Below are 57,671 nucleotides of genomic sequence, written 5' to 3' on the forward strand. Positions count from 1 at the left end.
CGCCGCCGGACTTGAGCAGCGGCGAGTCCAGCTTGCTCACCAGCCACTTGTCACCGTGGCGCTCGAGGGTCATCTCGACCGCGAGGTTGATCGGCGTCTGATCCGATCCGGTGACGTTGGTGCGGTACTGGGCGAAGGTCACCATCGCCTTCGCCTCCTCGGTGGTGCCGGTGATGTACCCGCACTGCACGTCCTCGCCGCGCGAACGGACCTGCTGCTCGATCATCAGGCTCTTGAGCGCGTCCGAGGCGGTGGTGAACTGCTCGAGGTAGTCGCCGGTCGCCCCCGCCTTCATCGACTCGATGTACTGGTCGAGGTTCTTCGAGTAGTCGTAGTTGGCGACGATCTTGCCGTAGGCGCAGGCCGCCGCGGTCGACTCCGAGATCGCGTCCAGCTTCTCGCCCTTGTCGCTGCTCTGCAGGTAGAACACCACGGCGGTGGTCACCGCCGCGACCGCGACCACGCCCGCGGCGCCCGCCGCGAGCCACGCGGTCGGCAGCTTGCCCTTCGGGGCCGCGGGGACGGCCTTCGCCGCCTCGGTCTTCGCGGGCTCGGTCTTCGCGGGCTCGGTCTTCGCCGGCTCCGCCTTCGCGGCCTCGGTCTTCGCCGTTTCGGTCGCTGCCGCCTCGGCCTTCGGCTCGGGCGTCTTCGCCGTCTTCTCGTCGGGGGCTTCGGCCTTCGCCAGGTCCGGCTTGTCCGCCGCAGCCTCGTCCTTCTTGCCGGCGTCGTCGCTGGTCATCGAATCAATCCTGCTCTTTCCCGGCACACGAATCGCACCGATCATCTTCGTTCACCCGTGAGCCGGGCCACATGGTCCCGAACGAGTATGCCCGGTCCAGCTGAGAGACAGCTGGGCCGGGCGGTCACTCACTTCAGCGGCGGAAGTGTCTTCTCGTGGGGATCGACACCCGGCGGCATCGTCGCGCCGTTGTTCGGCACGTTGGGCCGCGGCGCGTTGGCCGCGCCACGAATCTGCTGGCCGTCGGGCGGGTTCGTGCAGTAGTTCCACTTCGGGATCGGCCCGTCCTGGATCTCCTCGTTCCGCATGTACTCGGTGTCGTAGTAGCACGTCGGACGCGGCCAGATGTCGATGATGGTGTGGAACTCGTTGTCGTGCGCGGGGACACCGATCGCCTCCATGCCGATCGCCAGCGACGGGAACAGCGCCCGCAGCGCGGGCTGGCGCAGCTGCGCCGCCCGGGTGATGGCGACGAAGTTCGACGCCAGGCTGGTGATCGGGTCGGTGGTCGCGTCGAGCACCGCGCCGAGGGTCTGGAACTGACCGGGCGCGTTGTCCAGCACACTCTGCAGCTCGGCGTTGGCGTTGTTGAACTGCGTCAGCAGGGCGCCGGAGTTGCGGGTCAGCGTCTGCAGATCGGGCTGGGCGTGCGAGGTCGTCTCGGCGATGACCCGCAGGTTGGCGATCAGGTTGACCGTCTGCGGCAGCAGGTTGTCCAGGCCGGCCACCACCAGGCTCACCCCGTTGATCAGGCTGCGCATCTGGTCGGGGCCGCCGCCGAGGGCGATGTCGAGCTCGGCCAGGATGGTGCTGAACTGCTGCGGGTTCACCTGCGCGATGAGCGCGCTGGTGTCGTCGAGCACGGCCCAGACCGGGGTCGGGGTCTTGATCTGCTCGGGGTTGAACTTGATCACCGCGCCGTCGCCGAGGAACGGGCCCTGGTCGGAGTTCGGGCGGAAATCGATGTACTGCTCGCCCGCCGCCGACAGCGCCTGCACCGAGATCTGGGTGTCGGCCGGGATCTTGTAGCTCTTGTCGATCTGGGCCTTCGCCGCGATCGCGGTGCCCTGGTCGATCAGCTCGATCGAGGTGACCTTGCCGATGCGGTGCCCGCGCAGGGTCACGTCGTTGCCCGGCTGCAGGCCGCCGGAGCGGTCCAGCGTGACGGTCACGTCGTACTCCGTGCGCAGCGGGTTCACGCGCATGACGTTGACGAGCAGGTAGGTCCCGCCGACCAGCAGCACCACGATGAGTGCGGTGTTGGCCAGCAGGATCTTGTTCCCGAAGAACTTCTTCAGCTTGGACATCAGCGTCCTCCCACCCTGCCTTGGACGACCTGCAGCACCTGGATGAAGGTGCCGACGAAGTCGTTGACATCGTTCAGGTCGAAGAACTTGCTGTGCGCCGGATCGCTGAGCAGACCGATGTCGAGATTGGTCAGCGTGGCGAACGGCGCCAGCGACTTGCCGCGGAACGTGGCGTTCGCGCCCGGGCGGATGGCGTGCAGCTGCTCCATGGTGTAGCCGAAGCTGTCACCGGTGGCCGCCAGCGCGTTCATCAGGTTGTCCAGGTTGGTGAGCAGCTGGGAGAGCTGATCGCCGGTGGTGGCGGAGTAGTCGCCCAGCGCCGCGCTGGCCGTGGACACCTTGGTGAGCAGGTCACCGATCGCCTTGGTGTTCTCCGCGACCGCGCCGATGGCCTGCGGCAGCGTGTCGGCGACCTGGCCGAGCTGGTTCTTGTTGTTCTCGACCGTGTTGGCCAGCGAGTTGAACTCGGTCAGCACGCTGTCGATCCGCGCGCTGTTGTTGTTGAGTTCGCCGACCACGCCGGTCATCTCGGTGATCAGGTGCGCGAGGTTGCCGCCCTGGCCGTTGAGGATCGAGCCCAGTTCGGTGCCGAGCCTGCTCAGGCTGGCGACGCCGCCGCCGTTGAACAGCATCGAGACCGAGATCAGCAGCTCCTCCACGGTGGCGCCGGCCGAGGTGGACGACAGCGGCAGCGTGTCGCCGTTCTCCAGCCTGCCCGCGCCGGGGTTGTTCTTCGGCTCGTTGAGCGCGATGAACACGTCACCGAGGGGCGTGGCCTGGCGCAGCTCGGCGGTGCTGCCCTTCGGCAGCACGATGTCCGTGCGGATGTCCATGTCGACCACGGCCTGGAAGTTCTTGGTCTTGATCGAGGTGACGACGCCGACGTCCGAACCGCCGATCTTCACCTTGGCCTGGTCGGGCAGGTTCAGCGCGTTCTCGAACTCGGCGTGCAGCGTGTAGGTTTCGCCGCCGGTGCCCGGCTTGGGCAGCGGTAGATCCTCGACCGTGAGACTGCAGCCTGCGGTGGTGGCGGTCACCGTGGCGAGCGCCGCGACGGCCAGCAGCGCGCGACGGGCTTTCTGGTTCATTCGTCGGTTCATTTCGTCAGTCCGAGCAGGGCGGCGGTGAGACCGTAGTCGGGGCCGAAGTCCTGCATGTTTCCGGTCCGGCAGCCGTCGGACTTCATCTGGATCCGCTCGCAGAACACACTCACGATCTCGCCGGACATCGCCGTGCCGATCAATCCGTGCAGACGGACGAACCCGCGCTCCTTGTCCATGGAGTTGTTGATGTTCTGCATCAGCAGCGGCACGACGTCGACGATCTCGACCACCTGGGTGGCGTTGTCACGCAGCTGCTTGGTGACGTTGGTCAGACCCGTCAGCGAGGAGGCCAGCTCCTCCTGGTGCCCGGAGAACGTGGTGCTCGTGTTCACCAGGAACTGGTTGAGCTGGTCCAGGGTGGCCTGCAGGCCCGGCGACTGCTCGGCGAGCAGGCCCGACAGCGCGGTCATCCGGTTGCTGAAATCGCGCACGGACTGATCGTTCTCGGCCAGCATCGTGGTCAGCTCGTTGAGCTTGATGATGATGTTGGAGATCGCGTCCTTGTTGTCCACGCCGACCTTCAGCGCGCCCGAGAGCGCGTCGAGGGTCTCGCGGATCTTCTGGCCGTTGCCGTTGAGCACGGGATAGAGCACCCGGCCCGAGAGCGGGCCGAGCCCGTCCTGGCCCGGCTCCGGCTTCAGCGCCGCGGCGAACTGGTCGATGGTCTTGATCATCGTGTCCAGCTCGACCGGCGTGCGGGTGCGCGCCTTGGGCAGGTGATCGCCGGATTCGAGGGCGTCGCCGCCGGTGTAGGGCGGAGTGATCTCGATGTGGCGGTCGGTCACGATCGAGGGGGAGACGATCGCGGCGATCGCGTCCTTGGGGATCTTCACCCCGGGCTTCACCGTCATGTGGACCTCGACGAAGGTGCCCTTCGGCACGATCTTGTCGACCTTACCCACGGCGAGGCCGAGGACCATGATCTCGTTGCCCTCGTACATGCCCGCGATGTTGTCGAAGTCGGCGGTGATCTTCGTCGACCGATTGAGCGCGTCGTCGAAGCTGCTCGGCATGAGCGAGCAGCTGCCGAGCGCCAGCGCGGTCGCGCCGATCATCATCGATCGCGCGACGAACCGCGCGCTGCGAAGCGGATTGGTCAGTTTCATCCCTGGCACCCCTCGATGACCTGAACGAAGCACAGCCAGTTGTCGGGGAACAGCCACGGCAGCGCCACCTCGCCGTAGGGACCGTCGGCGAGCACGTTGTTGAAGTACCGCGCGGTCGGCGCGCCGATCGACAGCAGCCGGTCCAGGTTGTCCTTGTTCTTCTGCAGGCCGGCCGCCATCGTGTCGAGCTGGTTGATGGTGTCGCCGAACTGGTTGCCGTTCTCGGCGCCGATCTGCTCCAGCTGACGGGTCAGCGTGGAGATGTTGTCCAGCAGCTGGCGCAGCAGGTCCTGGCGCTGCATCACCTTGCTCGCGATGGCCTCGCCCTGGGTGATGACCAGCAGCACGCTGTTGCGGTTGTCGGCGAGCACCTGGGTGACCCGGTTGAGGTCCTTGAGCAACTGGTCGACCTCGCCGCGGCGCTGGTCGACGACCTTGGCCACCGCGCCGACGCTGTCGAGCGCCTGGGCGACGAGCTGCGGCGAGTCGCCGAGCTGGCTGTTGATGGTGTTGAGCGAGGCGGCCAGCTTCTTGGTGTCGAGCTGCTCGAACTTCGGCGTACCGACCTGCACCACATCGGCGATGTTGTACGGCACGTCGGTGTTGTTGCGCGGGATCCGGTCGCCCTTCAGGCCCGAGCCGTCGCCCGGGTTCAGGTCGACGTAGCGGGCGCCCAGCAGCGTGGCCATCTTGATCGCGGCGTGCGCGTCGGGGCCCAGCTTCACCGAGTTGTTCACGTTCAGGCTGATCACCACGTGATCGCCCTCGATCTCGGCGCCGGCCACCGTGCCGACCTGGACGCCGGACACGGCGACCTTGTCGCCGACCTTGATGCCCGCGGCCTGCACGAACTCGGCCTCGACCGTCTGCTGCCCGAACCCGAGCAGCTTGTACACGCTCGAGCCGACCAGCAGCATCACGATGACCAGCGACCCGATGACGCCGAGCCAGAAATTGCGGTTACCCAGGAAAGTCGTCTTCAGCTTCTTCATGGCCTGCACACCGCCGAATGCGAGTTGCCACCGATCTGGCTGAAAATGCCGCGCGGGAACAGGACCCCGTAGAGCGAGACATCGAGGCCACACAGGTAGGCGTTGGCGTGGGTGCCCTCGGAGGTGAAGCGACCGAGGTCGGCCAGCATCGAGGGCATGTCGATCGCGACCTGGTCCAGCTTGGGACCGTTGGCGATCAGCAGCGTCAGCGCCGCGGTGGTCGAGTTCTGCGCCGCCGCCAGCTTCGGCTGGATCTGGTTGACCATGCCGACCAGGGAGGTCGTGGCATCGGCCAGCGTCTCGGTGGAGGCCTGCAGGGACTGGCCCTGGTCGTACAGGCCGCCGATGAGCGCCCTGGTCTGGGTAATCAGGGTCTCCAATTCATCCCCTCGCTTGGCCAACCCGGACATCACCCCGGACAGGTTGGTGATCACGTCGGACAGGATCGCGTCCCGGCGCTGGAAGTCCGTCGCCAGCTGCGCGGCCTGGACGATGAACGCCGAGAGCGACACCCCGTCGCCCTGCAGTGCCTGGATCAGCGTCTCCGACATGGCGTTCACCTCGGCCGGCTCCAGCGCCTGGAACAGCGGCTGGAAACCGTTGAGCAGGGCCGAGATGTCGAACGAGGGCTCGGTGCGCTCGATCGGGATGACCGAACCGCTGTCGAGTGCCTTGGGGCTCGGCGCCTTGCCCGGGGTCAGCGCGATGTAGCGCTGGCCGATCAGGTTCTGGTACCGGACAAGGGCTTTGGTGTCGTCGAACACGGTCTGGTCGCTCTGGACGATGAACGAGACCTTGGCGTCGTTCTTGCCGTCGAGCTCGATCTCCTCGACCTTGCCGACGCGCACGCCCGCCATGCGGACGTCGTCGCCCGGCCGCAGGCCGAGGACGTCGGTGAAGATCGCGGTGTACTTGCGGGTGTCGCCGTCGACCGTGCGCGCCAGGGTGTTCCAGACGAGCACGGTGACCAGCAGCGAGACGAGCGCGAAGATACTGAACCCGATCAGTGGCTTGCGGATGCTCACGCGCCACCCCCGATTTCGGACACTTGCAGGGTTCCGCCCTTCATGATCGGACCGAGCAGGAGGAACTCGGTGGCCGTCGGCTGCCTGCCGAGGACCTGCGCGATGGCCGCGTTGCCCTGGTAGGAGACCGGCTTACCGGTGGCCGCCGGTGCGGGCGCCGCCGCGGGAGCCTGCTTGTCCGGCGCGGCCGCGGGGGCGGCGGCACCGGGCAGGGTGGGCAGGCCGGGGAGGGTGATCGTGGGCACGAGGCCCTCGAGCGGGGTGCCCGCGAACGGCTTGACCTCGGTGCCCGAGGCCGCCTGCAGCGGCGCGCCCGGCGTGGTCAGGCCCGGGATGGCGGGCAGACCCGGCACGTTGACCAGCGGCGGCAGGCCCGCGGCGGAGTCCAGCTTGCGCGGCTTCAGGTTCTCCGGCAGCGGCGGCAGGCTGGCCTCGATCGGCGCGGTGAAGCAGCTCGGGCCCGCCAGCTCGTCGTAGCGCGGGCAGTCGGCGCGGGTGTAGGGCTTGTACGGGGTGAAGGTCAGACCCGCGTTCCACACCATCTGCTTCTGCGGGCCCCAGTGGAACGTGGTGTTCAGCTTGGCCAGCGAGGTGCCGAAGACCTGGAAGGTCTTGGTGATCGCGCCCGGATCCACCGCCAGCGAGCCGACGAGGGCGTTCATGCCGACGGTGATGTCCTTGCCGACGTCGGGGTTGTCGGCGAACAGGTCGTTGACCCGGTCGGTGGTCGCGCCCGCGCCCGCCAGCAGGGCGACGAGCTCGTCGCGCTTGTTGGCGATGGTGCTCGCGGTCTCCACGGAGCTGGCGAGGACGTTCATCAGCTCGGGCGCGGACTGGTTGAGCGCGTGCGCCGAGGCGGAGAAGTTGTCGAGCATGCCGCCCAGGTTCGGCCCGGCGTCGGCGACCGTGGTCAGCCAGTGGTCGAGGCGCTGGATGGTCGAGCCGGGGACCCGTCCGCTGCCGTCGAGGGCCTGGGTCAGCGTGCCGAGCACGCGGCCCAGCTGGACCGGGTCGACCTGGTTGAGGATGTCACGGACCGTGGTGAGGGTGTCCTGCAGCGCGATGGTGCCCTGGCTGCGGTCCTCGGGGATCTGCGAGCCCTCCTCGAGGTGGGCGGCGTCGGCGCCGTTGAAGACCAGTTCCACCGAGGTGACGGCGAACAGGTTGCTCGGCACGACGCGCGCGGTGACGTTGGCCGGGATGCCGTCGGCGAACTCGGGCTTGAGCTCGATGTTCACCTTCTGGGTGGCGCCTTTGTCGGCGATGTCGACGTCCTTGACGGCGCCGACGAGGACGCCGCGGAACTTGACGTCGGCCTGCGAGGGCAGGCCGTCGCCGGTGGTCGAGAGGTTGGCGACCACGTTCACCTTGGGCACGAAGTAACCCTTGTACCGCGCCATCAGGAAGCCGAGTACGACGGCGAAGACCAGCAAACCGATGGTGCCCGCCAGGTACAGCTGCTTCATCGTGGGCCCGCGCCCACTGGGATCGATGATCATCGCGCCCTACCCCGAGATCCGGATTCCGGGGTTGATACCCCAGATGGCCAACGTCAACAGAAGGTCGGCGAACACGACCAGGATGATGCACATCTTGATCGCACGGCCCGCCGCGACACCAACGCCCTCGGGACCACCCGAGGCGAAGAAGCCGTAGTAGCACTGGATGAACGTGGTGATCATGACGAAGACGATCGCCTTGAGCAGCGAGTAGATCACGTCCGTCGGCACCAGGAATTGGTAGAAGTAGTGCGAGTAGGTGCCCGAGGCGGTGCCGCCGATCAGCTGCACGGTGACCGAGCAGGCGATGTAGGCGGTGGCGAGGCCGAGCGCGTACAGGGGCACGATCGCCATGACCGCGGCCATCATCCGGGTGCTGACCAGGTAGGGCAGCGGGCGGATCGCGACCGATTCGAGCGCGTCGATCTCCTCGGAGATGCGCATGGCGCCGAGCTGGGCGGTGAATCGACAGCCCGCCTGCGCGGCGAACGCGAGCGCCGCCAGCAGCGGCCCGAGTTCACGGGTGGTGGCGAAGGCCGAGATCGCGCCGGTGATCGGGCTGAGGCCGAGCAGGTTCAGCGAGGTGTGGCCCTGGATGGCCACCGTCATGCCGCCGAAGGCGCTGATGATCAGGATGACGCCGATGGTGCCGCCACCGACGACGATGTTGCCGTTTCCCCACGTGACGTCCGACAGCAGGCGCCAGACCTCCTTGGGGTACTGCTTGAACGCCAGCGGGATCGAGCCGACCGACCGCAGGAAGAAGAAGACCTGGTGACCGAGCCGGGCCAGCATGTCGACGGGGGCCTTGCCCGCCTTCTTGATCTGCTGGAGCGGCCGGAGCAGCGGGGGTACGTACGTTGACGACATGGCTCACACCACCTGAGGGGGGAAGACGGCGGCGTAGATCTGGGTGATCGCCACGTTGACGCCGAGGAGCATGACGGTGGAGCTGACCACCGCGGAGTTCACCGCGTTGGCGACGCCACCCGGGCCGCCGCGGGCGTTGAGGCCGCAGTCGCAGGCGATGATCGAGGCGATCAGACCGAAGAGGACCGACTTGAGCAGCGCCACCGCGAGGTCGCGGGTGACCGCGAAGGAGGCGAAGGTGCTCATGTAGGAGCCGGGGGTGCCGCCCTGGGCGAAGATGTTGAACATGTAGCCGGTCAGGAAGCCGACGAACACGACGAAGCCGCAGAGCAGGAAGCTGACGAGCATCGCGGCGCCGAGGCGGGGGGCCACCAGGCGGCGCAGGGGGTCGACGCCCATGACCTTCATGGCGTCGATCTCCTCGCGGATGGTGCGGGAGCCGAGGTCGGCGCAGATGGCCGAACCGACGGCGCCCGCGATCATCAGCGCGGTGACCAGGGGCGCGCCCTGCTGGATGATGCCGAGGCCGTTCGCGGCGCCGATGAACGACGTGGCGCCGACCTGGCTGGCGACCGCGCCGACCTGGATCGAGACGATCACCGCGATCGGGATGGCCACGAGCAGGGTGGGCGCCGCGGCCACGCTGGCCATGAAGGCGCACTGGCGGACGAACTCACCGAAGGGGAAGCGCCGACGGAAGATCGCGACGATCAGCTCCGTGATCGCCTCGACACCCATCGTGATCTGCCGGCCGAAGGTCTCGAGCGATCGCTTGGGATGCTCTTCCCACAGGTCCTTCGTCCAGTCGACAGCCTCACTGAGGCGTGAACGCGTGGGTGGACTCTCCGTCGACTGCACTACTTCAACCCCTCTCGACGCCGGTTCCACAGGCCCCGACGCTTGCTTTGCTCGATGCACCTTACTACGGAGTAGCGCAGAACACACCACCGACATGTGATTGGTGTCATAGATCGAGGTCACTGTCCGGAAAGGCTATGAGGCGGGCCACGTCAGACCCTACGCGGGTAATTCGATGGCCTCAGGATCACAGTCGCCGTGTCGCTTTTCTCCGACACTTCCCAGTACCACGGCCCGGGGATTCGATTTAGTCGAATAACCGTCATTCAAAACGAATACTCACCGAAAAACCCGGCACATCACGAACAGAACTCGAACCGCGGGCCCCGCGGTCACGATTTCGATAGTTCCCCGCTATCACCGAACGCGTGACGGGCGGTACTGGTAAGCAGCTAACCGGACGAACTCGCGGTCCGTTTGCTCCCCGGCACCAGTACGGGGCACGCCCGGGACCGAATACAGGCACGATAGCCATCATCGATTGATATCGTGCGGGCTTCCGACCTCTGGAGGGACATGTTCAGCAAACTCGCCACTGTCCTGGCCGCCGTCCTCGGCGCCGCCCTGCTCAGCTCCGGGGCGGGGACCGCGCACGCGCAACCGGGCCCTCCGGTCGTCGGCGGGGGATCGGGCATCGTCATCGACAACCTGTACCAGTGCACCGTCACCACCGTCGGTTTCGACGGCGCGGGCAGGCTGGTCGGCCTGACCGCGGGTCACTGCGGCGACGGTGGCTCCACCGTGTTCGCCGAGGCCGACCCCGGCTACGGCCCGATCGGGCATTTCGCCTACGCCGACCACGACCTCGACTACGCCGTCATCGAGTTCACCCCGGGCCGGATCACACCGGTCAACCGGATCGGCAACGTCACCATCACCGGCACCGGCGCGCCCGCGCCGTTCCCGAGCATCGTCTGCAAGGAGGGCCGCACCACCGGCAACACCTGCGGCATCAGCTGGGGCGACGTCTTCCAGACGCACACCGAGACCTGGTCGCAGATGTGTGTCGTCGAGGGCGACTCCGGCGCGCCGGTGGTCGTCGGGACCACCCTGGTCGGCATGGTGAACGCCTACCTGCTCGTGGCCTGCGCAGGCCCCGAGGTCGGCACCAACATGAACTCGATCATCGACGACATCAACCGCCGGGGCGGCGTCGGCGCGGGGTATCGGGTCGTCTGACCCGAGGGCCTACATCCCCTTGGCGCAGACCACGAAGTGGCGGTTCGGGTATTCGAAGCCCGTATCCGCCTCGGCCGGGCAGGAATCCACGCTGTCGGCGTTCTCGACGACGCTGACGATCTTGACCGCCTCGGACGCGGCCTGGCCGCAGTCGATGCGCTTGGGGTCCTCGCCGCCGACGTCCATGCAGCCGCCGACCACCCAGTCGACGTCGAGGCAGAGGGCGCCGGTCTCGATGCCGTTGAGGGTCTCGTAGTAGGTGGCGTCGCGGTCGGCCACGCAGCCGGAGCTGTTCTTGGACTTGCCGATCACCTTGTAGTTGGACGAGCGGCTGCCGCACGACGCCTTGGCGATCTTGGCGTTGGTCGTGGTGCCGCCCAGGTCGACGCAGTCGCCGACTTCGGCCTGGAAGTCGGTCGAGCCGCCGCGGCCGGTGGTGGGCGTCGGCTTGCCGGAGGTCGGCTTGGCCCGGCCGGAGGTCGTCGGCGCGCCCGACTTGGTCGGCGCGGCACCGCTGGTCGCGGGGACGACGTCGATCGCCGGTTCGGCCTTGCCCTGGATGGTCCCGCCGCAGCCGGCGACGGCGAGGCCGGTCAGGACGACGGCCGCGGCGGCCGTCATCCGGCCGAGGATCAGTGAACGAGACATAACACGCAATGCATACACGACGAACGCGGTGCGCGTCGACTCGACCGGCGCTCCGCGTTCCGCCCGGCGCGACCGGCTTCGACCGTTACGCTGGTTGTCCGGCCTCCCGGCCGGTGGCGCATCAGGAGGAGACCCCGATGGTGGCAGCAACATCGGCGGGAGATTTCGGCCCGCAGACCCGGTCCGGCAAGCAGCGCCTGCGGGCGCCCCGGCAGATGCACGTCGACCCCCGGTTCATCCGGCTGGCCGACCAGTTCTTCGGCATGTTCGGCCAGACCAGCCGGGGCGGCGGGGCGCTGGCGGTGTACCTGGACGGACGTCCCGTGGTCGATGTGTGGGCGGGCTGGTCGGGCAAGGATCAGCGCTGGACCGGCGAGAACGTCGCCCTCACCTTCTCGACCGGCAAGGGCGTCGCCGCGACGGTGGTGCACCGGCTCGCCGAGCGCGGCCTGATCGATTACGAGGCGCCGGTCGCGGAGTACTGGCCGGAGTTCGCCGCGCACGGCAAGGCCGAGATCACCGTCCGCGACGTGCTCTCGCACCGGGCGGGCCTGCACCGGGTGCGCGGGCTGGTCCCGGGCCGCGAGGGCATCCTCGACTACGACGCGGTGGTCGCCGCGCTCGCCGACAGTCCCGCCGACCCGCGCCGCATCCGCACCTCGGGCTATCACGCGATCACCTTCGGCTGGCTGGTCGCCGAGATCGTGTCGCGGGTGACCGGCGACCCGTTCGCCGACGTGCTGCGCCGCGAGATCGCCGAGCCGCTGGGGACCGACGAATTCTGGTTCCGGGTACCGGAATCCGAGCGTCACCGGATCGCCAAGATCTTCCCGCACCTCGCGCCGCCGGGTATCCGCTGGAACACCGCCTCCTCGGTGCTGTCGTGGGTGCGCCCCGTGCGCGGCCTCGCCGAGGCAGGCATGCCGGAGAGCTTCGACGAGCTGGTGCGCGATCCGCGCGTGCACGACGCGGTGATGCCGGGCTGGAACGGGGTGTTCTCCGCGCGGGCGCTGGCCCGCATGTACGGCGCGCTGGCCAACGGCGGGGTGGTGTACGGCCCGGACGCCGAGCGTCCGACGCAGGGACCGGTGCACCTGCTGCGTCCGGAGACGATCGAGACCATCGGCCGCACCCAGCAGGCCGAGAGCCGCGACTACGTGCTGGGTCTGCCGCTGCGCTTCACCCTCGGCTATCACCGGCCGGTGCTGATGACCAAGCAGCAGCCGCGGACCGCTTTCGGCCACTACGGGATCGGCGGTTCGGGCGCGTACGCCGATCCGCAGCTCGGCATGTCGGTCGCCTTCGTCACCAACCGCCTGGGGAACGCGGTGACCGCGCTGGGCGACGCGCGCCTGGCCAAGCTGGCCGCGATCGCGCAGAGCACGGTGCGCCGGGCGAAGGCCGTGCGCGAGTGAACCGGGATCGAACCGGGGGCCGGTCCGCGACGTAGTACCGGGCATGGACGCCGACGCCGACACCTCCGGCCGTGCCGCGCCCCGGCTGCCGCGCTGGTCGCTGCTGCACGGGCTGGCCGCCGGACTGGATTTCGACCGCTATCTGCGTCGGCGGGCGCGGGAGGGCGATCCCTTCTATTTGTCGTTCCCCGGACTCGCTCCGGTGTTGTTCAGCGGCACCAGCGACGGCGCGCGGGAATTGTTCCGTGCGCCTATCACAGTCGTGGAACCACCGCGCCCGAATCCGATCGAACCGATGGTCGGAACCGCGTCGTTGATTCTCACTGCGGGGGAACGGCACCGGGCCGACCGCGCAATCATCGGACCGAAACTGCACGGTTCCACAATTCGTGATCTCGCCGAAGTGATCAGCGCGGCAACCGAATCGGAGATAAACTGGACCGGCGACCAAATGAACGCGCTGACCGCGGGCAGGCGCATCACGCTGCGCGTCATTCTCACCGCCGTGTTCGGCCCGCTGCCGGAATCACGGGCACGCGAATTCTCTTCCGCCGTCACCGATTTCCTCGCCGCATTCATTCCGCCACTGCTGCTGGCGCCCGCCCTGCGGCGCGGCTTCGCCGGGCGGGCACCGTGGGACCGGTTCGTCGCCGCGCGCGGCCGGCTCGACCGGCTGATCCTGACCGAGGTCGGCCGGCGCCGTCGCGAGCCCGCCACCGCGAGCCCCGACCTGCTCGACCTGCTGCTGGCCACCCGCTACGCCGACGGCGCCGCGATGACCGACACCGAACTGTGCGAGCAACTGCGCACGCTGATCGTCGCGGGCCACGAGACGACGGCGACCAGCCTCGCCTGGGCCTTGTACCACCTGCATCGCGATCCGGAACTGCTCGAGCGGGCGCGCGCCGAGGCGGCCACGGCGACCGATCCGGCCGAGCGGGCGCGCCTGCCGTTCCTCGACGGCGTCTGCCTGGAGACCCTGCGGCTGCACCCGCCGGTCCCCATCGTCCTGCGCAGGCTGCGGGAGCCCTGGACGTGGCGCGGTCTCGCGCTACCCGCCGGGACCACGCTCGGCCTCGCGGTGCCCCTGCTGCACGGCGACCCGGCTACCTTCGAGCAGCCGCGCGTTTTCGACCCCGACCGGTTCGCCACCCGGCGGTACTCCCCGTTCGAGTACGCGCCCTTCGGCGGCGGGCATCGCCGGTGCGTCGGCGCGGCCCTGGCCGACTACGAGCTGCGCATCGTGCTGGCAACCCTGCTGGCGGGCCCCCGGTGGGCGCTGCACCCCGCGACCGCACGCGGAGGCGGCCCCCGGGCGGTGCCGCGCAACCTCGCGACCGGCCCGAACCGGGCGATCCAGCTCACACGAACGCAGTGATTTAGGTCACTTCCGGTTTGGTCGCCGTGACCGCGGGAGAATGGCGCCGCGGCCCGCACCGCGGCCGACTCGCCGCCGTGAGCGCGGCGTTTCGCCGAAGCCGCTGGGCCGCAATCGGTTCTGTGACCCAGGACACGCAGTTATCGGCGCGTTATCGCCACGCAACGGGGCTGGCACTGTGTCGCCCCCGCCGGGTAGACATGAGCCTCAGGGGTCGGGGCGTCAGTACCCGTGGAGTCCCGTGTGGACACCACGTCAATCACGAAGATCCCGCCCGGTTCCGGGCGGGAGATGGAATGGACGAGATACCTATGCATGTTCAGGCAAAGCGTCGCGTGCGCCGCGGCCTGCTGTTGACCGTGGCGATCGCGGCGGCCGGTGCCGCGGTGCTCGCTCCCGCGCAGGCGGAGCCGATCATCCCCGGACTGGGCAACGGCTCGAGCCAGGGCGCGCTCAGCGAGCCCACCCCGCAGGCCACATTCGCGCCGCCGAACATCAACATCGCCGACGGCGAGACCGTCGGCGTCGCGCAGCCGATCATCATCACCTTCAAGGAGCCGATCGCCGACCGCGCCGCCGCGGAGAAGGCCATCAAGGTCACCTCCTCGAACCCGGCGCCGGGCCACTTCTACTGGACCGGTGACAAGCAGGTCCGCTGGCGGCCCGAGGAGTTCTGGCCCGCCAACACCGACGTGCAGGTCGTCGCCGGTGGCACGACCAGCGCCTTCCGCATCGGCGACGCCTTCATCGCGACCGCCGACGACACCACCCACACCATCACCGTCACGGTGAACGGCGAGGTCGTCAAGACCATGCCGACCTCGATGGGCAAGGTCAAGCACGAGACGCCCAACGGCACCTACATCGTCGGCGAGCAGCTCCGCAAGATGACCATGGACTCCTCCACCTACGGCGTCCCGGTCACCGACCCGGAGGGCTACAAGCTCGAGGTCGAGTACGCCACCCGCATCTCCAACAGCGGCATCTTCGTGCACGCCGCCCCGTGGTCGGTGGCCCAGCAGGGCGTGTCCAACGCCAGCCACGGCTGCCTGAACGTCAGCACCGAGGACGCGCGCTGGTTCATGGAGAACTCGCGCCGCGGTGACGCCGTCATCGTGGTGAACACCAACGGCGGCACCCTGAGCGCCTCGGACGGTCTGGGCGACTGGAACTGATCCGCCGGCCGGTTCCGGCGAATACGACACGGAGCGCGTGTGGCCTCGGCCGCACGCGCTCCGTCGTCGTCAGGTCGGGACGGGGACCGGTTCGGGTTCGGCGTCGGCGGGTGATTCGGTCGCCTTCGCGCGGAAGAGCGCGCCGGGCCACCAGTTCCATCTTCCGGCGAGCAGCGCGGCCGAGGGGATCGTCACGGTGCGCACGACCAGGGTGTCGAGCAGCAGCCCGACCGCGATGGTGAAACCGATCTGGGCGATGTTGGTGACGTCGGAGAGCATGAGCGCGAACATCGTGATCGCGAAGACCACCCCGGCGGTGGTGATGACCCCGCCGGTGCGGGTGAGCGCCCTGGCCACCGCCGCCTTCAGGCCGTCGCCGGGCGCGGCGAGCAGCTCGTCGCGGACCCGGGACATGAGCAGCAGGTTGTAGTCGGCGCCGACCGCGGTCAGCGCGATGAACGACATGGCGGGCACCGCCCAGTGCAGCGGCACGTCGAGCAGGTGCTGCCAGACGAGCACGCTGAGCCCGAGCGCGGCCAGGTACGACAGCAGCACGGTCCCGAACACGTACAGCGGCGCGATCAGGCTGCGCAGCGTGACGGCGAGGACCAGCAGGATCAGGGCCGAGGCCGCGGCGACGATGGTGCCCAGGTCGCCGAAGGCCAGGGCGCGCAGGTCGGTGTAGGTGGCGGCCAGCCCACCCGCGGCGATGCCCGCGCCCGCCAGGGAGGTCCGCGCCGCGGCCGTGTTCGCGACCTCGGTGACCTGCCGGGCCAGCGCCATGCCCTCGGTGCTGAACGCGTCGGCCGTGCCGATGATCATCAGGCGGGCGGAACGACCGTCGGGGGAGAGGTAGAACCGCGCCGCCGTGGTCAGATCCTGGTTCGCGAGCGCGAAGTCGGGGATGTGGAAGCCGCCGGCGGCGGGGGAGATGGTCTGGTTGTGCCGCAGGCCGTTCAGCAGGCCGACGGCCTGGCCGAGCCCGTCGGGGAGTTCGTCGAAGGCGGCGTTCAGCTGACCGACGCCGCCGCGCAGCTGCCCGGTGCCCGCGGCCAGCTCGTCGGCGCCGCCGCGTGCCCGGCCGATGCCCGCGCCCAGCGTGCCCAGCCCCTGGTGCAGCCGGTCCTGCCCGTCGGCCAGCGCGACCGAACCCTGCCGCGCCGCGCGGAGTCCGGTGAGCAGCTCGCCGAGACCGGTGGCCAGCTGGGCGTTGCCGTCGGCGAGGGTGCGCATGCCGTCGCGCAACCGGCCGACCTCGCCCAGCGGGCCCGCGTCGAGGGCGCCGAGAGCGGCCCGCGCGGCCGAGCACAGCGGGCTGGCCGCGCAGTTCGGTTCCGCGGCGACCAGCGCCCGCAGGGCGGCGACGGCGTCGAGGGAGCCCTGCGCGGGCGCGAGGCTCGCGTCGACCCCGGCCGCCAGTTCGGCGCTGCCCGCGCGGAGTCGCTGGGCGCCGGTCTCGAGCTGGGCGGCGCCGTCGACCAGCCGGTCCAGCCCGCCGACCAGGGTGCGGGTGCCGTCGACGAGCTGGGCCGAGCCCTGCCCCGCCTGGTCCGACCCGGCCGCGAGGGCGCCGAGGCCGCCGGCCAGGGCGGTCGCGCCGTCGTCGAGTCTGCCGGCCCCGTCGGACAGGCGGGCGAGGTCGGGACGCGCGCCGGCGAGCCGGTCCCCGGCGGCGGCGAGCCGGTCGCTCACCAGCCCGAGCTGGCCGTCCACGGCCGCCTCGGGGATGGGCGTCCCGAGCGGACGGGTGATCGAGCGCACCGAGGCGACACCGGGCAGCCGGGCGATCTCGGTCGCCAGGGTCTCCAGCGCGGCGTAGTCGGCGGAGTTGCGCAGGTCGCGGTCGGACCGGACCAGCAGGTAGGTGGGCAGCAGTTCGTTGGCGGGGTAGTGCGCCGCCGCGGCGGCGTAGCCGCGATTGCTCGGGGTGTCCGCGGGCTGGGTGGCGCGTTCGTCGTAGCTCAGGGCCAGGCTCGGCAGCACCGCGATCAGGACCGCGATCACCGCCAGCGACGCGGCCAGCATCCGGGCCGGGTGGGCGGTCACCACCGCGGCGAGCCGCTGCCAGTAGCCCACCGGGTTGCGGCGCGCGCGGGGTTCGGCCAGCCCGAAGTCGGCCGCGATGGCCAGCAGGGCGGGGGCGAGGGTGATCGCGGCGAGGACGGTCACGCCGACGCCGACCGCGCAGGGGATGCCGATGGTGCGGAAGACCCCGATGCGGGTGGCGGCCATCGTCGCGCAGGTCAGCACGACGATGAGCCCGGAGGCCAGCACCACCGGGGTGATCCGGCGGTAGGCGGCGAGGTAGGCGGGGCGCGCGGCCAGCCCTTCGCGGCGGGCCTCGTGGTAGCGGCTGATCAGGAAGATCGCGTAATCGGTTCCCGCGCCGAGGATCAGGGCCGAGAGCAACGCGACGGAGAAGATCGAGGTGGGCAGCCCGTGCTGACCGAGCACCGAGACGACGGGCCGGGACGCGCCGAGCGCGAGCCCGATGGTCATCAGCGCGACCATGGTCGACGACAGCGAGCGATAGGTGGCCAGCAGCAGCAACGTGATCAGTACCACGGTAAGGAGGGTGATCACGGTCAGCGCGCGGTGGATGCCGTCGAGTTCGTCGGAGAAGGTGGGCGCCGGTCCGGTGATGTCGGCCGAAAGGCCCGGTGGCCTCGGCGTTTCCGCGATCGTTTCGCGCACGGCGCCGAGCGAGGCGGTGGCCTGGTTGGTTCCGGTGTCCCCGACCAGCCGGATCGGCAGGTAGACCGCCCGCCGGTCGCCGCTGAGCACCGAGCCTGCCGTGACCGGCGACGACCACAGGTCCATCACCGATTCGACCCGCGCCCGGTCGGCGGACAGCGCGGCGACGACGCGGTCGTAGTAGGCGCGGTCGGCGGCGGTGAGTTCGCCGTCCCGGGTGAGCACGAGGTACGCGCCGCCGGAGCTGCGCGATTCGCCGAACTGCTCGCCCATGTCGGCCAGCACCCGCGCGGCGGGTGTATCGGCCGGGACCATGGCGGTGGAACTCGCGAAGACCGTCGTCTCCAGTTGGGGGACAAGGAGATTCGACAACCCCGCGACGGTCAGCCAGAGCAGGACGATCGGGTGGCGGAAACGTAGGACGAGCATGCCGAAGCGCTCGATCACGGTGCCTTGCAACGGATTCCCCTCTCACCGCAGCACGGGTGGGCCGGCCGGGGACGGGCACCGCGCCGACGCGGCTTCGCCGAAGCGTGCTGGGCCGCAAGCAATTGCCAACCGGTAACCACGAACCGACCGGACGGCAGCAGCAGCGAGCGTAACACATGCATGTTACCGAGTGGTATACGAATTTTTTTTCCGCAGGCTCACGACCTGAAGTCCCCGAAACTCCATGCGACAGCTGGCGGTTGAGCGTGATAGCGTTCCGCGTGTGTGGCCGGGTTCGCGCCCGCCACATGCACATCGAGGCCCTGCCGACGACCCGGCAGGCAGCCTGTGGCCAGGGGGCGTCCGACCGGCACCCGCATTCCTGGCGCCGGCCACAACGGGGTGGCGAACACATCGAGCGGTACCGGCGACGTCACGCGTGCGCCCGCCGATTCGATGTTCCAGCATACGAACAGCATCGTACGCCGATCACTACGGTGACCGGCCCGTACCGTGAGGCGCACCCGAAAACAGTTGTGACACCGGCAATCACGTAGCCGACGACGGCCCTTGTCCCCGAGGACAAGCACGCATTCGACATCGTTGTGATGAAAACCATTGCGACACTTGACGTTTCGTTCAAGGTCCCCTAACACTTACAGCGGCACTCGGCGACCGGGATGGGCGAGCCCGGGCCACTGCGAGACCACTCCGCACGGCCGCGGCGCAGCAGCCCTCCTGCACACCCCTCCGCCGGGGTGAACCTCCTACCGCCCTCGTGACCACATCAAAGGAGTTCAGCGCCATGGACCACTCCGCGCTACCGTCGGCCGCCGCGGTGACCGACCGGCTCTCCGAGCTCGCCGACGCCCGGCCCACCGAACAGATCCCCCTCGTGACCGCGCGCCTGCGTGAAATCCTCATCACGGGCAGCGATTTCGACGACGTGTACACCCACGTGCTCGCCGCGCCCGGCAAGCGGGTCCGGGCCCGGCTCGTCCTGGCCTGCGCCGGCCTGCTGCGCGACGCGTCGCCCGCGCCCGCCGCGATCGCCCCGCTGCACGCCGCGATCGACATGGCCTGCGCGATGGAGATGCTGCACGAGTCCTCGCTGCTGCACGACGACATCTGCGACGGTTCGCTGCTGCGCCGCGGCGCGCCCTCGGTGCCCGCCGCCTTCGGCGTCCGCACCGCCGCCCGCGCCGGCTTCCACATGGCGGGCGTCGCGATGCAGACGGTCGCCCGGGTGCTGACCGAGAACCCGGTGGTGTTCGCGAGCCTCGGCGACGCGCCCGGCGTCACCTACGCCGACAAGCTCTCCGACCTCTCCTACGGCCAGCTCATCGAAACCCTGCCGCCCGCCGTCGATCCCGACGCGCTGCGCAGGCACTACGAGCTGGTCGCCGGCGCGAAGACCGGCACGCTGTTCCGGCTGTCGTGCTCCTACGGCGGCACGGCGGGCGGCGCCGACCACGACGGGCTGACCGCGCTGATGTCCTACGCGGACCAGCTGTCCATGGCCTTCCAGATCATGGACGACGTCCGCGACGTCGAGGGCGGCCCCGAACTCGGCAAGGACGCGGGCGGCGATCTCGAGCGGCGCGTGCCCACCTGGCCGGTCATCGAGTGGCTTGCCATGCGGCCCGGCGCCCGCGAGATGTGGCTCTCGGCGGACACCTCCACCGAGTTCCTCCAGGCCGACCTGGTCGACAGCGGCGCGACCAAGGCCGCTCGCGGCGTGGCGATGCGCGCGGTGGAGACCGCCAGCCAGGCCCTCGACATCTTCCCCTCGTCGCCCGCGCGCGACGACCTCCGCGAACTCCTGCAGCAGGTGATCACCCGATGAGCAAGACCCGGATGGGCGCACTGGCCCACGGCCTCCGCCACCTGCGCCGCAGGCCCGATCTCGCCGCGCTGCGCGCCGCGCGGACCCCCGCCGAGCTGGCCCACCTGGCGATCATCCCGGCCGGGCGCAACCTCGGCATCTCGGTGGCGTTCCTGCCCGCGCACCTGCGCGACGAGGCCACCGCGGCGCTGCTCGCCTGCCGTGTCCTCGACGCCTTCGAGGACCTCAGCGACCGCGCGTCGGCCGCGTCCGCGGTGCTCACCGCCGCCGAGTTCCTCAACGGCACCACCGACACGCCCCCGCCCGCGCTGCCGACGGTGACCGCCGACCTGCGCGACAGCGAGGCGGTCGACCGCCTGCTCGCCGAGCGCATCGACGACATCCGCGCCCTCATCGCGGTCCTGCCCCCGCAGGGCCGCGGCCGCATCGCGGGCGTGCTCACCGACGTCGCGCGGGTGATGGCCCGCAACATCGAGACCCCGATCAGCCGGGTCGCCTACAGCGAGGGCGTGCTCGGCCGGGTGACCCACTACGCGTGCTCCCTGGTCGCCGCGGACGTGCTCGCCGAGGAGGACCTGCGCGAACTGACCGGCTGCATCGCCGTCGTCGCCCAGTCCGCCAACGACCTGCGCGACGGCGAGGTGGCGATCTACGGCGTCGCCGACCGCGAAGAGCTCAAGCGGGTGGTCATGCTGCGGCTGCTCGCGCCCGCCCTCGGCGGGTTCGCGCTGCTGGCCCGGCTCGGCCCCGGCACGCCGAGCCGCGGCGCGCGGGCGGCCATGGCCTACATGACCATCACCACCGGCGCGTTCCTGTGCGCCGCCGTCGACGCGCCCGCGCCCTACCGCCGCAAGGTGAGCGCGGCGCTGCTGGCGGCCACCTCGGCCAAGCGGTGGGACCGGATGCTGGACCACGTGCGGCGCAGCGCCGACACCGCGATCCACCGGATGCTCGACGCCTCGGCCGACGTCCCCGCGGGCACCGGCCCGGCCACCGGCGTACTGGGCGCGGGCGACCCGCGCACCATGTCGCCCTCGCTGGTGCCGCTGATCGTCGACACCACCTTCGCCCTGGTCGACACCCTCCCCGAGGAGCCGCTGACGGGGGAACTGCCCGACGCCGAGGTCCGCACCATGATGATCGCCGACCACCTGGCCTTCGGCGCCATGGAACGGGTGCCACCGCACGAGCCCGCCGCGCTGCAGGCGCTGGCCACGAGACTCCAACTCGCCGCACTCGAACCCAGTCACCGAGGAAGCCGCCTATGAGCACCGCCGGAAGACCTCAGCTCGCCGACATCGTCACCCCTAGCGGAGGAGTTCTCCTATGACCAGCACCGTCGCCACCGACAGACCACCGTTCAGCAGGCGGGTCCTCAAGTTCGAGCACGCGTCCAACGTCGGGCCACTGATCCACATCGCGCTGTGGATCGGCATGACCGCGGTCGGCCTCTTCGTGCCGTTCGCCACCCAGTGGTGGTTCGCGATCCCGCTGATCATCGTCCTCTCGCTGCTGAACCTGTCGCTGACCATCGGCGTCATGCACATGCACACGCACCGGCCGCTGTTCGTGTCGAAGTTCCCGAACCGGGTCGTCGACATCCTGTGCTGTCTGCCCGGCAACCTGACCGCGGCCGAGATGCGCGAAGTGCACGTGCTCAACCACCACCGGTTCAACGACGGTCCGGGCGACGTCACCGCGACCACGAACATGGAGAAGGGTCTCGGTGCCATCTGGTACTGGATCCGCTACGGCACCATCGTCAAGCTCCACACCGTCAAGGTGCTGTTCTTCTCCGGTGAGCTGGCCGCGCGCCGCACCAAGACCCGCAACCAGTTCATCTTCGACCTGATCGTCTACGCGGCGGTCATCGGCGGCGTCTGGTACCTGACCGGCTCGCGCTTCGTGCTGTTCTACTGGGTGCCGTTCTTCATCACCCAGATCAACGCCGGCTACTTCGCCTGGCTGAGCCACGCCCCGGCGCGCGGTTTCGAGGACGACCCGTCGACCTCGCTGAACAACGCGGGCAACATCCTCAACATCCTGATCTTCAACCAGGGCTACCACTCGGTGCACCACCGCTACCCCGGTATCCACTGGAGCCAGATCCCGGACAAGATGGACTACATGCGTGACGTCAACCCCGGCGTCATCGTGCCGTACTGGATGGTCGCGCAGTCCGGCTGGCGGCTGTTCGCGCCGGGCGGCTTCCTGAACGAGCGCTGGGGCAACAAGTGGAAGGCCAAGCTCGAGCACCGGCTCGAGACCGGCACGATCCGCTCGCGCTACCTGCCGTGGTTCGTATGGATCTGATCACCCCGCAGCAGGCACGGAGCGTGCTGTCGAGCCCCTCGCGGCTCGTTCCGTTCCTGATCGCGTTCGCCGTCTACGGCTTCGCCGGCATCACGGTGCCCATCATGCTGCTGTTCGCGGGCGGCTGGTGGCTGCCCAAGACCATCGACAAGGGCCCGCACGTCGGTACCGCGGCCGCGATCGTGATCGATCTCGCGCTGCTGAGCCTGTTCGCCCTGCAGCACTCGGGCATGGCCCGGCCCGCGTTCAAGGCGTTCGTCACCCGCTGGGTGCCCGAGGCGCTGGAGCGTAGCCTGTACATCGTCGGGGTCTGCCTGGTCATGTGGCTGATCATGCTCGCCTGGCAGCCGATCCCCGCGCTGCTGTGGTCGGCGGACGGAGCCCTCGGCATCGCGCTCGACACCGGCTTCTGGATCGGCTTCGTGCTGGTCTACGCGGCCACGCTGCTGCTCAACCATTTCCACCTGCTCGGCATCAGCCAGGCCTACCGTGAGTACGTCATCCAGGTGCCGGACGCGACGGTGGACCGGCTGCAGGTCAACGGCGTGTACAAGCTGGTGCGGCACCCGCTGATGACCGGCCTGCTGATCTCGTTCTGGTTCGCCGCCGACTTCAGCGTCGGGCACCTGGTGTGGGCCCTCGGCCTGACCGGGTACATCCTGCTCGGCACCTACCTCGAGGAGCGCGATCTGATCGCGCGATTCGGGGCGTCCTACAAGGCGTACGCCGCCCAGGTCCCCGCGTTCTTCCCGTCCGTGTTCAGCCTCTTCGGCCGATCGACCCGGAGGCCGTAGGAAGTGGCCGTCCGGTGCAGCGGGAGAATGGTTCCCGAGGCACCGGGCGGGCCCTGCCCGAGTTCGGAAGGAATCGACGTGAACATTTCCACAACGACGGGCTTGGTCCAGGGTGTGGGACAGGCCCACGCCAAGACGATCCTGCTGGGCGAACACACCGTCGTCCACGGCACCCCTGCCATCGCTTTCCCCCTGCCCGCGCTGCCGGTGCGCGCCGTCGCGCGCGTCCTGACCAGCGGTGAGACGCCGCTGGCCGCCCCCGACGGGCAGTTCCGTTTCAGCGCGGGCGACACCCCGGCACCCGCGGGCACGCTGTCCGGACCGCGGGTCGCGGTCGAGGAGGCGCTGCGCCGCTGGGGCCTGGCCGACGCGCGCGTCGACATCCTGGTCGACTGCGACATCCCGCTGGCGCGCGGCCTCGGGTCGAGCGCGGCCTGCGCGGGCGCCGCGGTCCGCGCCGTCGCCGACCTGTACGGCCGTGTCCTCGACGAAGGCACCCTCTACGACCTCGTGCAGTGCGGCGAGCAGGTCGAGCACGGCCGCGCCAGCGGCATCGACGCCAGCACCGTGCTCGCCGCGGGTCCCATCCGCTTCCACGAGGGCCGCACGCGCCCGCTGGCCATCGACATGGACGCCGCCCTGATCATCGCCGACACCGGGGTCCCCGGGTCCACCCAGCGCGCCGTGGCGGGCGTGCGCCGCGTGCTCGAGGCCGACCCGGCCCGCGCGCGGCGGCTGCTCGACCGCGCGGGCGAGCTGATCGCCGCCGCGGAGGACCAGCTCGCCACCGGCCGGGCCGAGGAGCTGGGCGCCACGATGTCGCGCTTCCAGGAGCTGCTGGCCGAGCTCGGCGTCAGCACGCCCCACATCGACACCCTCGTCTCCGCCGCGCGCGAGGCGGGCGCGTTCGGCGCCAAGCTGACCGGCGCCGGCCTGGGCGGATGCGTCCTCGCTCTCACCACACCGGCCGCCGCCGATACGGTGGGAGCTGCGCTGCGCCACGCCGGCGCGGCGCAGACCTGGACGGTCACCACCGGCAGCCTGGCCGCCGACGTCCCTATCCGCCTCGACTCCGGAATCGGTACCCACGCATGACCACACTCCCCGCATCTCCCGCCGCCCCGGCCGTCGCGGCGCGCGAGGGCGAGGCCGTCGCCGTCGCCCACCCCAACATCGCCCTGGTGAAGTACTGGGGCAAGCGCGACGAAGCGCTGTTCCTCCCCGTCACGGGGAGCCTGTCGATGACGCTGGACATCTTCCCGACCACCACGTCGGTGCGGCTGACCGACGCGGGCGCCGACGCCGTCGAGTTCAACGGCGCGCCCGCGAGCGGGGCCGCGGGCGCCAAGATCGAGAAGTTCCTGGAGCTGGTCCGCGCGAAGGCGGGCCGCACCGAGCGCGCCGCCGTGGTCACCCACAACGCCGGGCCGACGGGGGCGGGCCTCGCCTCCTCCGCGAGCGGGTTCGCCGCCCTGGCCACCGCGGCGGCCGCCGCCTACGGCCTCGACTACGACGGTCGCGCGCTCTCGCGGCTGGCCCGGCGCGGCTCGGGTTCGGCCTCGCGGTCGATCTTCGGCGGTTTCGTGGTGTGGCACGCGGGCGAGGGCGAGGGTGAGGCGGGGGACCTGAGTTCCTTCGCGGAGCCGATCGGCGGCGACGAGCTCGACCCGGCCCTGGTGGTGGCCGTGGTCGCCGCGGGCGCGAAGGCCGTCTCGAGCCGCGACGCCATGCGGCAGACCACCGCGACCTCGCCGCTGTACCGGCCGTGGGCCGAGTCCTCGGTGACCGACCTGGCCGAGATGCGCGCGGCCGTCGCCCGCGGCGACCTGCCCGCCATCGGCGAGATCGCCGAGCGCAACGCCCTCGGCATGCACGCCACCATGCTCGCCGCCCGTCCCGGCATCCGCTACATGTCGCCGCACTCGCTGTCCGTCCTCGACGCGGTGCTCGCGCTGCGCAACGACGGCGTCGCGGCCTACGCCACCATGGACGCGGGACCCAACGTGAAGATCCTCTGCGCCCGCGCCGACGCCCCCCGCGTCGCCGCCGCGGTCGACGCGCTCGGCGACTTCGTCACCACCCGCACCGCGCACATCGGTCCCGGCGCGTACCTGACCACGGACGCCGAGCGATGATCAGCCGTCGCGCCCCGGGGAAGCTCTTCGTCGCCGGCGAATACGCCGTCGTCGAGCCGGGGCGGCACGCCGTGCTGGTCGCGGTGGACCGCTACGCGACCGTCACAGTGACGGAGTCCGAGAAGGTCACGCTCCGCACGGATCTCGACGGCGGACACGTCCTCGGCTGCCTCCGCTCCGGCGCGACACCGGGCCCGGACGCGACGCACGGCCCCCTCGTCCCGGACACCGCCGACGGCGCGGTGCCGCCGCGCTTCGCCTACGTCTTCGCGGCCGTTTCGGTGCTCGAGCGGCTCCTCGCCGAACGCGGAATCGATGCCCGCCCCTACGCGCTCGACGTCCGCGCCGAGCTCGGGTCCACCGACGGCCGCAAGTACGGCCTCGGCTCCAGCGCCGCCGTCACGGTGGCGACGATCGACGCCCTCGGCGAGTTCCACGATCTCGGGCTGACGGTCATGGACCGCTACCGCCTCGCCATGCTCGCCACCATCGCGGTCAATCCCCGCGCCTCCGGCGGCGACATCGCCGCGAGCACCTGGGGCGGCTGGGTCGCCTACTCCGCGCCGGACCGGGCCGCGGTGACCGAACTGGCCGCCGCCGACGGCGTCGACACCGCGTTGGGCAAGCCGTGGCCCGGCCTGTCCGTGCGCCCGCTGCCCACCCCGGCCTCGGTGGAGCTGCTGGTCGGCTGGACTGGGTCACCCGCGTCCACCCCGGAGCTGGTCGCCGCGCTCGGCGCCCGGCGGGAGACGGCCGCGCGCCCCGAGGCGCAGCGCGCCCGCGCCGAGTTCGCGACCGGCAGCGACGCCTGCGTGCAGCGCCTGGTGACCGCGATCGAGGCCGACGACGCCGCCGCGATCCGTGCCGAGATCGACACCGCCCGCGCGCTGCTGCTCGACCTGGACGCCTTCTCCGGCCTCGGCATCATGACCCCGCTGCTGCACGCGCTGTGCGAGGCGGGCGCCGCGGTCGGCGCCGCGGCCAAACCGTCCGGCGCGGGCGGCGGTGACTGCGGCATCGCGATCGTCGGCCGCGATCGCGCCGGCGCCGCCGCCGAGCTCACCGGCCGCTGGATCAGCGCGGGCATCGAGCCGCTGCCGCTGCGACTACACCCGTTCGAGGGAGACCGCGCATGATCGCCGACCGCAAGGACGACCACGTACGCCACGCCGTCGAACACCGGCGCGCCCAGTCCGGCGGCAACGACTTCGACGACATCGGTTTCGTGCACCACGCCCTCGCCGGCATCGACACCGCCGATGTCACCCTCGGCGTCGAGTTCGCCGGGAAGCACTGGGACACACCGCTCTACGTCAACGCCATGACCGGCGGCAGCGTCGGCACCGGCGAGATCAACCGCCAGCTGGCCATCGCCGCGCGCGAGACCGGCGTGCCCATCGCGTCCGGTTCGATGAGCGCCTTCTTCCGCGATCCCGCCGCCGCGCCGACCTATCGCGTACTGCGCCAGGAGAATCCGCACGGATTCGTGATGGCCAACGTGAACGCCAACGCGACCCCCGATCAGGCGCGCAGCGCCATCGACCTGCTCGAGGCCGACGCGCTGCAGATCCACCTCAATGCCGTGCAGGAAGTGGTCATGCCCGAGGGCGACCGCGCCTTCGCGGACTGGCCGCGCCGCATCGAGGCCATCGTCGCGGCCGTCCCGGTCCCGGTGATCGTCAAGGAGGTCGGGTTCGGCCTCAGCCGTCAGACGGTCACCTGGCTGCGCGACGCGGGAGTCGCGGTCGCCGATGTCGGCGGTCGCGGCGGCACCAACTTCGCCCGGATCGAGAACGATCGCCGGGCGGCCGCGGACTTCGCGTTCATCGAAGGCTGGGGACAGTCCACCCCCAGCTGCCTGCTGGACTGTGCCGGGCTCACCGGCATCGACATCGCCGCATCCGGCGGGATCCGTTCACCACTGGACATCGCCCGAGCACTCGCGTTGGGGGCGAGTGCGACCGGCGTCGCGGGTGTCTTCCTCGAGACGCTCGTCAGCCACGACACCGAGACCCTGGTCCGGCAGATCCGCACCTGGACCGACCAGTTGCGCAACATCCTGACCGTGCTCGGTGCCCACACCCCCGCGGACCTGATCGGCACCGACGTGCTGGTCTCCGGGGAGGTGGCGAGCTTCTGCCGGCTGCGCGGCATCGACGTGGCGTCCCTCGCCCACCGGAGCCTCTGGTGGCGCGAATCGAAAGTCCGAGAAGGAGGAGTCATCCATGACTGACACGCCGTTTGCGGCTGTCCCGATGCAGTGGGTCGGCCCCGCGCGTATCACCGGCAACGTCGTCGACGACGCCGTCGAGTTCCCCCTGGCCACCTACGAGACGCCGCTGTGGCCGTCCGTCGGCCGGGGTGCGCGGATCAGCACGCTGACCGAGAAGGGCATCGTCGCCACCCTGCTCGACGAGCGCATGACCCGGTCGATCCTGCTCGAGGCCGACGACGCCTACACCGCGCTGACCACCGTCCGCCTGCTCGAGAGCAACCTCGCGCAGCTGCAGGAAGTGGTCTCCGGCAGCAGCCGTTTCGCCAAGCTGATCGAGCTCAACCATCAGATCGCGGGCAACCTGCTGTTCCTGCGTTTCGAGTTCACCACCGGTGACGCCTCCGGGCACAACATGGCCACCCTGGCCAGCGATCACCTGATGGACCACATCCTGTCCACCTATCCGGGTGTGCGCTACGGCTCCATCTCGGGCAACTTCTGCACCGACAAGAAGGCCACCGCGGTCAACGGCATCCTCGGCCGCGGCAAGAACGTGGTGACCGAGCTGCTGATCCCGCGCGACGTGGTCGAGAAGCGCCTGCACACCACCGCCGACAAGGTGGTGCAGCTCAACATCCGCAAGAACCTCATCGGCACCCTGCTCGCCGGTGGAATCCGTTCCGCCAACGCGCATTACGCCAACATGCTGCTGGCCTTCTACCTGGCGACCGGCCAGGACGCGGCCAACATCGTCGAAGGGTCACAGGGCGTCACCCACGCCGAGGACCGCGACGGCGACCTCTACTTCTCCTGCACCCTGCCCAACCTGATCGTCGGCACCGTCGGCAACGGCAAGCACGCCAGCTTCGTCGACGAGAACCTGGAGCGTCTCGGCTGCCGGGAGGACCGGGAGCCGGGGGAGAACGCGCGCCGACTGGCGGTCATCGGCGCGGCGAGCGTGCTGTGCGGCGAACTGTCGCTGATGGCAGCCCAGACCAATCGTGGCGAGCTGATGCGCGCCCACACCCAATTCGAGCGGTCCACCACGAGCAACGGAACTCCAGCATGAGCACACAGCCGGTCGGCATCCACGACCTCTCCTTCGCCACCACCCACTACTTCCTCGACCACGCGGTCCTCGCCGAGCGTCTCGGCGTCGACCGCGACAAGTTCTACCTCGGCATCGGCCAGGAGAAGATGAGCGTCGCCGCCGCCGACGAGGACATCGTCACCCTCGCCGCGGCCGCCGCCAAGCCGATCCTCGAGCGCCACGGCACCGAGGGCATCCGCACCGTGCTGCTGGCCACCGAGACCGGCGTCGACCAGTCCAAGGCCGCCGCCCTGTACCTGCATTCGCTGATCGGGCTGCCCAACACCGCCCGCGTCGTCGAGCTCAAGCAGGCCTGCTACGGCGGCACCGCCGGCCTGGCGTTCGCGGCGGGCCTGATCGCCCGCGACCCGTCCGAGCGGGTGCTGGTGATCGCCGCCGACATCGCCAAGTACGAGCTCGACACCCCCGGCGAGCCGACCCAGGGCGCCGCGGCGGTCGCCATGCTGATCAGCGCGAACCCCGCGATCGTCACGCTGGATCCGCAACAGGGCCTCTACAGCGCCGACATCATGGACTTCTGGCGGCCCAACTACCGCTCCGAGGCCATCGTCGACGGCAAGACCTCGGTCAACGCGTACCAGAAGGCCGCACAGGAGGCCTGGACCGACTACCGCAGGCGGGGCGGCCGCGAGCTCACCGAGTTCGCCGCCTTCTGCTACCACCAGCCCTTCACCAAGATGGCCTACAAAGCCCACAAGCACCTGCTGGAGAGCCAGGGCTTCACCGCCGACGCCGCCGACATCGACGCCGCGATCAAGCTCACCACCCTCTACAACCGGACCGTCGGCAACAGCTACACCGCCTCGCTGTACCTCGGCCTCGCGGCGCTGCTCGATCACGCCGACGACCTGACCGGCAAGCCGCTGGCCTTCCTGAGCTACGGCTCCGGCGCCGTCGCCGAATTCTTCAGCGGCACGGTCCAGCCCGGCTACCGCGAGCACATCCGCACCGCGGCCAACCAGGCGGCGATCGACTCCCGCGAGCCCATCGACTACGCGCACTACCGCGCGCTGCACGAGGCCGCCTCGCCGTCCGACGGCGCCTACCACGCCACCGCGGAAGAGACCCGCCGCCCGTACCGGCTGGCCGCGATCTCGGGGCACAAACGCATCTACGAAGCCCGATGAGGTAATTCATGAGCAAGGAAACAGCCCCGGCGGACGCCGCCGGGGCAGTTCGGCACACCCAGATACTGATCATCGGCAGCGGCCTGTCGGGCGTCGGCACCGCCGTGCGCCTCACCCAGGAGGGCATCACCGACTTCCTGGTGCTCGAACGCAGCGACGACGTCGGCGGCACCTGGCGCTACAACACCTATCCCGGCGCGGGGTGCGACGTGCCCTCGCACCTGTACTCCTACTCCTTCGCGCTGAACCCGGACTGGTCGCGGTCCTTCTCGCCCCAGGCCGAGATCCACCGCTACATCCGCGGGGTCGCCGAGCGCTACGGCGTCCTGGACAAGCACCTGTTCGGCACCGAGATGACCGCGGCCCGCTGGGACGAGTCGGCCGGGCAGTGGGAGGTGCAGACCACCAAGGGCGCCTTCACGGCCGAGATCGTGGTCTCCGCGGCGGGCGTGCTCGCCGAGCCGAGACTGCCCGACATCAAGGGCATCTCGGAGTTCGAGGGCGAGATCTTCCATTCCGCGCGCTGGAACCACGACTCCGACCTGACCGGCAAGCGCGTCGCCGTCATCGGTACCGGCGCCTCGGCGGTGCAGATCGTGCCGTCGATCGCGGGCCGGGTCGCGCGGCTCGACGTGTACCAGCGGACCGCCACCTGGGTGATGCCGCACTTCCTGCGGCCCTACTTCGCGGTGGAACGGCTGGCGTTCAAGCACATTCCCGGCCTGCAGCGACTCATCCGCGGCCTGATCTACGCCAACCGGGAACTGCTGGTCGTCACCCAGGCCAAGTACCCGCGCACCGCCGTCGCGCTCGAGATCATCGCCCGCGTCAAGCTGTGGCTCGAGGTGCGCGATCGCGAACTGCGGCGCAAGCTCACCCCGACCCACCGGGCCGGCTGCAAGCGGCTGCTCACCTCGAACCGCTACCTGCCCGCGCTGACCCGCGACAACGTCGAGCTGGTCACCGACGGGATCGCCGAGGTGCGCGCGCATTCCATCGTCACCGAGGACGGCACCGAACGCGAGGTCGACGCCATCGTCCTCGCCACGGGCTTCCACGTGGCCGATTCGCCCACCTACAACCTGTTCGCGGGCCGCGACGGGCGCACGCTGGCCGAGGTCGCCGACAAGGTCGGTTACCGCACCTACAAGGGCACCACGGTCAACAACTTCCCGAACCTGTTCCTCATGCTGGGGGCCAACTCCGGCCTGAACTACACCTCGCTGATCTACGTCATCGAGTCCCAGATCAACTACCTGATCAAGGCGATCGACACCATGCGCGAGCGCGGGCTCCGCTCGGTGGAGGTCCGCGAGGACGCCCTCGAGACCTACAACGCCGACGTGCGGGACAAGATGTCGCGCAGCGTGTGGGTCACCGGCGGCTGCGACAGCTGGTTCCTCGACCAGCAGGGCAACAACTCCGCGCTGTGGCCGGACTTCAGCTTCCGCTACCGGAACAAGCTGCGCGAGTTCGACATCGACGCCTACGAGACGACGGCGAGGACGGCATGAGCGAGACGACTCCCCGGCACTTCCGGGTGGCCATCATGGGCGCGGGCTTCTCCGGGCTCGGCCTCGCCATCGAGCTGACCCGGCGCGGCTTCACCGACTTCATCGTGCACGAGCGCGGCGACGACGTCGGCGGCACCTGGCGCGACAACACCTACCCCGGTGCGGGCTGCGACGTGCCCTCGCAGCTGTACTCCTACTCCTTCGCCCCGAATCCGGAATGGACGCAGTCCTTCTCGAATCAGGCCGAGATCCTGCGGTACATGCGCGACGTCGCCGACACCTACGGCGTGCGGGACCGGATCGAGTTCGGGTCCGCCGTCACCGGCGCGCGCTGGAACGACGAGACCGCCCGCTGGGAGGGGCAGACCACCAAGGGCCCCTTCACCGCGGACATCGCGGTCTCGGCGGCGGGCCCGCTGAGCGCCCCGAACCTGCCGGACATCAAGGGCCTGAGCACCTTCGAGGGTCCGATGTTCCATTCCGCGCGCTGGGACGCCGACTTCGATCCGGCGGGCAAGCGGGTGGCGGTCGTCGGCACCGGCGCCTCGGCGATCCAGATCGTGCCCGCCATCGCGGGCGACACCGCGCGTCTCGACCTGTACCAGCGCTCGGCGCCGTGGGTGCTGCCCCGCGTCGGGCATCGCTACACCGCGCTGGAACGATTCGCCTACCGCCGCGTCCCCGGGGCGCAGCGGCTGGCGCGCAACGCCATCTACTGGCTGCGTGAGTCGTTCGTGCTGTGGCAGGCCAAGTTCCCGTTCGTCGCCGACCTGGTCGGGCTCGTCGCGCGGGCCAAGATCCGCTGGGAGATCCGCGATCCGGAGCTGCGGGCGAAGGTCACGCCGAAGTACCGGCTCGGCTGCAAGCGCATGCTGATCTCGAACAACTACTACCAGGCGCTCGCCCGCGACAACGTGGACGTGGTGACCGACGGGATCGCCGAGATCCGCGGGAACACGATCGTGGCCGCCGACGGCACCGAGCGCGAGGTCGACGCCCTCGTGTTCGCCACCGGTTTCAAGATCACCGACTCGCCCACCTACGACATGATCACCGGGCGGGACGGGCGCACCCTGGCGGAGATGTTCGCCACCGAGGGCATCGCGGCCTACAAGGGCAGCGCCGTCGCGAACTTCCCGAACGTGTTCGTCATGCTCGGCCCCAACTCCGCGCTGAGCTACACCTCGGCCATCATCACCATCGAATGCCAGATCGCCTACATCGCCGACGCGATCGCCACCTTCGAGCGGGAGGGGCTGCGCACGGTGGAGGTGCGCAAGGACGTGCAGCAGGACTACAACGCGACGCTGCAGGCCAAGTTCCCCGGCACCGTGTGGGCCGACGGCGGCTGCCACAGCTGGTTCGTCGACGCCGAGGGCCACAACGCCACCCTGTGGCCGGATTTCAGTTTCCGGTTCCGGAAGGCGCTGCGTCGCTTCGACATCGACGCCTACGACGTCACCCGCCAGCCGGCGCAGGAGGCCGTCGCGGCGGAGTGAACCGGGACGGCCGGGCGGGCACACCCACCCGGCCGTCCGGCGGCCCGCTCAGCGGCGCACGTCGTCGTCCAGCTCGCGGTCGCCGAGCAGGCGGGCGAGGTGCTGCGCCGACACCGGGTCGCCGGAGCGCGCCCCACGGCCGAACCACGTGCGCGCGGCGTCGAGTTCGCCGCGCGACTCGAACAGCATCGCCAGATTGCGCATCGCCAGGGGATCGGCCGCGTCGAGGGCGCGGCGATCCCACACCTCCTCGCCGGGCACGTCCTCGGGCTGGAGCGAATCGGCCAGCCCGCGCAGCGAACCCGCCTCGCCCTCGTCCATCAGCCGGCGCGCCTCGCCGACCGCGCCCCGCGCGTGCAGCAGCCGACCGAGGTTGCCCTTGGCGTAGGGGTCGCCCGCCGCGACCGCCGCGCGGAACCATCGTTCGGCGGCTTCGACGTCGCCGCGGTCGCGCAGCAGGCAGCCCAGATCGTTCATGGCCTCGTTGTCGCCCGCGTCGATCGCCCTGCGCAGCATCGACTCCGCCTCGGCGGTCGCGCCCTGCCGATACAGGAAGAGGCCGAGCGCCCGGCAGGCGTCGAGGTCGCCCGCGGTGACCGCCTGCCGGTACCAGGATTCGGCGCCGGTCAGGTCACCGACTGCCTCGCGCACCCCGGCCAGCGGGCGCATCGCCTGATGGTGTCCCGCCTCGATCGCCCGGCGGTACCAGGATTCGGCGCGGTCGTGCTCGTTGCGCGCGGCGGCCAGCGCACCCAGGTGCCGCAGCGCGGCGGTCTGGCCCGCGTCGACGGCCTTGCGATACCACCAGTACGCCTCCTCGTAGTTGCCGCGGCGGCGCAGCAGCGTGCCGAGACGCAGCATCGCGCGCCCGTCCCCGCTCTCCACCGCCAGCCGCAGGCGGACCTCCTCGCCGGTCCGCGCCGCCCGCACGGTGGCCCTCGGCCGGATCGCCCGCGCCGCAGCCTCGGCCAGCTCGGCACAGGTGCCGTAGCGATCACCCGGCCGCTTGGCCAGGGCCGTCGCGATCACCGCGTCCAGATCCTCCGGCAGCGACGGCCGCAGCGCCCTGGGGGACGGGGGCGGCGACGACAGGTGCGCGCCGATGATCGCGGCCGGGTCGGCGCCGGGGAACGGCCGCGACCCGGTCAGCGTCTCGAAGAGGGTGCAGCCGAGGGAGTACACGTCGGCGCGGTGATCGGCGGTGTGGTGCCCGGCGAAGCGTTCCGGCGCCGCGTAGGCGAAGGTCGCCAGGATCGCGGTGACGGTCAGCGTCGCGTCGAGCGCCCGCGCGATCCCGAAGTCGGTCAGCACGCCCGCCTCGCCCTGCGGACCCCGCTCCACGAGGATGTTGCCCGGCTTCACATCCCGGTGCAGCACGCCCTGGCTGTGCGCGTAGTCCAGCGCCCGGGCGATGTCGGTGATCAGGGCGACCGCGCGCTCCGGGGCGAGCCCGCCGGGGCTGGCCTGCAACAGCCCCGCGAGATCGCCGCCGCGCACCGGGCGCATGGTGAGCCACAGATGGGTGTCGCCGGGGGCGTTGCGGTCCTGCACCGCGACGATGTTCGGGTGGGCGAGGCGGGCGGCGAGCTCGGCCTCGCGATCGAAGGCCCGGCGCACCTTCATGTCCAGCGCGTACGACTCGTGCAGCACCTTCAGCGCGACGTCGGCCTCCTGTCGCGGATGCCGCGCCAGATACACCGCGCCCATCCCGCCGACCCCGAGGATCGCCGTGATCCGGTACCCGCCCACCGACGTGCCAGGCAGCAGCGCCACGTGAATCCCCCTGTCGCGTCCGGCTTCCCGGTGCCCTTCCAGGAGAAAGGGTAGCGGCTGATCAGCCCGCGCGGTGCCGCCCGCCGCTCACTTCCGTTGCCGGGGAGCGTTCTCCAGCGCGACCGCCACCGCCTCGGCGGCCCCGCCCGACCAGACCGGCCCGTGGCCCGGCACCAGGGTGTCCGCCGGGACGGCCGCGAGCGCGGCGTAGCTGTCGAGGGTGGCGGCGGTGTCGTGGTTGAAGAAGTCCGGAAGCGGTTGCGGCCCGGCGATTCTCGAGGTCGGGTGCGCGGTCACCAGGGCGTCGCCGGTCGCGAGGACCCCGACGTCGGGCAGGTGGAAACCGCTGTGGCCGGAGGTATGCCCGGGGCAGGACACCGGGACCGGCCGGCCGGGCAGGTCGAGGGGCCCCTCGGCGGGGAAGGCCCGCGCGTGCGGCACCGTGTTCGGCAGCAACCCGCCCGCGCAGGCGATGCCGACGGCCCAGCCGAGCGTGCGGCGATCGGTGAGCCGCTTGACCACGTCCAGCGGCGTCGCCGACTCGTGCACGTCACCGTGCGCGTGCGCCACCTCGACGGCGCTGGCGTACACCGGGATCCCGTAGCGGCGATGCAGATGATTCAGCGCGCCGACGTGATCCAGGTGCGCGTGCGTCAGCAGCACCCCGCGTAGATCCTCCGGCCGGTGCCCGAGCGCGGCGATGGTCCGCTCGATCACCGCCGCGTCCCGCAACCAGCCCGCGTCGATCAACGTGAGCTCACGACCCTCGCGCACCAGGACCATGTTCACGTGCGTGCCCTCGACCCGGAAGACCTCCGGGGCCACCTGCTCGTACCGCACGGCCGACAACTCTCCTCACCCGGTCCGCCGACGGACCACTACCAGATCTTCACCCGCTCCTCGGGCGCCAGATAGAGGGCGTCCTCGGGGGTGAGGCCGAACGCCTCGTGGAAGCTGTCGATGTTGCGGACGACCGCGTTGCAGCGGAACTCCGGCGGCGAGTGCGGGTCGACCGCGAGCCGGCGGATCGCCTCCTCGGGCCGGGCCTTCGTGCGCCACACCTGCGCCCAGCCGTAGAACACCCGCTGCAGCCCGGTCAGGCCGTCGATGACCGGCGGCTCGGCGCCGTCGAGGGAGATCCGGTATGCCTCCAGCGCGATGGACAGCCCGCCCAGGTCACCGATGTTCTCGCCGATGGTGAACTCGCCGTTGACGGTGTGCTCGTCGGGCAGGTCGGCCGGGGACAGCACGCTGTACTGATCGATGAGCGCCTTGGTGCGGGCGGCGAACTCGGCGCGGTCGGCGTCGGTCCACCAGTCCTTCATGTTGCCGTCGCCGTCGTACTTGGCGCCCTGATCGTCGAAGCCGTGCCCGATCTCGTGACCGATGACCGCGCCGATACCGCCGTAGTTGGCGGCGTCGTCGGCCTCCAGATCGAAGAACGGCGGCTGCAGGATAGCGGCCGGGAAGACGATCTCGTTCATCCCCGGGTTGTAGTACGCGTTGACCGTCTGCGGGGTCATGAACCATTCGCCGCGGTCGACCTCGCCACCGAGCTTGCGCAGGTCCCGATCGTGTTCGGCCGCGTAGCCGTTGCGGTAGTTGCCCACCAGGTCGGCCGGGTCGATCACGATCGAGGAGTAGTCCCGCCAGGTGTCCGGGTAGCCGATCTTCGGGGTGAACTTCTCCAGCTTGGCCAGCGCGGCCGCCCTGGTGTCGGGGCCCATCCACTCCAGCTCGGCGATGTTGCGGCGGTAGGCCTCCTGCAGGTTGGCGACCAGCTCGAGCATGCGGGCCTTCGCCTCGGGCGGGAAGTGCCGCGCCACATACAGTTTGCCGACGGCCTCGCCCAGCAGGTCCTGCACCAGCGAGACCCCGCGCTTCCAGCGCTCCCGGTTCTCCTGTGCGCCGGTGAGGGTCCGCCCGTAGAAGTCGAAGTTCTCCTCCACGACCGCGTCGGTCAGGTACGGGGCCCGCGCGTGCAGCACCTGCCACGCCGCCCAGTCCTGCCAGTCGCGGCGCGGCAGCTCGGCCCAGGCGCGGGCGAAGGCATCCAGGTAGGACGGCTGACGCACCACCAGCTCGGCGAACAGCTCGGCACCGTCGCGACCGGTACCCGCGCTGAGCGCGGAAACCCACGCGGACCAGTCGAATTCGGGATGATCCTCGATCAGCGCGGCCAGGGAGGTGAGGTTGTAGCTCAGTTCGGCGTCGCGGCGGCGCACGACGTCCCAGTGCCCCGCGGCCAGCGTGCGCTCCAGCTCGACCACCCGGCGGGCCGCGTCCTCGGCGTCTGCCGGGACCAGACCGGCCAGCGCCGGATCGGCGGCGGCGAGGGCGAACAGCCGCGCGATGTGCGCCTGGTACTTCGCACGGATCTCGGCGTACTCGTCCTGCCGGTAGTAGGACTCGTCGGGCAGGCCGATCCCGGACTGGGTGGCGTGCACCAGATAGCGGGACGAGTCCTTGGCGTCGGTGTCGACGTAATAGGCCAGCGCGCCCCGCACCCCGGTGCGCTGCAGGCTGCCGAGCAGCGCGGCGAACACGCTCGCGTCGGCGACCTCGGCGATCGCGCGCAGCTCGTCCGCGACCGGGGCGAGCCCGGCGGCCGCGACGGCGTCGGTGTCCATGAAGCTGGAGTACAGGTCACCGATCCGGCGGGCGTCGGCGTCGCCGTCGGCGTTCGCGGCGCTGTTCTGGATGATCGCCTTGACATCGAGTTCGGCCTGGTCGTAGAGGGTGCGGAAGGCGCCGTCCACGGCGCGGTCCGCCGGAATCTCGTAATCGCGCAACCACTGGCCGTTGACGTGGGTGAACAGATCGTCCTGCACACGCACCTGCGCATCACGGAACGACAGATCGATGCCGGAAGGAACGCTCAGTTCGGAAGTCACGGGAACCAGTATGCCGATTCCCGCGACCGGGGGACGGGGAGCGGGGGATCAGGCGCAGACGAACTCGTCGTCGCGGACGCCCGCGACGAAGGCCGCCCATTCGGCGGCGGTGAAACGCAGGGTGGTGCCGCCGTGCCGGAGCAGCGTGCCGCCGTCGGGCGTGGGTGCGGTGGCCAGTTCGGGGTGCGGCCGACCGGCGAGCAGGCAGTGCAGGAACGACGTCCACAGCTCGGCGCGGACGGCGACGACCGGCTCGGGCGCACCCTCGGCGGCGGGCGTGCGCCGGAATTTGCTGTCGCGTATCAGGACCACGTCGCCGTCGAACCGAACCTCGACACACTGGTTGCCGTTGTTGGAGTACGAGGAGGTGAACCAGCCGCGATCGGCCGGCACCCGGCTAGCTGTGGTGGCCATGCCACAAATCTTACACGCTCGCATACTCCCTGATCAGAGCCAGAGAATCGGCGCGAGACAGGGATTGGTCGAGGGCGCGCTGGTAGGCGAAACGCAGATCGCGCACCTGTTCCTCGTCGTCGACGGCGCCGCCGAAGACCGCGCTCTCGGCCCACGCGAAGGTCGGTAGCTGTTCGGTTGCGAAGTCGATCAGATGGAAGCTGGACCCGCCGAGCACGGCCCCCGCCCGCGCGGTGAACGGGATGACACGCACCTCGACGGTGTCGAGGTCGCGCAGCAGTGCCGCCAGGTGCTCGAGCTGGCCGCGCAGCACCTCGGGGCCGCCGGTCTGCTGGCGCAGCACCGCCTCGCCGACCACGGCCGTCAGCTCGAGCGGTCCGGCGCCGCGCAGCCGCTGCTGACGCCGCATCCGCAGCGCGACCAGCTGCTCCACCTGGACCGGGCGGATCATCACGTCGGTGCTGATCAACGCCCTCGCGTAGGACTCCGTCTGCAACAGGCCGGGCACGAGCAGGCTGTCGTAGCTGCGCACGCTCTGCGCGCCGGCCTCCATCCCGTAGAGCCGCTGCAGCTCGGGACCGATCAGCGCGGCCGACTTCGCCCACCAGCCGCGCTGCTTGCTCGCCTCCAGCAGGGCGACCAGCTCGGCCCGCTCCTCGGCGGTGACGTCCAGCAGGTCGAGCACCGGCGTGATGGTCGCCGCGGTCAGCATCCGCCTGCCGTTCTCCACGTGTGACCAGTTCGCCGGGGTGAAACCCACCCGGCGGGCGAAGCTCGCGGAGTCGTAGCCGCGCTGCTCGCGCAGTTCGCGCAGGCGCAGCACGAGCTCCCAGCGGGCGACGGTGGGCGAGACAGGTGCCATGCCCCGCTATCGTACGCCTGTTGACACACCAGCAACTGACTATTGTCAGTGCAGTTGTGCGGCATTACGCTGTATCGAACGGCAAAAATCCATAGATGTCCGGCTGTTATAGGAAAGTTTTGTTTCTTACCGGTTCGTGATGAAACGTTTGCCGAACCGCGAGCGAATCCACAGCTACATCCAGTCACCGTCGGCAGAGACGAGGTCGTGATGAGCACGGAAACAGGCGGTTTCACCGCGGCGGAAGAGTATTCGGCCACCCAGGACGCGCTCGCGCGCTGTCGCCACTACCGCAAGATCAACGGTCTCTACGGTGTGGTCGACTCGGCGCTCGGCCGCATCATGCTCGAGATCGGCGCGGTCGGGGCGGTGGTGATGCCCGCCCGGCTCGGCGCCAAGGTGCGCGACCACCTCACCCGCCGCGGCGACCCGTGCGGCCCGGTCATCGCGCACCCGCGCTCGGGCCGCTGGACCTTCCTCACCGGACCCACCGACAACTCCTACCTCGACACCGTGCTCTTCGCCGAGTTCTTCCGCGTCTGCGCGTCGGTGGCCCTGCCCGGCTCCGAGATCGTGCTGCCCTCGCCCGCCGACGAACGCAGCGGCTACCGCACCTGGGTCAACGCCCCCAACGGCGACTACCGGCCCGACTTCGCCCAGGTCGTCGCCTCGACCCGCGCCAACACGGTGCCGGGCGCGATGCTCAGCGAGTAGGCACCGGGGGCACTGTGGGCACCGTGGGCACTGTGGGCACTACGGAAGCCGGCTCCCGGCCCATCTTGCGCTCGATCGACGTACTGAACACGTCCTTGCAGCGTTGCTCGGCGACGCTGTTCCCGGCGGCACGGTCCACGCAGTCCAGGTAGTCCCGGCCGCCGATATCCGTCCACAGCTGCCAGGCCGACCAGCCCGCCACCGCGATACCGAGGATGCCGAGCACCAGGCCGCTCCAGGCCAGGATCGTGCCGGTCGCGCGGCCACGACGGATCCGCAGCACCGCGACGACGCCGACGATCACCGCGGCGAGGCCGAAGACGAGGCCGCCGAGCACGGTCACCCCGGCGAGCACCGCGAGCACGCCCGCGACCAGCGCGACGACCGCGAGGGTCCTGCTCCGCGAGGCACGCGGATCGTCGTCGCCGATGTCCGGCGGCGCGTAGTGGCCGGGCGGCTGATCGGCCCGGGCGCCGCCGACGGACGCCGGCGCCGGGCGGCTCAGCTCCTCGACCTCGTCGGGCGTCACGTCGAAGATCGACCCGAGCGGGCGGGCACCCGCGGCCGGGCGCTCCGCGGAGATCGGATAGTCGCGCGGCGGGGGCTCGGGCGGCCGATGGCCGGGCCGGTCCTCGCCGCCCGGTGGCTTGCGGGGGAGCGGGGCGGGGCGCGATTCGGCGTCGTCGGCGGCGGACCCCGGCGCGGGATACTCGCGGGGCGGCGGCTCGGGGGCGCGGCCCGTCAGATAGGCCGGGGGCGGGCGTCGGCGGCCGGAAACCGGTGGGGTGGCGGTGTTCTCACCCGAGTCGGGGTCGCCGGCGGGATCGTCGAGCGGATTCGGCATCGGTTCCCTCTCGGACGTGCGGCGCGGTGCCGCCGGGCACCGGATCTCCATCTCGGATGGTAGCCGCGCGCGGGATCACTGACCGCCGAGGCGCGCGTGCATCTCCCAGATCAGGACCTCCGCCGGTCCGATCGGGCGGACCCGCTGCCCACCCGAATGCGTCAGCCGCACGGCGTCGCCCTGGTAGAGCGTGCCGATCCCCTCGACGTCCACGTCGCCCCGGGCGACGAACAGATGCAGATAGGGGGCCTCGGGCAGTTCCACCGGCGCGCTGTCGGCCGCCAGGCGGGCCACGTGCAGGGCCGCGTGGCTGGAATTGATGGCGATGGCGGCGCGGTCGCGGTACCGGGGCAGGCCCGAGGCCACCGTGACGAGGCGCCCGCTCGCGAGCTCGTCGTCGATCTCGAGCTGCTGATACCCCGGCGACAGGCCCGGCTCGTCGGGAACCACCCACATCTGGACGAAATGCACCGGCTCGTCGTGCTCGGGGACCCGGCCGTCGATCCGCCACGAGTCGTTCTTCTCCGAGTGCAGGATGCCGGTCCCCGCGCTCATCCGCTGGGCGAGGCCGGGGTAGATGATGCCGCTGTGCCCCAGCGAGTCCTGATGGACCAGGCTGCCGCCGAGCACCCAGGTCACGATCTCCATGTCGCGATGCGGATGGGTGTCGAATCCCTCACCCGGCAGGACGATGTCCTCGTTGTTGACCAGCAGCAGGCCGTGATGGGTGTTCTCGGGGTCGTAGTGCTCGCCGAAGGAGAACGAGTGCTTCGAATCGAGCCAGGACACACGCGTTTTCGCGCGGTCACCGGCCCGGTGGACGTCGATGTGCGGCGCCATCGCGGTCATGCGAACCTCCTCGAACCTGCTATCCACTCACCGCCCCGCCCTCGAGTCTGCCACTTCCCCCGGCGCGTGGCCGGGTACGCCGGTGCGCCCTAAGCTCAGCGAGTGTCTGCGCCACGTTCTGACGACCCGGCTCGCGACGCCGCGACCGCACCGGTGACCGACGACGGCGACGCGGCCCAGCACTCGCTACGGCACCTGATCCGGGAGAGCGGCCAGGTCGTGCGGCGCAATCCCGAGATGCCCCGCCTCGCGCTGCTGCGGCTGACCGGACAGTTCGGCGACGGCATGTTCCAGGCGGCGCTGTCGGGCGCGATCCTGTTCAACCCCGAACGCGAGACCGACCCGCTCGCGGTGGCGGCCGGCTTCGCCGTGCTGCTCCTGCCGTACTCGGTGCTCGGGCCGTACGCGGGCGCGCTGCTCGACCGGTGGGACCGGCGGCTGGTCCTGCTCTGGGCCAACGTGCTGCGCGCGGTCCTCATCCTGGCCGCCGCCCTCGGCCTGGCGAGCGGCCTGGGGGAGGGTCCCCTGCTGTTGCTGGCGCTGTCGGTGGTCGGCATCAGCCGGTTCGTCATGGCGGGCGTCTCGGCGGCGCTGCCGCGGGTCCTCGAACAACGCCGGCTGGTGCCGATGAACTCGATCCTGGCCACGGTCGCCTCCGCCTGCGCGGGGGTCGGCGCGGCCCTGGCGGTGGCGGTGATCGCCCTGATCGGCGCGGGCGACGCGGCCTCGGCGGTCGCGGTGGCGCTCAGCGCGGCGGCCTCGCTCGCGGCCGCGCTGCTGGCCCGCGGGTTCGCCTCCCACGTCCTCGGGCCGGAAACCGGGTCGGCGCGGACCGAGAGCACGGTCCACGCGGTGCTCACCGGCCTGCGCACCGGCGCGCTGGCCGTCTGGCAGTCCGCCCAGGTGACGACGGCGATGATCGGGATCGGCGTGCACCGCGTCGTGTTCGGCATCAACACCCTGGTCATGGTGCTGGTACTGCGCAGGCCCGCCGAGGGCGCTGCGGCGGGCGGCGGCCTCGTCGGCTTCGGTGTCGCCATCGCCGTCACCGCGGGGGGCATGCTGCTGGCCGCGCTCCTCGCGCCGGTCCTGATCCCGCGCCTCGGCAGGCCGAAGACGGTGCTCGTCGGCCTGACCACCGCCGTCGCGGTACAGCTCACCCTGGTCACGCCGATCGCGGTGGCCACCAGCGGCGCCGCCGAGGACAACGCCTACCGGCTGCTGCTGGCCGGCGCCTTCGGCCTCGGCCTCGCCGGGCAGACCATCAAGCTCACCGGCGACGCCGCCATGCAGATCGACATCGATGACGACCGGCGCGGGCAGGTGTTCGCCCTCCAGGACACCGTCTTCAACATCACCTTCGTGCTCGCCATCGCCGCCACCGCGCTGGTCATCCCCGCCGAAGGGCGCTCGCTGCCGGTCGTGCTGGCCGGGGCGGTGGTCTACCTGCTCGGCATCGCGGCCATCGTGGTCAACGCCCGCCGCGCACGGGGGCGGGCCGGCTAGGCGGGCGGACGGTCCGGCGCGGACGTCGGAGCGGGCGGCGGCGCGCCGGTCTCGGTGGGTAACGGGGGAGCGGCGGTGCGCAGATCGACCGGGACGAGCGGCACCTCTGTCGTCAGGCAGGACACCGGGCCGGGAGCGGACGCGCCCGGCGACGAGGTGGCCGGCGCCGGGTCGGCCCGCGGGGCGGAGAGCGCACCGTCGGGACCGCGGACCGTCCACGGCAGCGGCTCGGCGCTCGCGTCGGCCGGTGCGCCGGTGACCCGATGCGACCAGGTGCCGAGGCCGTCGGGGTCGGTGTAGAAGTGGTCGAGCACGCCGTCGCCGTCGGTGTCGAGCGCGGCGACATCGGCGACGCCGTCCCGGTCGGAATCCCACAGGGCGTCGTCGGGTGGGCCCGCGCCGTCGAAGTCGAGCCAGATCGCATCGGGCACGGCCGGGTCGGCCAGTGACAGGTCGGCGATGCCGGACCAGGTGGTCACCGTGCCGTCGCCGGTGCCGAAGACGTAATCGATCTCGTTCACACCCGGATTGGACGCCGCCGGGAGCCGTTCGGTTCCGGCACGCCGGGACCACCGTCAGTTGTATTGTCCCACGACGAGATCGGGGTATCTTTGGCCGCCAGCACTGTGCTCCGCCGCCACCCGGTGAGGAGATCATGCGCACGTCGACCCCGGTCTGCCGTTCCGCCGCACTGCTCGGCCTGCTCCTGACGGGTGTCGTCGGCCTGCCCGCGCCCACCGGCGCCGCCCCGTTCCCCTGGGCGCCGCCGCCGGTGAACATGTGCGGCGAAACCGGATTCGACCCCCTCGACCGCCTCCCCGACCCCGCCGCGCCGCCCTCGTCGGGCCTGCCGGACCTGCCCGACGAGATCGACATCCCGGTGATCGTGCCCGAGCCGACACCCGTGCCGCTGCCCGATCCGCCCCAGGACAACACCCGCGTCGAGCAGGAGCCGCTGCCCGCCGATCCCTGCCGCAACCCCTGCCCCGAGGTCCGCGACACCCCGGAACCGGTCGCGGAGATCGCCGCTTCGAGCGGCTCGGCCGAGCTGCCCCGGCTACGGATCAAGCCCGAATACGAACCCATCCCCATCCCGGTCCCCGGCGACGGCCCCGGCGAACCCGCGCAGCCCGCGCCCGAACGGGCGAACGTGCCCGCCGAACCGGGACCGGCCGCGCCCGGCATCCCCGCCCGCGCGGTCGAATCGGTCACCCTGGCCGGACAGATCACCGGGCACGGCTCGATCAACCGCACCGACATGCGCTGGCAGGTCGACGGCACCGACCTCGGGCTCATGTGGGAACCGACGCCGGGCAAGATCGCCATCGTCTTCGGCGACACCTTCGGCGAGGGCTGGCAGTACGGCGGCGCCGGTCCCGAAGACGCCGACTGGCGCTCGAACGTGCTGGGCTACAGCACCGACCGCGACCTCGCCGACGGGCTCACCATCGACACAATGGTGCAGGACCGCCGCTGCCACGCCGCCGAACTGCTCGGCAGCCGCAAGATCCGCAACTGGGAGACCACCACCATCCCCACCTCGGGCTTCGTCCTCGGCAAACGCCAGTTCCTGAGCTACATGTCGGTCAACCACTGGTCCCGCGTCCCCGGCATGTGGCTGACCAACTACGGCGGGCTCGCCTACTCCGACGACGGCGGAAAGACCTGGACCAAGGATCAGCACGCCCGCTGGGAGAACATCTTCGGGCTCGGCCGCTTCCAGGTGGCGGCCATGGTGCCCGACGGCGACTACGTCTACATGTTCGGCACGCCCAACGGCCGGGCGGGCGTCATCGGACTGGCCCGGGTGCGCAAGGCCGACGTCCTCAACAAGACCGCCTACCAGTACTGGATCGGCGGCACCTGGACGCCGGCGGGCTGGTCCGGCGGCGCGGCCGACGGCACGGGGAGCGCCAGCGGCAGCGCCGAACTCGCGGCGACACCGCTGGTGCTCGGCACCGCCAGCGAACTGTCGGTCCGCTACGACCGCGCCACGAACCAGTGGCAGATGGTCTACCTCGACGTCGCCGCGGGCGCGATCGTCCTGCGCACCGCCGACCGGCCGCAGGGCGCCTGGTCGGACCCGGTGCCGCTGGTGTCGACGGCCGACTACCCCACGGCCTACGGCGGCTTCATCCACCCCTGGTCCACCGAGCGCGACCTGTACTTCACCATGTCGGCCTGGCACAGCTACAACGTCTATCTCATGCACGCCCGGCTGAAGCCGGCAGCCTCCGGCCGCTGACCGGTCAGGCTCTGCCCATCCCGCCCGACCGGGCGACCTCCGTGGTCACGCTGCGCTACCGCCTCCGGCCGCTGACCGGTCAGGCGGCGCCCATCCCGCCCGACCGGGCGACCTCCGTGGTCACGCTGCGCTACCGCCTCCGGCCGCTGACCGGTCAGGCGGCGCCCATCCCGCCCGACCGGGCGACCTCCGTGGTCACGCTGCGCTACCGCCTCCGGCCGCTGACCGGTCAGGCGGGCACGAAGCGCAGCACCCGGCCCGGCTGGGCCTGCGCGACCAGATCCACGTCGTCGTCGAGCACGACGGCGACGACCGGGTAGCCGCCGGTGATCGGGTGGTCGGCCAGGAACACGACGGGCTGTCCGCTCGGCGGCACCTGCACCGACCCGAGCGCCACACCCTCGGCGGGCAGCTCGCGCTCGACGGTGCGCACCAGCGGCGGCCCCTCCCGGCGGTCGAGCCGGGCCCCGACCCGATCGGTGTCGGTGGCGACCGACCAGCTGCCCCGGAACAGCGCGGCGGGGTCGGCGAACCACTCCGCCCGCGGCCCGGGCAGGGCGCGCACGATCACCTCGTCCTTCGTCACCGGCTGCGGGGCGAACTCGACCGTGGGCAGGGTGCGCGGCGGCGGCCCGGCGCGCAACTGGGTCCCCGGCCGCAGCGGGGGCGGGCCGATCCCGGACATGGTGTCGTAGCTGCGCGAACCCAGCACCTCGGGCACGTCGATGCCGCCGCGCACGCCGACGTAGCTGCGCAGTCCCGTGCGCGGCGCGCCGAGACACAGCACCTGCCCCTCGGACAGTTCCAGCACACTCGCGTGCCCGACCGGCGTCCCGTCCACCGTCGCGGGGGCGGGGGCGCCGGTCACCGCGACGGTCAGGTGGCCGCCCGCGCGCAGGACGAGCCCGCCGAGCAGCACCTCCAGCCCGGCGAATCCCTCGGGATTGCCGACCAGCCGGTTCGCCAGCCGCAGCGACGACCGGTCGGCGGCGCCGGACGGCCCGACGCCGGAATCGAACCAGCCGGGCCTGCCCAGGTCCTGGACCGTGGCGAACGGCCCGGTCTGCTCGATGTGGATCAGCATGCGATCTGCCCCCGATTCCCGTTCGGGGCGGCACGACGCTGAGCTGCCTGGATTCTGTGCGAGATGAGACATCTCGAGACATCTCGAGACATCTATTGTGCGCCGGACCGCCCGGCCGAGTCCACGAATCGGACCTCGGTGCCCGCCCGCACCAGCGCGGGCGGGTCGCGATCGACCGCCCACATGCGCAGATCGGTACTGCCGATCAGCTGCCAGCCGCCGGGCGTGCCGCGCGGATACACCGCCGAATACCCGCCCGCGAGGGCGACCGAACCCGGCGGGATGGCCGTGCGCGCGCGGTCGCGGCGCGGCACCGTCAGCCGGCCGTCGGGGGAGGTGAGGTAGCCGAAGCCGGGCGCGAAACCGACGAAGGCGCAGCGCCACACGGTGCCGGTGTGCGCGGCGACGACCTCCGCGACCGTCATCCCGAGCAGCCGCGCGACCTCGGGCAGGTCCTCGCCGTCGTAGCGCACCGGCACCTCGAGCACGTCGCCCGATCCGGTTCCACGGGAAACATCGCCGTTTCCCGGCTCGTCGTCCAGGCGTTCGAGCAGCGCGCGCAGCTCCCGGCGGACCTGCGGCAGGTAGCGGGTGGCGTGCAGCGTCACCAGCACCGTTTCGGCGGCCGGCAGCACATCCTGCACCCCCGCGATGGCGTAGTCGCGCAGCGCCGCGGCCAGCCGCTGCACCGGACCGGGATCGTCGAGGGTGATCAGCAGCGCCCGGTCACCGGCCGCGCGGATGCGGCGGTCCCCCTCGACGGACCGCTGCGGAACCCGCTGTTCCATCCTGTCTCCCCTCAGGCGAACGGCTCCACCGGTACGCCTGCCTCGGCGAGCGCACCGCGAATACGGCGGGCCATCTCGACCGCGGCCGGTGAATCGCCGTGCACGCAGATGCTGCCCGCGGACACCGCGACCGCACCGGGACCGTCAACGGTACGCGCGGTGCCCGACAACGCAAGGGAAACCGCCTGGGCCACCGCGTCGTCCGGCCCGAGCACCGCGCCGGGGGTGCCGCGCGGCGCCAGCGTCCCCGCGGGCGTGTAGGCGCGATCGGCGAAACCCTCGCCGACGAAACGCACCCCGGCGCGCGCCGCGGCGTGCTCGAGCTCGGTGCCCGCCGGGCCGAGCAGGGCCGGCTCGTCGTCCGACTCGGCGACCGCCGCCAGCAGGGCGTCGGCGAGCGCGGGGTCGGCGGCGGCCGCGTGATAGAGCGCCCCGTGCGGCTTCACGTAGCGCACGCGGTCCCCGGCCGCGCGGGCGAAGGCCGCCAGCGCGCCGATCTGGTAGAGCGTCTCGTCCCGCAGGTCGTCCGGGGCGACGGCGATGTCGCGACGGCCGAAACCGACGAGGTCGCGATAACCGACGTGCGCGCCGATCCGCACGCCCCTGGCCACCGCCAGGTCGCAGGTGCGGCGCATGATGCGCGGATCTCCGGCATGGAACCCGCAGGCGATGTTGGCGCTGGTGACGATGTCGAGGACGGCGGCGTCGTCGCCCATCCGCCACGGGCCGAAACCCTCGCCCAGATCACTGTTCAGATCCAGCGGCATACCACCAGCATGGCCGATCCGGGGGTCGGTGCGCACATCGGGCGGTCGAGGGGACTGTGCCGAGAGACCATGGTCACCGGCGCGGGCGGCTTGTACGCTGAGCCTCATCATGGCCATGAATTTCGACCCGAAGTCCTGGTCGCTCTCTGGCGCGGTCGATTTCGGCATGCGATTGATCGACCCGTCCTGGATCGACCAGTGGCTGGCGTTCACGACCTCCTGGGTCGATCCGGTCGCCGAGATGGGCTCGGGCACGGTCACCGCGCTCATGCCCGACGTGCTCATGACCGTGCTCAGCGAGGGCGTGCTCAGCCGCTTCGGCGGTCAGCGGGTCACCGCCACGCTGCTCGGCCACGAACTCGGCGCCACCCTCGACGTGTTCAAGGTGCGCAGGCGCGGCGCCCACTTCCAGTCCAAGACCGTGCTCACCGACCTGGTGTGGGACGGACACCCGTTCGAGCAGGTCACCGTGATCGCGCACGGTGTCCGGCTGATCCCGGGCGTGCCCACCAAGGTCCGCGCCCAGCAGCTCGACATCGAGGGCACGATCACCCTGCACGCGCTCATCGACTGGGTCAACCAGCAGGACCTGGACTGGCGCGTCGTCCTCGACGACCGCGGCCGGATCAAGGCATCGCACCGCACCAAGCGGATGAGCGCCATCCTGGAGGCGCAGGTCTACGACAACCTGCTCACCCTGGACATCCTGCGCGCCAGCTGGCACGGCATCCGCCTGCCCCGGCGCGCGGTCTCCGCGCCCGCGCTGCTGCTGGACGGGCTGCCCAACCGGGCGAGCATCAGCTACGCGAGCAGGCGCGGCAACCTGGTCAGGTTCCGGATCGAGCTGCCGGAGACGACCGGCTCGTTCGACCTGGCCCAGATCCGGTCCGCGATCGTCGCCGGCACCACCCTGATCGTCTTCTGAGCCCTAGCCCTGGGTCCGCCACCACTCGAGCAGCGCGGCCTCGGCCTCGTCGCGGTCCATCGGGCCGCGGTCGAGGCGGAGCTCCTTCAGGAACTTCCACGCCTTGCCGACCTCGGGCCCGGGGGACAGGCCGAGCAGCCCCATGATCGCGTTGCCGTCCAGGTCGGGGCGCACCCTGGCGAGGTCCTCCTGCTCCTGCAGGCGGGCGATGCGTTCCTCCAGCTCGTCGTAGGTGGCGCGCAGCGCGGCCGCCCGGCGCTTGTTGCGGGTCGTGCAGTCGGCGCGGACCAGTTTGTGCAGGCGCGGCAGCAGGTCGTCGGCGTCGGTCACGTAGCGGCGCACCGCCGAGTCGGTCCACTGGCCCTTGCCGTAGCCGTGGAACCGCAGGTGCAGGAAGACCAGCCGCGCGACGTCCTCGGTGAACTGCTTGGGGTACTTCAGCGCCCGCATCCGCTTGCGCACCAGCTTCGCGCCGACCACCTCGTGGTGGTGGAAGCTGACCCCGCCGCCCGGCTCGTTGCGCTTGGTGTCGGGCTTGCCGATGTCGTGCAGCAGCGCCGCCCAGCGCAGCACCAGGTCGGGGTCGCCCTCCTCCTGGTCGATGGCCTGCGACAGCACCGTCAGCGAATGCTGGTAGACGTCCTTGTGCTGGTGGTGCTCGTCGATCTCCAGCTGCATCGCGGGCAGCTCGGGCAGCACGACCCCGGCCAGGCCGGTGTCGCACATGACGTCGATGCCGTCGATCGGATGGGCGGCGCCGATGAGCTTGTCCAGTTCGGTGCGCACCCGCTCCGCGGTGATGCGGGCGAGCTGCGGGGCCATCTCGACCATGGCCGCGCGCACCCGGGGCGCGAGCCGGAAACCGAGCTGGGCGACGAACCGGGCGGCGCGCAGCATGCGCAGCGGATCGTCGTCGAACGAGTCCTGCGGCGCCGCCGGGGTGTCGAGCACGCCGTCCAGCAGAGCGGACATCCCGTCGAGCGGGTCGACGAACTCGAGGGCGCCGTCGGCGCCGATCCGGACCGCCATCGCGTTGACGGTGAAGTCGCGGCGGACCAGGTCGCCCTCGAGGGTGTCGCCGAAGGTCACCTCGGGATTGCGCGAGACACGGTCGTAGGTGTCGGCGCGGAAGGTCGTGATCTCGAGCTGCTGGTCGGCCTTGGACGCGCTCACGGTGCCGAAGGCCAGGCCGCCGGTGTCCCACAGGTGATCTGCCCAGCCGCGCATCATCTCCTGCACGACCTCGGGACGCGCGTCGGTGGTGAAGTCCAGGTCGGTGCCGAGGCGGCCGAGCACCGCGTCCCGCACACTGCCGCCCACCAGATACAGCGAGTGCCCGCGCGCCGCGAACAGCGCGCCCAGCGGGGTCAGGATGTCGGAGAGACCGCCCAGCGTCACCGCGGCACCCGCCAGCAAACGTGTACGCCGATCCGGCACGGCGGCGATGTCAGCGGGGGTGTCGGGGGCAACCACGGCGACGAGTCTAGTGCGAGCCCACGTTACAGTTGTTCGGTGTCTCCGGCCGAACGCTCGAACAGTCGACGCCGCCAGCCGCGGCGCCGCGGTTCGGCGGGTAACGGTGGTAAGCCGCGCATGCGGACGGTGCGGGAAACCTCCGCGGGCGGACTCGTCGTCGACGGGCTCGACGGCCCCTCCGACCAGCGCTCCGCGGCCCTGATCGGCCGCACCGACCGGCGCGGCAGGCTGCTGTGGTCGCTGCCGAAAGGCCACATCGAGGAGGGCGAGACCTCCGAGCAGACCGCCATCCGCGAGGTCGCCGAGGAGACCGGGATCAACGGCGAGGTCGTCGCCGAACTGGGCAGCATCGATTACTGGTTCGTCACCGAGGGCAGGCGGGTACACAAGACGGTGCACCACTTCCTGCTGCGCTCGCTCGGGGGCGAACTCTCCGACGCGGACGTCGAAGTCACCCAGGTTGCGTGGGTCCCGTTGAGCGAGTTGGATTCCCGTCTGGCCTACGCGGACGAGCGCAGACTGGCCGAAGTGGCGAACCGATTGATCGACCGGATGGAGACCGGCAAGCGATGACGGGTGGACTGTTCCGGCTGATCACGGCGGTCCTGACCCTCCTGGGTACGGTGGCGGTTCTTCCGGTGTTCGCGCACGCGCAGCCCAGCGGGTCGGGCGCCACCGCACCGAAGTTCCTCAAGCTCACCCTCGACGCGGTGACGCCGGGCTCGGTCACCACCGCCAGCGATCCGCTGCTGACGGTCTCGGGCACGGTCACCAACATCGGTGACCGCGTGGTCGACGACGTCGCGGTCCGGATCCAGCGCGGCGCCGCGGTCGACTCACCCAGCGGCCTGCGCACCGCGCTGCGGCTCGACGAGGCGAGCTACGGGGTCATCGGTCCGTTCGAGGACGTGGCCGAGCGGCTCAGCCCCGGCCAGCGCAAACAGTTCTCCGTCAGCATCGCGCTGCGTCCCGGCGGGCCGAGCGCGTCCTCGCTGGAACTGTCCGACCCCGGCGTCTATCCGCTGCTGCTCAACGTCAACGGCGAGCCCGCCTACGGCACCCAGGCCCGGCTCGACGACGCCCGCTTCCTGCTGCCGGTCCTCGGGCTCCCGCCCGCGGGCCCGGACGCCACCGGCGCGGCCGCGACCCCCGTGAGCCCGCCCGCCGACGCCACTCCCATGGCGACCACGATGTTCTGGCCGCTGGCCGACCGACCCCGCATGGTCGCGGGCAAACCCGGCTCGGTACAGGGTCAGGTCGAGCTCGTCGACGACGAACTGGCCGCCTCGCTCGGCAAGGGCGGCAGGCTGGAACAGCTGGTCGCCGCGCTGGAGGCGGTCGCGCCCGGCCGCGACCGCAACGCCGGGGCGGGCGTCTGCGTCGCCGTCGACCCCGACCTGCTCCTCACCGCCCAGGCGATGACGCGCGGCTACCGGGTGCTGGCCAGCCCCTCCGATCCCGGCGGCGCCACCCGCGAGGGCGCCGGGGCGGCGAACGCGCAGGCATGGCTGGACCGGCTGCGGGCCGTCGCGGGCTCGATGTGCACGGTGGCGCTGCCGTTCGGCCAGGTCGACCTGACCGCGCTGGCCGCCGTGAACGACCCGGCCCTCTCGGCCAGGGCACTCACCGCGCCCGCCGACATCGTCGACACGATCCTGGCGACCCGCTCGGTGCGCGGGGTGGCACTGCCCGACTCCGGCAGCATCGACGACTCCGCGGGCGCCCTGCTGCGCGGGCACGGCTTCACCACCGCGCTGCTGGCGGGCAACGCGGTCGGCACCGGCGCGCCCGCCACCGACACGGTCCAGTCCGGGCACAGCGCGGGCGGCCAGGGCGCCGCCGAGAACCCGGCGCCGGACGTGGTGCGCGTGCCCTCGGTCAGCGCCACCCCGCCGGTGCCCGAACCGGTGCCCACCGACCCCGCGCTGCACGTCGCCACCTACGACGTCTGGGCCGCCACCGCGCTGGCCGCCGTCGGCTCCAACCCGCCGACGCCCTCGTTCACCCCCGCCCGGGTCCGTTACGACCTCACCAACGACTCGCGCGCGGCCCGCCTGCAGGACGCGCTCGGCGCCCTGACCTGGTCGGCCATCACCCCCTCCCCGGACCGTCCGCGCAGCCAGGTGTTCATGCCGCCCCAGCAGTGGGGTGCCAGCCGGGAGGAGGGCGTCGCCCTGCTCGAGCAGCTCAAACTGCTCAACCGCAGCAACCTCGTCACCGCCCGCGGCCTCACCGAGCTCGTCGCTCAGCCGCCCGACCCGGCGCCGTACTCGCTCGAGTACCTGCCGCGCGCCGAGACGAACGCCGTCCCGCAGCGCTTCGTCGCGCCCGTGCGCGACGAGGGCATCCGGATCACCGAGCTGCTGCGCGCCATGGTCGCCATCCCGGAATCCGAACTGACCCCGCTCGTCTACATGACCCCCGCGCGCGACGACCTGCTGCGCGCGCTGAGCCTGTCCGACCGGCGGGTCGACGACGCCGCCCAGGCCGACCTGTACGCCCAGCGCCGGGTCGACCAGACCACCCGCGAACTGGACGGCATGTACGACGCGGTGACCGTGCTCCCGCCCGGCGGTGTCTACACGCTGGCCTCCGAGGAGAGCCCCCTGCTGCTGGTCGCCCGCAACGAGCTGCCGGTCGCGATCCGGGTCGTCTTCCGCATCGAGGCGCCCGCCGAGACGAATATCACCGACATCGGCGAACAGCAGCTCCCGCCGACCGGTACGCGCTCGTTCCAGATCCCGACCGAGGTCAGCGACACGAGGAATCTGGTCATCCCGATCTCGCTCACCACCCCCGACGGGGTCCCGCTCGGCCAGCCGACCTCGGTCTCCGTTCGCTCGAACGCCTACGGCCAGGCCTTGGCCATAATTACCGCATGCGCGGGATTGCTGCTGTTTCTGTTGGCCGGACGCCGGCTGTGGCGGCGTTTCCGCGGTCGGCCCGATCCCGCCGACGAAGGGCACGAACCGCCACCCATGCCGTGACCACCTAACGTGGAACGAGTGGCGGGGGACCAGTGACAGCGACGACGAGCAGTGCACGGTGGCGCGAAACGCGCACCGGACCGGCGGGATCCGCGGGTTACGCCGGATACAGGAGGCATGATGAGCGACGATGAATCCGCTCATCGGCGAGACAGTGATGACGGACGCGACGACGCGGCGCCCCGCCGCGGCCCCGTCGCGCCGTGGGAGCGTGGCATGAGGGAACCCGGCCACGCCGACCCGCGCCGTCCGCAGCCCCCGCGGCCCGGCGAACCCCACCCCACCGGCCCCGGGTCGGGGGAGTTCCCGCGTCAGCCCGGAGGGCCCGGCCCGCAGTGGCCCGACCGTCCCGGCGCGCGTCAGCCCCTGACCGGCGAGCCGGGTTCGGGCGCGATTCCCCGCCTGGATCGGCCGGGCGCGCCGGGTGCCGGCGCCGTCCCGCGCCCGCAGCGGCCGGGCCCCGAGTCCGGCCCGATCCCGCGTCGGCAGTGGCCCGATCGCCCCGACTCCGGAGCCTTCCCGCGTCAGCAGCACCCGGCCGACCCCGCCGCGGGTCACCCGCCGCCGCGTCCCGGCGCCCGTCCGCCCGGTGTCGACGGCCCGCCGCATCCGGTCGCGGGGGTCCCGGGCCCGCGACCCGGCCGCCCCTGGCAGGCCGATCCCGCCGCCGATCACGGTGGTGCCGACCGTTTCCCACCCTTCGACACCCCGGACGACCCGCGCAGCCCCGGCGGTTCCGGCGCTCGACCCGGCGGCGCGGGACCGTACCCGGGTGAGGCCGGACGGCCGGGCGGCGCCGGACTCCGACCCGGCGGATTCGCGGGGCCCGGCGGCGCGGAACCGCATCCAGGCATGTCCGCGCGTCCGGGCGGACCCAGGCCGCAGCCTGCCGGCGCGCCGCGTCCCGGCCACGCAGAGCCACCTGCCGGTGGACCCGCTCCACGGCCGGCAGAACCGCACCCCGGCGACCCCGCCGCACGACCGGGCGGCGAACCGCGCCCCCGTGGATTCGCGCGTCCGGGCGACGCGGAGCGGCACCCCGGTGGACCCGCCGCACGACCAGGACGTCCGGAACCCCATCCCGGTGGTCCTGCCGCGCGACCGACCGGTGCGGGCCCGCACCCCGGCGAGCCCACCGCTCGACCGGGTGGTCCCGGTCCATACCCCGGCGGGCCCGTGCCCCGGGGCGATCGGCCCGGTGTCCGCCGTCCCGGCGACGAGGTGTTCGGGCGCGATCCGCGCCAGGGCAGGCCGGGCGCCGCCGCTCGCGGCGACGAGTTCAACGGGCCGCGCCCGGACCCGTACGCCGGGTCCGAGTCCGGCGGCCCGGACTACGGCCTTCCCGGACCGGCGAACGGCCGGGATCCCCACGGTCCCGGCCGTCCCGACGGGTTCGGCGGGCCAGGCGACGTGCCCCCGGGTCCGGGCGGCGTACCGGGCGCTCCGCGGCCCGACCGGCGCGGTGTGCCCGGACGCCCTCGGCCACGCGACGAGGCGGGATTCCCGGGACAGGTCCCCGGCGGGCGCCCGGTGCCGCCGGCCGAGCACGGAGAACAGCAGCGGGCATACGGGCCCACGGGCGAGGTGGCGCCTCCGCAGCTGCGCACGGACACGCCTCCCGGCGTCCGGCCAAGCCCCGAGTCGGGCGCCCAGCCGCGTATCCCGCGCGGACCCGAACCGACCTTCGCCGAGCGCGGTCCGCGGGCCGACGGCCCGCAGCGACGGGGTCCGGCGTCCGGGCCGCTGCCCCGGCAGCAGCGCCCGCCGCAGTCGTTCCCCGGCCGACCCGATCCCGGGCTGGAGAAGGCGCGTCCGCGGCGGGTCGCGCCCGCCGCGCCGGAGCCCGCCGAGAAGCCGGAGGCGAAGGAGAGCGCCAACTCGCGCCTGCTGCGTGACTCCGGTTCGATCGCGTTCGCCACGCTGATCAGCCGCGTGACCGGTTTCGGCAAGCAGCTGCTGCTGCTGACCGTGCTCGGACCGGCCGTCGCGTCGGCGTTCACCTCGGCCAACCTGATCCCGAACATGATCGCCGAGCTGGTGCTCGGCGCCGTGCTGACCGCGATCGTGGTGCCCACGCTGATCCGCGCCGAACAGGAGGACCCGGATCAGGGGCGCGCGTTCGTCCGCAGGCTCGTGACCGCCGCGTTCACCGTGTTGTTCGCCGCGACCGTGCTGACCATGGCCGCGACCCCGATCCTGGCCACCCATGTCTTCGTGGCGTCCGACGGCGAGGTCAACACCAACCTGACCACCGCGCTGACGTTCCTCCTGGTGCCCGCGATCCTCTTCTACGGCATGTCCGCGCTGTTCACCGCCATTCTCAACACGAGGCAGGCGTTCAAACCGGGCGCCTGGGCGCCGGTGCTGAACAACATCGTCGTGCTCGCCGTGCTGGCGGCCTACGCGCTGACGCCGGGCGAGATCACGCTGGACCCGGTACGGATGAGCGATCCGAAACTGCTCGTCCTCGGCCTCGGCGTGACCGCGGGCGTCGCGACCCAGGCGCTGAGCCTGCTGCCCGCGATCCGCAGGCACGGCATCGACCTGCGACCGCTGTGGGGCATCGACGCCCGGCTCAAGCAGTTCGGCAAGATGGGCGCGGCGATCATCCTGTATGTGCTGATCAGCCAGGTCGGCGCCATCGTCGCCAACCACATCTCCTCCACCGCCGACGAGGCAGGCCCGGCGATCTACCAGAACGCCTGGCTGCTGCTCCAGCTCCCGTACGGCGTGCTCGGCGTGACCCTGCTGACGGCGATCATGCCCCGCCTGTCGCGCAACGCCGCCGCCGACGACACGCCTGCGGTGGTCGACGACCTGTCCGTCGCCACCCGCCTGACGATGATCGCGCTGATCCCGATCGTCACCTTCCTGACGCTGTTCGGCCCGGAGGTCGGGTCGGCGCTCTACGGCTACGGCCGGTTCGCCGAGGACGCGCAGAACCTGGGTGACGCGGTCAGCTGGTCGGCGTTCACGCTGATCCCGTACTCCCTGGTCCTGATCCACCTGCGGGTGTTCTACGCCAGGGAACAGGCCTGGACCCCGACCTGGATCATCCTCGGCATCACCGGCGTGAAGATCCTGTTCTCGGCGCTGGCGCCGGTCCTGGCCACGGGGCCGAAGCAGGTCGTGATGATCCTCGGCGCGGCGACCGGTCTCGGCTTCACCGCCGGTGCGATCATCGGTGGTGTGCTCCTGCACCGCAGTCTCGGCGATCTGCGTATGGCCAATGTCGGCCGGACGGTGACGCGCGTGCTGCTCGCCTCCGTCGCGGGCGGCGCGGTGATGCTCATCGTCGACGAGGTCGCCCGGCTGGACCGGCTCGGCGGCGGCGCCGGTTCGCTGCTGCGGGTGGTGATCGGTTCGCTGGTCATGTTCTCGGTCGCCTTCGGCCTGATGCGCCTGGCAGGGATCCCCGAGATCGTGGCGATCACGGTGGCGGTCTCCCGCAAGCTGGGCATCACGCCGCCGGCCCCCGCGCTCGATCTGGAGAGCCCGGTCGAGGACCCGCACGCGACCACCGTGCTGCGGCGCCCGGATACCTACGCGTTCCCCGCTTTCGACCCGGTCATGGACACGCAGACCATGGTTCTGCCGGTGATCCGACCCGATGCTGTTGACCTCACCGGTCAGCCGCAGTTCCCGTACGCTGTGCGGCAGACCAACACGGGTGGCGATTCCGCCATCACCTCGAAGTACGAGGCCGAAGGAGGACCGAGGGTGAGCGACGACGCGGTGGGCGGCGTCCCGGCCGCCGACGCTGCTGCGCGCGCAGGAGGCGGGCTGTCCACCGACGACGCGCCCGCCGACAAGGACACGGTGAAGATCTCGAAGGACTCCGTGCCGTCCGAGAACGACGCCGACGCCGACAGCGCGCCGGACGAGCCGTCGGGCGAGAAGGAGCGCGAGGTCGAGCCGCCGCACGATCCGACGCACGACACCGGCATGCTGCCGATCCCGCCGCGGCCTGCTCCGGCGGACCCGGCGGCGCGGACCCCGCGCGGCCCGAAGCTGATCCCCGGCGCGTCGGTCGCGGGCGGCCGGTACCGGCTGCTGGCCAGTCACGGCGGCGCGCGCGGCCTGAAGTTCTGGCAGGCGCTCGACATCAAGCTGGACCGCGAGGTCGCGCTGACCTTCGTCGACGCCGATCAGAAGGCCGGCGACAACAGCGGCCACGACGGCCCGCAGGCCATCCTGTCCCGCACGCTGCGCCTCGGGCGGATCAACTCGCCCGGCCTCGCCCGCGTGCTCGACGTCGTCCGTGGTTCCTCCGGCGGCATCGTGGTGGCGGAATGGACGCCCGGCCGCTCGCTGCGCGAGATGGCCGAGACCGTGCCGTCGCCGATCGGCGCCGCGCGCGCCATCCGCGCCCTGGCGTCGGCCGCCGAGCTGGCGCACCGGGGCGGCGGCTCGCTGTCCATCGACCACCCCGACCGGATCCGCATCAGCGCCTCCGGTGACGCCGTGCTCGCCTTCCCCGGCACGCTCGGCGACGCGGACGCCCAGGGCGACGTGCGCGGCCTCGGCGCCATGCTCTACGCCCTGATCACGGCGCGCTGGCCGATCCGGACC

General features: G+C 71.3%; 46 protein-coding genes (1 of these 46 running past the window's edge). 23 read left to right on the top strand and 23 right to left on the bottom strand.

Annotated features, from left to right (window positions below):
* The 9 genes from ON36_RS28075 to ON36_RS28115 form a co-directional block, all read right to left on the bottom strand.
* The coding region (locus ON36_RS28075) for a hypothetical protein (protein WP_043659845.1) at positions 1–739 on the bottom strand (739 nt) is incomplete at its 3' end.
* Between the two features lie 128 nt (positions 740–867).
* Positions 868–2,046, bottom strand: coding sequence for an MlaD family protein (locus tag ON36_RS28080; RefSeq protein ID WP_043659847.1), 1,179 nt, complete (start codon positions 2,044–2,046; stop codon positions 868–870).
* The gene (locus ON36_RS28085; RefSeq protein WP_043659850.1) at positions 2,046–3,134 is read right to left on the bottom strand and encodes an MCE family protein; all 1,089 of its coding nucleotides are present in this window, start codon (positions 3,132–3,134) and stop codon (positions 2,046–2,048) included. The genes ON36_RS28080 and ON36_RS28085 overlap by 1 nt, the downstream gene beginning before the upstream one ends.
* Positions 3,135–3,142: 8 nt before the next feature.
* Complete coding sequence (locus ON36_RS28090; protein ID WP_043659853.1) at positions 3,143–4,255, bottom strand: MlaD family protein; 1,113 nt, start codon at positions 4,253–4,255, stop codon at positions 3,143–3,145.
* Positions 4,252–5,247 carry an MCE family protein gene (locus ON36_RS28095; protein ID WP_043659969.1) on the bottom strand — a complete coding sequence of 332 codons (996 nt, stop codon included), beginning with the start codon at positions 5,245–5,247 and terminating at the stop codon, positions 4,252–4,254. Before ON36_RS28095 ends, ON36_RS28090 begins: the two co-directional genes overlap by 4 nt.
* Positions 5,244–6,272 carry an MCE family protein gene (locus tag ON36_RS28100; RefSeq protein WP_043659855.1) on the bottom strand — a complete coding sequence of 343 codons (1,029 nt, stop codon included), beginning with the start codon at positions 6,270–6,272 and terminating at the stop codon, positions 5,244–5,246. Before ON36_RS28100 ends, ON36_RS28095 begins: the two co-directional genes overlap by 4 nt.
* Positions 6,269–7,771, bottom strand: coding sequence for an MlaD family protein (locus ON36_RS28105; protein ID WP_043659857.1), 1,503 nt, complete (start codon positions 7,769–7,771; stop codon positions 6,269–6,271). Before ON36_RS28105 ends, ON36_RS28100 begins: the two co-directional genes overlap by 4 nt.
* A 6-nt stretch (positions 7,772–7,777) precedes the next feature.
* Positions 7,778–8,641, bottom strand: coding sequence for an MlaE family ABC transporter permease (locus ON36_RS28110; protein ID WP_043659860.1), 864 nt, complete (start codon positions 8,639–8,641; stop codon positions 7,778–7,780).
* Between the two features lie 3 nt (positions 8,642–8,644).
* Complete coding sequence (locus ON36_RS28115) at positions 8,645–9,499, bottom strand: MlaE family ABC transporter permease (RefSeq protein WP_043659863.1); 855 nt, start codon at positions 9,497–9,499, stop codon at positions 8,645–8,647.
* A gap of 516 nt (positions 9,500–10,015) precedes the next feature.
* On the opposite strand from ON36_RS28115, the gene ON36_RS28120 reads away from it, so the two are divergent.
* Positions 10,016–10,678: a chymotrypsin family serine protease gene (locus ON36_RS28120; protein WP_043659865.1), complete on the top strand. Its 663-nt coding sequence runs from the start codon at positions 10,016–10,018 to the stop codon at positions 10,676–10,678.
* A gap of 9 nt (positions 10,679–10,687) precedes the next feature.
* Here the strand turns inward: ON36_RS28120 and lppU are convergent, their stop codons facing one another.
* Complete coding sequence (lppU, locus tag ON36_RS28125; RefSeq protein ID WP_043659868.1) at positions 10,688–11,326, bottom strand: LppU family putative lipoprotein; 639 nt, start codon at positions 11,324–11,326, stop codon at positions 10,688–10,690.
* Positions 11,327–11,541: 215 nt separating this feature from the next.
* Here lppU and ON36_RS28130 point away from each other — a divergent pair, with 215 nt between their 5' ends.
* From ON36_RS28130 to ON36_RS28140, 3 genes are all read left to right on the top strand, one after another.
* On the top strand, positions 11,542–12,741 hold the full coding sequence (locus ON36_RS28130) for a serine hydrolase domain-containing protein (RefSeq protein WP_052314432.1): 1,200 nt from the start codon (positions 11,542–11,544) through the stop codon (positions 12,739–12,741).
* A 43-nt stretch (positions 12,742–12,784) separates the two neighbouring features.
* Positions 12,785–14,119, top strand: coding sequence for a cytochrome P450 (locus tag ON36_RS28135; protein ID WP_052314419.1), 1,335 nt, complete (start codon positions 12,785–12,787; stop codon positions 14,117–14,119).
* A gap of 311 nt (positions 14,120–14,430) precedes the next feature.
* Positions 14,431–15,294, top strand: coding sequence for a L,D-transpeptidase (locus ON36_RS28140; RefSeq protein ID WP_083885483.1), 864 nt, complete (start codon positions 14,431–14,433; stop codon positions 15,292–15,294).
* A 69-nt stretch (positions 15,295–15,363) separates the two neighbouring features.
* Here ON36_RS28140 and ON36_RS28145 read toward each other — a convergent pair whose 3' ends face one another.
* Positions 15,364–18,447, bottom strand: coding sequence for an MMPL family transporter (locus ON36_RS28145; protein ID WP_157225030.1), 3,084 nt, complete (start codon positions 18,445–18,447; stop codon positions 15,364–15,366).
* 748 nt (positions 18,448–19,195) lie between these two features.
* On the opposite strand from ON36_RS28145, the gene ON36_RS28150 reads away from it, so the two are divergent.
* The 12 genes from ON36_RS28150 (at position 19,196) to ON36_RS28205 (ending at position 32,971) form a co-directional block, all read left to right on the top strand.
* Positions 19,196–20,263, top strand: coding sequence for a polyprenyl synthetase family protein (locus ON36_RS28150; RefSeq protein ID WP_245558233.1), 1,068 nt, complete (start codon positions 19,196–19,198; stop codon positions 20,261–20,263).
* Positions 20,260–21,531, top strand: a complete 1,272-nt coding sequence (locus ON36_RS28155; protein ID WP_043659874.1) for a hypothetical protein — start codon at positions 20,260–20,262, stop codon at positions 21,529–21,531. Before ON36_RS28150 ends, ON36_RS28155 begins: the two co-directional genes overlap by 4 nt.
* A gap of 58 nt (positions 21,532–21,589) precedes the next feature.
* Complete coding sequence (locus ON36_RS28160) at positions 21,590–22,576, top strand: fatty acid desaturase (protein WP_043659876.1); 987 nt, start codon at positions 21,590–21,592, stop codon at positions 22,574–22,576.
* Entirely contained in the window at positions 22,567–23,370 is an 804-nt protein-coding gene (locus tag ON36_RS28165) for a methyltransferase family protein (RefSeq protein ID WP_043659877.1), read from the top strand. Before ON36_RS28160 ends, ON36_RS28165 begins: the two co-directional genes overlap by 10 nt.
* 78 nt (positions 23,371–23,448) lie before the next feature.
* Entirely contained in the window at positions 23,449–24,465 is a 1,017-nt protein-coding gene (mvk, locus tag ON36_RS28170) for a mevalonate kinase (RefSeq protein ID WP_245558234.1), read from the top strand.
* Positions 24,462–25,505: a diphosphomevalonate decarboxylase gene (mvaD, locus tag ON36_RS28175; protein ID WP_052314422.1), complete on the top strand. Its 1,044-nt coding sequence runs from the start codon at positions 24,462–24,464 to the stop codon at positions 25,503–25,505. The genes mvk and mvaD overlap by 4 nt, the downstream gene beginning before the upstream one ends.
* Entirely contained in the window at positions 25,502–26,641 is a 1,140-nt protein-coding gene (locus ON36_RS28180; RefSeq protein WP_043659880.1) for a phosphomevalonate kinase, read from the top strand. Before mvaD ends, ON36_RS28180 begins: the two co-directional genes overlap by 4 nt.
* Positions 26,638–27,738 (top strand): type 2 isopentenyl-diphosphate Delta-isomerase, encoded by a 1,101-nt coding sequence (fni, locus tag ON36_RS28185; protein ID WP_043659882.1) that lies wholly within the window; start codon positions 26,638–26,640, stop codon positions 27,736–27,738. Before ON36_RS28180 ends, fni begins: the two co-directional genes overlap by 4 nt.
* The gene (locus tag ON36_RS28190) at positions 27,731–28,789 is read left to right on the top strand and encodes a hydroxymethylglutaryl-coenzyme A reductase family protein (RefSeq protein WP_157225031.1); all 1,059 of its coding nucleotides are present in this window, start codon (positions 27,731–27,733) and stop codon (positions 28,787–28,789) included. The genes fni and ON36_RS28190 overlap by 8 nt, the downstream gene beginning before the upstream one ends.
* The gene (locus ON36_RS28195; protein WP_043659888.1) at positions 28,786–29,958 is read left to right on the top strand and encodes a hydroxymethylglutaryl-CoA synthase; all 1,173 of its coding nucleotides are present in this window, start codon (positions 28,786–28,788) and stop codon (positions 29,956–29,958) included. The genes ON36_RS28190 and ON36_RS28195 overlap by 4 nt, the downstream gene beginning before the upstream one ends.
* A gap of 8 nt (positions 29,959–29,966) precedes the next feature.
* Positions 29,967–31,472 (top strand): flavin-containing monooxygenase, encoded by a 1,506-nt coding sequence (locus ON36_RS28200; protein ID WP_052314423.1) that lies wholly within the window; start codon positions 29,967–29,969, stop codon positions 31,470–31,472.
* The gene (locus tag ON36_RS28205) at positions 31,469–32,971 is read left to right on the top strand and encodes a flavin-containing monooxygenase (protein ID WP_043659890.1); all 1,503 of its coding nucleotides are present in this window, start codon (positions 31,469–31,471) and stop codon (positions 32,969–32,971) included. The genes ON36_RS28200 and ON36_RS28205 overlap by 4 nt, the downstream gene beginning before the upstream one ends.
* Before the next feature lie 48 nt (positions 32,972–33,019).
* On the opposite strand, the gene ON36_RS32995 is transcribed toward ON36_RS28205, so the two are convergent.
* From ON36_RS32995 to ON36_RS28230, 5 genes are all read right to left on the bottom strand, one after another.
* Positions 33,020–34,744, bottom strand: coding sequence for a serine/threonine-protein kinase (locus tag ON36_RS32995; RefSeq protein ID WP_052314424.1), 1,725 nt, complete (start codon positions 34,742–34,744; stop codon positions 33,020–33,022).
* An 87-nt stretch (positions 34,745–34,831) separates the two neighbouring features.
* Positions 34,832–35,584 (bottom strand): MBL fold metallo-hydrolase, encoded by a 753-nt coding sequence (locus ON36_RS28215; RefSeq protein WP_043659893.1) that lies wholly within the window; start codon positions 35,582–35,584, stop codon positions 34,832–34,834.
* Positions 35,585–35,622: 38 nt separating this feature from the next.
* Entirely contained in the window at positions 35,623–37,638 is a 2,016-nt protein-coding gene (locus ON36_RS28220) for a M13 family metallopeptidase (protein ID WP_052314425.1), read from the bottom strand.
* Positions 37,639–37,686: 48 nt separating this feature from the next.
* The gene (locus tag ON36_RS28225; RefSeq protein ID WP_043659897.1) at positions 37,687–38,052 is read right to left on the bottom strand and encodes a DUF397 domain-containing protein; all 366 of its coding nucleotides are present in this window, start codon (positions 38,050–38,052) and stop codon (positions 37,687–37,689) included.
* A 10-nt stretch (positions 38,053–38,062) separates the two neighbouring features.
* Positions 38,063–38,914, bottom strand: coding sequence for a helix-turn-helix domain-containing protein (locus ON36_RS28230; RefSeq protein WP_043659899.1), 852 nt, complete (start codon positions 38,912–38,914; stop codon positions 38,063–38,065).
* A 210-nt stretch (positions 38,915–39,124) separates the two neighbouring features.
* Between ON36_RS28230 and ON36_RS28235 the strand changes: the two genes are divergently transcribed.
* Complete coding sequence (locus ON36_RS28235) at positions 39,125–39,628, top strand: hypothetical protein (RefSeq protein WP_043659901.1); 504 nt, start codon at positions 39,125–39,127, stop codon at positions 39,626–39,628.
* On the opposite strand, the gene ON36_RS33000 is transcribed toward ON36_RS28235, so the two are convergent.
* A complete protein-coding gene (locus tag ON36_RS33000) occupies positions 39,618–40,472 on the bottom strand; it encodes a DUF4190 domain-containing protein (RefSeq protein WP_157225032.1) in 855 nt (284 codons plus the stop codon). The genes ON36_RS28235 and ON36_RS33000 overlap by 11 nt on opposite strands.
* Positions 40,473–40,547: 75 nt before the next feature.
* Positions 40,548–41,321 carry a pirin family protein gene (locus ON36_RS28245; protein ID WP_043659904.1) on the bottom strand — a complete coding sequence of 258 codons (774 nt, stop codon included), beginning with the start codon at positions 41,319–41,321 and terminating at the stop codon, positions 40,548–40,550.
* A gap of 237 nt (positions 41,322–41,558) precedes the next feature.
* Between ON36_RS28245 and ON36_RS28250 the strand changes: the two genes are divergently transcribed.
* The gene (locus ON36_RS28250; RefSeq protein ID WP_083885489.1) at positions 41,559–42,827 is read left to right on the top strand and encodes an MFS transporter; all 1,269 of its coding nucleotides are present in this window, start codon (positions 41,559–41,561) and stop codon (positions 42,825–42,827) included.
* Here ON36_RS28250 and ON36_RS33005 read toward each other — a convergent pair.
* Positions 42,824–43,348, bottom strand: coding sequence for a hypothetical protein (locus ON36_RS33005; protein WP_052314427.1), 525 nt, complete (start codon positions 43,346–43,348; stop codon positions 42,824–42,826). The genes ON36_RS28250 and ON36_RS33005 overlap by 4 nt on opposite strands.
* A gap of 134 nt (positions 43,349–43,482) precedes the next feature.
* Between ON36_RS33005 and ON36_RS28260 the strand changes: the two genes are divergently transcribed.
* Positions 43,483–45,072: a glycoside hydrolase family 183 protein gene (locus ON36_RS28260; RefSeq protein WP_043659907.1), complete on the top strand. Its 1,590-nt coding sequence runs from the start codon at positions 43,483–43,485 to the stop codon at positions 45,070–45,072.
* Positions 45,073–45,301: 229 nt separating this feature from the next.
* Here ON36_RS28260 and ON36_RS28270 read toward each other — a convergent pair whose 3' ends face one another.
* The 3 genes from ON36_RS28270 to ON36_RS28280 all read right to left on the bottom strand — a co-directional run bounded on the left by ON36_RS28270 (position 45,302) and on the right by ON36_RS28280 (position 47,711).
* Positions 45,302–46,156, bottom strand: coding sequence for a 5-oxoprolinase subunit C family protein (locus ON36_RS28270; RefSeq protein WP_043659912.1), 855 nt, complete (start codon positions 46,154–46,156; stop codon positions 45,302–45,304).
* A gap of 92 nt (positions 46,157–46,248) precedes the next feature.
* Complete coding sequence (locus ON36_RS28275; RefSeq protein WP_052314428.1) at positions 46,249–46,944, bottom strand: 5-oxoprolinase subunit B family protein; 696 nt, start codon at positions 46,942–46,944, stop codon at positions 46,249–46,251.
* Between the two features lie 11 nt (positions 46,945–46,955).
* Complete coding sequence (locus ON36_RS28280; protein WP_043659914.1) at positions 46,956–47,711, bottom strand: LamB/YcsF family protein; 756 nt, start codon at positions 47,709–47,711, stop codon at positions 46,956–46,958.
* 109 nt (positions 47,712–47,820) lie between these two features.
* Here ON36_RS28280 and ON36_RS28285 point away from each other — a divergent pair, with 109 nt between their 5' ends.
* Positions 47,821–48,636, top strand: a complete 816-nt coding sequence (locus tag ON36_RS28285; RefSeq protein ID WP_043659917.1) for a hypothetical protein — start codon at positions 47,821–47,823, stop codon at positions 48,634–48,636.
* A gap of 3 nt (positions 48,637–48,639) precedes the next feature.
* Here ON36_RS28285 and ON36_RS28290 read toward each other — a convergent pair whose 3' ends face one another.
* A complete protein-coding gene (locus tag ON36_RS28290; protein ID WP_083885490.1) occupies positions 48,640–50,073 on the bottom strand; it encodes a CCA tRNA nucleotidyltransferase in 1,434 nt (477 codons plus the stop codon).
* Between ON36_RS28290 and ON36_RS28295 the strand changes: the two genes are divergently transcribed.
* From ON36_RS28295 to ON36_RS28305, 3 genes are all read left to right on the top strand, one after another.
* Complete coding sequence (locus ON36_RS28295) at positions 50,065–50,685, top strand: NUDIX hydrolase (RefSeq protein WP_444543635.1); 621 nt, start codon at positions 50,065–50,067, stop codon at positions 50,683–50,685. The genes ON36_RS28290 and ON36_RS28295 overlap by 9 nt on opposite strands.
* Positions 50,682–53,099 carry a DUF6049 family protein gene (locus ON36_RS28300; RefSeq protein WP_043659924.1) on the top strand — a complete coding sequence of 806 codons (2,418 nt, stop codon included), beginning with the start codon at positions 50,682–50,684 and terminating at the stop codon, positions 53,097–53,099. The genes ON36_RS28295 and ON36_RS28300 overlap by 4 nt, the downstream gene beginning before the upstream one ends.
* Before the next feature lie 1,797 nt (positions 53,100–54,896).
* Positions 54,897–57,671, top strand: the 5' portion of a protein-coding gene (locus ON36_RS28305; protein ID WP_043660008.1) for a murein biosynthesis integral membrane protein MurJ. Its footprint extends 957 nt past the window's final position; only the first 2,775 of its 3,732 coding nucleotides appear in the window; its start codon is at positions 54,897–54,899; its stop codon lies beyond the right edge, outside the window.

The sequence above is a fragment of the Nocardia thailandica NBRC 100428 genome, assembly GCF_000308795.1.
GTDB lineage: Bacteria > Actinomycetota > Actinomycetes > Mycobacteriales > Mycobacteriaceae > Nocardia > Nocardia thailandica.

Coding starts and splice junctions, on each gene's coding strand:
- ON36_RS28080 (WP_043659847.1), bottom strand. CDS start 2,046: ATGTCCAAGCTGAAGAAGTTCTTCGGGAACAAGATCCTGCTGGCCAAC.
- ON36_RS28085 (WP_043659850.1), bottom strand. CDS start 3,134: ATGAACCAGAAAGCCCGTCGCGCGCTGCTGGCCGTCGCGGCGCTCGCC.
- ON36_RS28090 (WP_043659853.1), bottom strand. CDS start 4,255: ATGAAACTGACCAATCCGCTTCGCAGCGCGCGGTTCGTCGCGCGATCG.
- ON36_RS28095 (WP_043659969.1), bottom strand. CDS start 5,247: ATGAAGAAGCTGAAGACGACTTTCCTGGGTAACCGCAATTTCTGGCTC.
- ON36_RS28105 (WP_043659857.1), bottom strand. CDS start 7,771: ATGATCATCGATCCCAGTGGGCGCGGGCCCACGATGAAGCAGCTGTAC.
- ON36_RS28110 (WP_043659860.1), bottom strand. CDS start 8,641: ATGTCGTCAACGTACGTACCCCCGCTGCTCCGGCCGCTCCAGCAGATC.
- ON36_RS28120 (WP_043659865.1), top strand. CDS start 10,016: ATGTTCAGCAAACTCGCCACTGTCCTGGCCGCCGTCCTCGGCGCCGCC.
- lppU (WP_043659868.1), bottom strand. CDS start 11,326: ATGTCTCGTTCACTGATCCTCGGCCGGATGACGGCCGCCGCGGCCGTC.
- ON36_RS28130 (WP_052314432.1), top strand. CDS start 11,542: ATGCACGTCGACCCCCGGTTCATCCGGCTGGCCGACCAGTTCTTCGGC.
- ON36_RS28135 (WP_052314419.1), top strand. CDS start 12,785: ATGGACGCCGACGCCGACACCTCCGGCCGTGCCGCGCCCCGGCTGCCG.
- ON36_RS28140 (WP_083885483.1), top strand. CDS start 14,431: ATGCATGTTCAGGCAAAGCGTCGCGTGCGCCGCGGCCTGCTGTTGACC.
- ON36_RS28155 (WP_043659874.1), top strand. CDS start 20,260: ATGAGCAAGACCCGGATGGGCGCACTGGCCCACGGCCTCCGCCACCTG.
- ON36_RS28160 (WP_043659876.1), top strand. CDS start 21,590: ATGACCAGCACCGTCGCCACCGACAGACCACCGTTCAGCAGGCGGGTC.
- ON36_RS28165 (WP_043659877.1), top strand. CDS start 22,567: ATGGATCTGATCACCCCGCAGCAGGCACGGAGCGTGCTGTCGAGCCCC.
- mvaD (WP_052314422.1), top strand. CDS start 24,462: ATGACCACACTCCCCGCATCTCCCGCCGCCCCGGCCGTCGCGGCGCGC.
- ON36_RS28180 (WP_043659880.1), top strand. CDS start 25,502: ATGATCAGCCGTCGCGCCCCGGGGAAGCTCTTCGTCGCCGGCGAATAC.
- fni (WP_043659882.1), top strand. CDS start 26,638: ATGATCGCCGACCGCAAGGACGACCACGTACGCCACGCCGTCGAACAC.
- ON36_RS28190 (WP_157225031.1), top strand. CDS start 27,731: ATGACTGACACGCCGTTTGCGGCTGTCCCGATGCAGTGGGTCGGCCCC.
- ON36_RS28195 (WP_043659888.1), top strand. CDS start 28,786: ATGAGCACACAGCCGGTCGGCATCCACGACCTCTCCTTCGCCACCACC.
- ON36_RS28200 (WP_052314423.1), top strand. CDS start 29,967: ATGAGCAAGGAAACAGCCCCGGCGGACGCCGCCGGGGCAGTTCGGCAC.
- ON36_RS28205 (WP_043659890.1), top strand. CDS start 31,469: ATGAGCGAGACGACTCCCCGGCACTTCCGGGTGGCCATCATGGGCGCG.
- ON36_RS28225 (WP_043659897.1), bottom strand. CDS start 38,052: ATGGCCACCACAGCTAGCCGGGTGCCGGCCGATCGCGGCTGGTTCACC.
- ON36_RS28230 (WP_043659899.1), bottom strand. CDS start 38,914: ATGGCACCTGTCTCGCCCACCGTCGCCCGCTGGGAGCTCGTGCTGCGC.
- ON36_RS28235 (WP_043659901.1), top strand. CDS start 39,125: ATGAGCACGGAAACAGGCGGTTTCACCGCGGCGGAAGAGTATTCGGCC.
- ON36_RS33000 (WP_157225032.1), bottom strand. CDS start 40,472: ATGCCGAATCCGCTCGACGATCCCGCCGGCGACCCCGACTCGGGTGAG.
- ON36_RS28245 (WP_043659904.1), bottom strand. CDS start 41,321: ATGACCGCGATGGCGCCGCACATCGACGTCCACCGGGCCGGTGACCGC.
- ON36_RS28250 (WP_083885489.1), top strand. CDS start 41,559: ATGCCCCGCCTCGCGCTGCTGCGGCTGACCGGACAGTTCGGCGACGGC.
- ON36_RS28260 (WP_043659907.1), top strand. CDS start 43,483: ATGCGCACGTCGACCCCGGTCTGCCGTTCCGCCGCACTGCTCGGCCTG.
- ON36_RS28270 (WP_043659912.1), bottom strand. CDS start 46,156: ATGCTGATCCACATCGAGCAGACCGGGCCGTTCGCCACGGTCCAGGAC.
- ON36_RS28275 (WP_052314428.1), bottom strand. CDS start 46,944: ATGGAACAGCGGGTTCCGCAGCGGTCCGTCGAGGGGGACCGCCGCATC.
- ON36_RS28280 (WP_043659914.1), bottom strand. CDS start 47,711: ATGCCGCTGGATCTGAACAGTGATCTGGGCGAGGGTTTCGGCCCGTGG.
- ON36_RS28285 (WP_043659917.1), top strand. CDS start 47,821: ATGGCCATGAATTTCGACCCGAAGTCCTGGTCGCTCTCTGGCGCGGTC.
- ON36_RS28300 (WP_043659924.1), top strand. CDS start 50,682: ATGACGGGTGGACTGTTCCGGCTGATCACGGCGGTCCTGACCCTCCTG.